The organism is Citrobacter sp. RHBSTW-00887 (assembly GCF_013728095.1).
In the GTDB taxonomy this organism is placed as follows: Bacteria; Pseudomonadota; Gammaproteobacteria; order Enterobacterales; family Enterobacteriaceae; genus Citrobacter; species Citrobacter braakii.
Window position 1 is genome coordinate 4829622 of the sequence record NZ_CP056267.1, and the last position, 57671, is coordinate 4887292.

Genomic DNA, 57671 nt, shown 5'->3' on the forward strand with positions numbered 1-57671 from the left:
GGCAATCATATCGATTTGATTTTGCTTGATATTTATATGCAAAAAGAAAACGGTCTGGATCTGTTGCCTGTATTGCACAGCGAAGGTTGCAAGTGTGATGTCATTGTCATCTCTTCCGCCGCTGACGCGACCACCATCAAAGACTCTCTCCACTATGGTGTCGTTGACTACCTGATCAAACCGTTCCAGGCGTCCCGTTTTGAAGAGGCGCTGACCGGCTGGCTACAAAAGAAAACCGAGATGGAAAAGCATCAGTACTATGAACAGTCTGAGCTTGACCAGTTGATTCACGGCAGCTCCTCCAATGAACAGGAAGCGCGGCGCTTACCTAAAGGATTAACGCCACAAACGTTACGCACGCTGTGCCAGTGGATTGATGAGCATCAGGATCAGGAATTCTCCACCGATGAACTGGCCAACGAGGTCAATATCTCGCGCGTTTCTTGCCGTAAATATCTTATCTGGCTCGTCAATTGTCACATCCTATTTACCAGCATCCATTATGGCGTAACCGGTAGACCGGTTTATCGTTACCGCGTTCAGGCTGAACATTACTCATTACTAAAACAATATTGCCAATAAAAACAATTTGGGATTATTTGTTATTTGAAAGTAACAATTATTAAAATAATGAAAAATCCCTTCTTTTCTGAATTATGCTGCAGAATTATAAATTTGCGTTAGATCAAATATATTTGTATCTAGCATGTTAAATGTATTATTTTAATATTGATTAACGTCACACTGTTTTTAATTTCAAAATCGCTAACAAAAGTTAATTAAGTATTATCTAGCTCGCAGAGTGTGTATTTTTACCCATAAAGGATTAGTCTGAAATTAACCAGACATACAAAATCTAGACTGGTAGCAATGGAGACCATGCTACGTACCATGGACACCGTACATTTTTGTGAGCAAATAAAAGTATCCGCACGCCAACCTCATCACATTATGAAATGGCGTGAGCGTGATCACACAAATAACCTACTCACCCATTCTGTCGGTGGTTCACGTAATAGCGGAAAACGCAAAACAGATAAATTACAGCGTCAACCGCAGCTCTCCATGTCCAGCTCTGCTTCCCATCGCCTGAGGATTCTCTCCTCTGATCAAAGCCACAGAAAAAAGCTAAATATCGCCATAACGTTAAAAAAACATTCTAGCAAGACATTTGAACATTAATCGCAAATACGGACATATCGAATACTGACCATTTTTTGATGCCTATTCCGGCAAAAAAGAATGTGGCACAGATCCATTTTTCAAAAAATTGACTGGTTTTTTCGCGAGGGTAAATAAAATGTTATTTAGTATACAACTTCTTATAATATTAATATGTTTGTTTTATGGTGCCAGAAAGGGCGGTATCGCGCTGGGTTTATTAGGCGGTATCGGCCTGGTCATTCTGGTTTTCGTTTTCCATCTCCAGCCGGGTAAACCACCTGTAGATGTAATGCTGGTTATTATTGCCGTGGTGGCCGCATCGGCAACCTTGCAAGCCTCCGGCGGCCTTGACGTTATGCTGCAAATCGCTGAAAAGCTGCTGCGCCGTAACCCAAAATACGTTTCCATCGTCGCCCCGTTCGTTACCTGCACCCTGACGATTCTCTGCGGTACAGGCCACGTGGTATACACCATCCTGCCAATCATTTATGACGTTGCCATTAAGAACAATATTCGCCCGGAACGTCCGATGGCGGCGAGTTCTATCGGTGCGCAGATGGGGATTATCGCCAGCCCGGTGTCCGTGGCCGTTGTATCACTGGTCGCAATGCTGGGTAACGTAACGTTTGAAGGCAAGCATCTTGAATTCCTCGACCTGCTCAGCATCACTATCCCGTCTACCCTGTTGGGTATCCTGGCGATCGGTATCTTCAGTTGGTTCCGCGGTAAAGATCTGGATAAAGATGAAGAGTTCCAGAAGTTTATTTCCGTCCCTGAAAACCACAACTACGTTTATGGCGATACCGCCACACTGTTAGACAAAAAGCTGCCAAAAAGCAACTGGCTGGCCATGTGGATCTTCCTTGCCGCTATCGCCGTTGTTGCCGTGCTCGGCGCGTTCTCTGAGCTGCGCCCTACCTTCAGCGGCAAACCGCTGTCAATGGTACTGGTTATCCAGATGTTCATGCTGCTGACCGGTGCGCTGATTATTATCCTGACGAAGACCAATCCCGCTTCCATATCTAAAAACGAAGTCTTCCGTTCCGGTATGATCGCAATTGTGGCGGTGTACGGTATTGCCTGGATGGCCGAAACAATGTTCGGCGCGCACATGACGGAAATCGAAGGTGTGCTGGGCAATATGGTGAAAGAGTATCCGTGGGCCTATGCAATTGTTCTGCTGTTGGTTTCCAAATTTGTAAACTCCCAGGCTGCGGCGCTGGCGGCGATTGTTCCGGTCGCACTGGCAATTGGGGTTGATCCAGCGTACATCGTTGCTTCCGCTCCGGCATGTTACGGTTACTACATTCTGCCGACTTACCCGAGCGATCTGGCGGCTATTCAGTTTGACCGTTCCGGCACCACCCACATTGGCCGTTTCGTTATCAACCACAGCTTCATTCTACCTGGGTTGATCGGCGTGAGCGTATCCTGTGTCTTTGGTTGGATCTTCGCTGCAATGTACGGTTTCCTGTAATTACAGTGCGCGTGCCGTCCGCTTTAGAACGGCACGCCACCGTCAAGACACAGAGAATTTTAAAATTCCTGAGAAAAATGAAAAGGCTGGAAGCAAATGTCAAAAGTTGAATTCACTTATCAGGCGGCTTTCCCACTGGGGGAAGACAAAACTGAGTACTACCTGCTGACCTCCGATCACGTCAGCGTCGGCGAGTTTGAAGGCGAAACAATCCTGAAAGTAGCGCCTGAAGCACTTACGCTACTGGCCCAACAAGCCTTCCACGATGCCTCCTTCATGCTCCGCCCTGAACACCAACAGCAAGTCGCCTCAATTCTCCATGATCCCGAAGCCAGCGAAAACGATAAATACGTAGCGCTGCAGTTCCTGAGAAACTCCGAAATCGCGGCTAAAGGCGTATTGCCAACCTGCCAGGACACCGGTACGGCAATTATCATGGGTAAAAAAGGTCAGCGCGTCTGGACCGGTGGCGGCGACGAAGCGGCACTCTCCAAGGGCGTATTTAATACCTATATTGAAGATAACCTGCGCTACTCGCAAAACGCGGCGCTGGATATGTACAAAGAAGTGAATACCGGCACCAACCTGCCCGCACAAATCGACCTGTACAGCGTGGATGGTGACGAATACAAATTCCTGTGCGTGGCCAAAGGCGGCGGTTCAGCGAACAAAACCTATCTGTATCAGGAAACCAAAGCGCTGCTGACGCCCGGCAAACTGAAAAACTTCCTGGTAGAGAAAATGCGCACGCTGGGTACCGCAGCATGCCCGCCGTACCACATTGCATTCGTCATTGGCGGCACGTCAGCGGAAAGCACCCTGAAAACGGTGAAGCTGGCCAGCACACACTACTATGACGCACTGCCGACTGAAGGTAATGCGCACGGCCAGGCGTTCCGCGATCTGCAACTGGAACAGGAACTGCTGGAAGAAGCGCAGAAACTCGGCCTCGGCGCCCAGTTTGGCGGGAAATACTTCGCGCACGATATCCGCGTGATCCGCCTGCCTCGCCACGGCGCATCCTGCCCGGTTGGTATGGGTGTGTCTTGCTCCGCAGACCGTAACATCAAGGCCAAGATTAACCGCGAAGGGATCTGGATCGAAAAACTGGAACATAACCCAGCCCAGTACATTCCGGAGTCGCTGCGCCAGGCAGGCGAAGGTGAAGTGGTTAAAGTTGACCTTAACCGCCCAATGAAAGAGATCCTCGCTCAGCTCTCTCAGTATCCGGTTTCTACCCGTCTGTCGCTGAGCGGCACCATCATTGTCGGTCGCGATATTGCCCACGCGAAGCTAAAAGAACGTATTGAGTCCGGCGAAGGTCTGCCGCAGTACGTGAAAGATCACCCTATCTACTACGCGGGCCCGGCCAAAACACCTGCGGGTTATCCGTCCGGCTCTTTAGGGCCAACCACTGCGGGTCGTATGGACTCCTATGTTGACCTGCTACAGTCTCACGGTGGCAGCATGATCATGCTGGCAAAAGGTAACCGTAGCCAGCAGGTGACAGACGCCTGCCATAAACACGGCGGCTTCTATTTAGGCAGTATTGGTGGCCCGGCAGCGGTACTTGCGCAGCAGAGTATTAAACATCTGGAATGCGTGGAATACCCGGAGCTGGGTATGGAAGCTATCTGGAAAATCGAAGTCGAAGATTTCCCGGCTTTCATTCTGGTCGATGACAAAGGCAACGATTTCTTCCAGCAAATCGTCAGCAAACAATGCGCTAACTGCGCGAAGTAACCCATTCGGCCCGGCACTGGACTGACAACAGATTTTTGGCGTCAGTCCAGTGATCCCCCCGGGCCAACTTTATCCCCCCATTTACTGGCGTTGAATTTTTGCCGCTCACAGGGAATAGTAACCTTTTCCATTACTTGTGAATTCGCCATGCTCCGCACACTGAACTCCACAATCTTGCACTCTGGCGCGCTGCTCCTGGCGCTAATACTTATCTACACCGGTGTCTCTGCCACGGAGAAAATCACCTGGCTGATGGAAGTTACGCCGGTCATTATTGTCGTCCCACTGTTGCTGGCAACCGTGAAGCGCTACCCGCTGACGCCATTGCTCTACACGCTCATTTTCTTGCACGCCATCATTCTGATGGTCGGCGGTATGTATACCTACGCTAAAGTCCCTGTCGGTTTTCAGGTTCAGGAGTGGCTGGATCTCAGTCGTAACCCCTATGACAAGCTGGGTCACTTCTTCCAGGGTCTGGTGCCCGCCCTGACGGCAAGAGAGATTTTAGTGCACGGTAATATAGTTCGTGGCCGCAAAATGCTGGCATTTTTGGTCTGCTGCGTGGCGCTGGCGATTAGCGCGATGTATGAGCTGATCGAATGGTGGGCGGCGCTGGCGATGGGTCAGGGAGCGGATGATTTTCTCGGGACGCAGGGCGACCCATGGGATACCCAGTCGGATATGTTCTGCGCCCTGCTCGGTGCGCTAACCACGGTGCTCGTGTTGGCGGGCTGGCACAACAGACAGTTAAAAACTGCCGGATAGCGCTGACGCTTATCCGGCAATCTGCTCTACCCATTGCGAGACTTGATAACCAGAATCGGCAAGGCGAACAGGAGTGTCAGAAAGTTCGCCATGCTGACGGCAGTATCTTCAATCAATAATCCATAAATCAGCCACAACACCAGCCCACACACAAACATTACATACATTAAACCGGAGATACCCTGCGTGTTGCGGGTGGTAATGACCTTAATCGCTTGCGGTAAGAATGAGAGCGTCGTCAGGCTAGCCGCCAAATACCCAATCCACGAATGCCATTCCATAGCTACGCCTTCACATCACCTGGGGTGACTACCGCAATAGCCGGGATATCCGGTTGCTCATGGTGCTGCGGCACCTTACGGTACTTATCCAACAAATGAATCTGGACCCTGCGCAGCGTGTCGCCGTTCAGTCGGTAAAAGCGGAAGTAAAGGACTAAGGTCACCACAAAAAAGAGTGCTGGTAGCGCGATCATAATGAATTGCATACCAACAATGGTTTCTGCAGACTGCGCGACATTCGGCGCGTAATTAATCACCCCAAGTATCACTGCGATAAAGAAAGCGGCAAACGCAGACCCTCCTTTTACCACCATCGTCTGCACTGAATAAGCGATACTTTCACAACGTACATTCAGTTTGTATTCGCCGTAATCAACGGTATCCGCCACCATAATGACCTGCAACACCCAGAAAAGCGCTGAACCAACATTCAGTAAAATACCAGCAATAACAATGAGTAAGATGTTATGGAAACCGGCTAACGCCATCACCAGCAAAACGATACAGCTGAGCACCGGCAGCACGGATGCCCCAGCCCACAGGATCCGTCGTGACAACGCTTTTACCAATCGAGGAAAGAAAATCAGCGTCAGCAGGTTTGCCGCTCCTGCGTAAGACATGTAGTACGGGAAGAGGCTTGCATCGCCAATCACATAAGTAAAATAGTAAATGGCAAAGCCAGCAATGATATTGGCGGCAATATTATAAGCCAGCGCCATGCCTAGCAGGCATGATAACTGGTCGTTTTTATAGATGAGCCCAACGATCGCTTTCAGCCCAAGACGACTGCTGTCCGCCGTTGCCTCACTATCTGACGAATAAACCTCATGCACATTACGCAGCGTAACAACGGTAGAAACGATAAAGAATGTAATCAGCACCAGCGTAAACATCTGGAAACCAAAGCCGCGATCAGCCCCGCCAACATAGCTCACAAAGGGCAGTGTCACACCCGCGGTGACAAACCCAGCCAGGCTTGCGAAGAAACGAGGGAACGGCACCAGTTGTTCACGCTCGCGTTTATCCAGCGTAATAGTTGGTACCAGCGACCAGAATGGAATATCCATAATGGTGTAGGTCATTCCCCATAATATATACGTCACGCACACAAATACGACTTGCGCAGTGCCCTCAAACAAATGTGCGCTAAAAAGCAAAAACAGCACCAATGAGTTCGCCAGCGTACCGAGTAAGATCCAGGGTTTAAATTTTCCCCACCGCGACCGGGTGGCGTTCACAATCCAGCCCATGATGGGATCGTTTACCGCATCCCAGACCCTTGCCGCCAGGAACAACGTTCCGACCAGCCCCACCGATAATCCCACCACGTCGGTGTAGTAATACATCAGGTACATGTACACAATACCGATGGCGAAATCCTTACCAAACGCTCCAAATCCGTAACTGAGTTTTGTTTTCAGAGAGATGCTCATAGGGTATCGGGTCGCCGTTACCAGCGCCCGCCTTCTGTTAGAGGAAACGTCAGAGGTTAAACGCCGGATGCTCTGCCCGGCGTAATGGTGTGTTAACGGTGTAACCAGGCCGGCAGCCAGTCGCCATGAGACGCGATCAGATCGTCCACCAGCGCATAAATCTCCTCAATCCCCAATACCGCGGCGGTATGCGGATCCATCATCGCCGCGTGATAAACACGATCGCGATTTTCCGTCAGAATGGCTTCCGTTAGCAGGGTCTGAACATTGATATTGGTTTGCATCATGGCCGCCAAATGTGACGGGAGAGAACCCACCTTCGTTGGCTGGATACCATTCGCATCGACCAGGCAAGCCACCTCCACGCAACAGCCTTGCGGCAGGTTATCAATCAGATGGTCATTGCGAACGTTGCCATACACCACGCTCGGTTCGCTGGTCCAGATAGCGTTCATGATAGTGCTGGCATATTCACGTGACGGTTTAATCTCGATCCGCGCCGCCGTTTTGTACTCTTCCAGCTCTTTGTTCCAGTTCGCCAGCTGTTCCACACAGCGTTTTGGATACTCATCCAGTGGAACCTTATAGCGCTCAATCAGATCCTCACGCCCTGGTTTGATAAACCACGGCGTATATTCCGCGAAATGCTCCGACGACTCAGTGACGAAATAGCCCAGCTTTTTGAACATTTCATAGCGCACAATGTTCTGACAACGGGTATTACCATGAAGATTCGGTTTCGGCGCCTGACCAGATTCATAGGCCGCCAGCAGCTCCGGATAGAGATTCACATAAGCACCGTCAGCCGTTTTACGCTCAAGTTCCAGATAAAACGCCATATGGTTGATCCCGGCGCAGCGATAGCGCAAAGAGGCCGGGTCGATGTTCAAATCGCGGGCCAGCTCCTCCGCTGTCCCTTGCACCGAGTGACACAATCCAACCTGCTTAATATGCGGATAGCGCGCATACATTGCCCAGGTGTTCATCGCCATCGGGTTAACGTAGTTAAGCATGGTGGCCTGCGGGCAGACTTCGGTCATATCCTCACAAATCTGCCATAAATGCGGGATAGTGCGCAGCGCGCGCATAATGCCGCCTGGCCCCAACGTATCGGCAATCGTCTGCTCCAGACCATGACGTTTACACACCGCAAAATCGGTAACGGTACAAGGTTCATAGCCACCAATCTGGAAAGCGACCACCACAAAATCAGCATCCTGCAATGCCGCTTTTTGATCGGTATAGCAGGTGATACGCCCGGACGCGCCCGCTGAGTCCATCAACTTACGCACCACAATGTGTGACTCTTCCAGCCGAGTAGGATTGACGTCCATCAAGGCGATATGCGCAGATTTCAGCGCATCGCGATGAAAGACGTCCCCGAGGATATTTTTAACGAAAATCGTGGAACCGGCGCCGATAAAGGTAATTTTGGGTGCAGACATCATGACTCTCCAGAACATTAGTGAACACAGTCATGGTGGCACAGCGCATTGATGAAAACTTCCGACTTCCCTGGCGAGCATTCCCATAAACTCAGATCGCCTCTTTGTCCCATACTGGATCTGAGTTTATGGGACAAAATTGCACAAAAAGCAGAGTATGCGGCCCCAAAATCTCACTATGCTCAATGATATCGGTCCGATTTGTGTCCTGATTCTCAGCCTTAATGCGCAGCAAATGACATGATTCTGATAATTCAGGAAATGGAGCAACCATGAGTACATTACCGACATCGCCTCTTCCCCCCGATCCGCACATGTGCAGCAGCGATGAAGAGCAAACCCGCAGCCCATTGTCGCTGTACTCAGAATATCAACGGATGGATATTGAGCTGCGCTCACCGCATGCTATGCCTGCCAGCCACTGGCATGGGCAGGTGGAGATTAATGTGCCGTTTGATGGCGACGTTGAGTACCTTATCAACAACGAAGTGGTGCAGATAAAACAGGGGCACATTACGCTTTTCTGGGCCTGTACGCCGCATCAGCTCACGCGTCCGGGCAGCTGCCAAAGCATGGCTATCTTCAATTTACCGATGCACCTTTTCCTTTCCTGGCCGCTGGATCGCGAACTGATCAACCACGTTACCCATGGCATGGTCATCAAATCGCTGGCGTCGCAGCAGCTAAGCACCTTTGAAGTTCAGCGCTGGCAACAGGAGCTGAGCAACCCGAACGAGCAAATTCGCCAGCTCGCCATTGATGAAATTGGTCTGATGCTCAAGCGGTTTAGCCTTTCCGGCTGGCAGCCAATCCTGGTCAATAAAACTTCGCGGACGCACAAAAACAGCGTTTCGCGGCACGCCCAGTTTTACGTAAGCCAGATGCTGAGTTTTATTGCCGATAACTACGATCAGGTGCTCACTATCAACGACGTCGCGGAACACGTGAAGCTCAACGCCAACTACGCGATGGGGATTTTCCAGCGCGTGATGCAACTCACCATGAAGCAGTACATCACCGCAATGCGGATCAATCACGTCCGCGCATTGCTTAGCGATACCGATAAAACCATTCTTGACGTCGCGTTGACCGCGGGATTCCGATCCAGCAGCCGTTTTTATGACACCTTCAGCAAGTTTGTCGGCATGTCGCCGCAGCAGTACCGCAAACTGAGCCAGCAGCGCCGGCAAACAATGGCTGGCTGAGCAGCCAGAAACCACCGGCGTTACCCCGGCCTACGATCCCTATCGTTCGCCGATATCAGTATCAGCCAAAAAAATATTCCCCCTGTCGATAAACAGCGGTGAAAAATCGCCAATAAGCAAACATAACTATTTGTTTAAAAACAAATTAACCCGAAATCAGACTATTTATCACCCGCTTTACAGCCCATTTTGTCAGGATAATACTTGCCTGCGTCACATTCATACGGTGTGTCTGCAATCCATAAATTGCAACCTTTCCACAACCGGGTAAAAGATGATGAAAGTATTAATTGTTGAAAGTGAGTTTCTGCATCAGGACACCTGGGTCGGTAGCGCTGTCGAACGTCTGGCTGATGCATTAAGCCGCCAAAATGTTACCGTCATTAAGTCCACCTCATTCGACGATGGTTACGCAATCCTCGCCGCTAATGAAGCCATTGATTGCCTGATGTTCAGCTATCAAATGGAACAACAAGACGAGCACCTGAACGTCAGGCAATTGATCGGCAAGCTCCACGAGCGCCAGCAAAACGTTCCCGTTTTCCTGCTGGGCGATCGCGAAAAAGCCACCGCATCGCTGGATCGCGACCTGCTGGAGCTTGTCGATGAATTCGCCTGGATTATGGAAGATACCGCAGACTTTATCGCCGGACGTGCCGTTGCGGCGATGACCCGTTACCGCCAGCAGCTTCTGCCGCCACTGTTCAGCGCGCTGATGAAGTACGGCGACATCCATGAATACTCCTGGGCGGCGCCTGGTCACCAGGGCGGTGTCGGATTTACCAAAACGCCGGCGGGTCGTTTTTACCATGATTACTACGGTGAAAACTTATTCCGGAGCGACATGGGTATTGAACGCGCATCGCTCGGCTCACTGCTGGATCATACCGGCGCATTTGGCGAGAGCGAAAAATATGCCGCCCGCGTGTTTGGCGCTGACCGCTCCTGGTCCGTAGTGGTCGGGACTTCCGGCTCTAACCGCACCATCATGCAGGCTTGTATGACCGACAACGACGTCGTGGTGCTGGATCGTAACTGCCACAAATCTATCGAGCAGGGGTTGATCCTCACCGGCGCAAAACCGGTGTATATGGTGCCAAGCCGCAACCGGTACGGCATTATCGGCCCAATCTACCCGCAAGAAATGCAACCTGAAACATTGCAGAAAAAAATCAGCGAAAGCCCGCTGACCAAAGGCAAGGCCGGGCAAAAACCGTCTTACAGCGTTGTGACCAACTGTACTTATGACGGTGTTTGCTACAACGCCAAAGAGGCCCAGGACCTGCTCGCGCAAACCAGCGATCGCATCCACTTCGATGAGGCCTGGTACGGCTATGCCCGCTTTAACCCAATTTATGCCGATCACTACGCCATGCGTGGCGCGCCCGGCGATCATAACGGTCCTACCGTTTTTGCGACCCACTCGACCCACAAACTGCTGAACGCGCTCTCTCAGGCGTCTTACATTCACGTCCGTGAAGGTCGTGGGGCCGTGAACTTCTCCCGCTTTAACCAGGCGTACATGATGCACGCCACCACCTCTCCGCTGTATGCCATCTGCGCATCAAACGACGTGGCGGTCTCCATGATGGACGGCAACAGCGGTCTGTCGCTCACTCAGGAAGTGATCGACGAAGCGGTCGATTTCCGTCAGGCCATGGCGCGTTTGTACAAAGAATTTTCCGCCGAAGGCGACTGGTTCTTCAAACCGTGGAACAAAGAAGTGGTAACTGACCCGCAAACCGGCAAAACCTATGACTTTGCCGATGCGCCAACCCAACTCCTGACCACTGACCAGAACTGCTGGGTGATGCGCCCGGGTGAATCCTGGCACGGGTTTAAAGACCTGCCGGATAACTGGAGCATGCTGGACCCAATCAAAGTCAGTATTCTGGCGCCGGGGATGGGCGATGATGGCGAACTGGAAGAGAGCGGCGTACCGGCAGCGCTGGTCACCGCCTGGCTTGGCCGCCACGGTATCGTGCCGACCCGTACCACCGATTTCCAGATTATGTTCCTGTTCTCAATGGGGATTACCCGTGGGAAATGGGGCACGCTGATCAATACCCTGTGCTCATTCAAACACCATTACGATGCCAATACACCGCTGGCGCAGGTGATGCCAGAACTGGTTGAGGAACATCCTGACACTTACGCCAACATGGGCATTCACGATCTGGGCGACACCATGTTTGCCTGGCTGAAAGAGAACAACCCTGGCAGCCGACTCAACGCGGCCTACTCCGGCCTGCCTGTTGCTGAAATCACCCCGCGTGAAGCCTATAACGCGATAGTCAGCGATAACGTTGAGATGGTGGCCATTGAAAATCTGCCGGGTCGTATAGCTGCGAATTCCGTGATTCCTTACCCACCGGGAATTCCAATGCTGCTGTCCGGGGAAAACTTTGGCGACGCCAATAGCCCGCAGATTAGTTATCTACGTTCGTTGCAGTCCTGGGACCACCACTTCCCTGGATTTGAACATGAAACCGAAGGAACGGAAATTATTGACGGTGTATATCACGTCATGTGCGTGAAAGCATAATGTCACTTTATAGATAGTCCGATTTTTAAGGTAGACATGTCATGCTTGAGTAATTCCTGAGTATTGCTGCAAAACAATAACATTGTCATACCTTTTTGCGCGGGACCACCCCGCGCTTTTTTTATACGCAATTATCACGTTTCCACTTGCGTAAAAAAAAGTGTACATAAGAAAAATCCCACCAAACATTGTAATTAATTTCAGACACGTTATTTTAATGCGGTCCTGGATTCATCATACAATTTCAATTTAGCCGATACGGTTCATCTGATGGTGAGCTACGGTGTTTTATGTTCATATTCCTGGAGTTTGGGTATGAGGGTTTGCAGCAGAGCAGCTTGTGTTGTTGTATTAACGGAGAAGGATGTTTGGTTAAGGATTAACGGTAAAGAAGCCATCAGCTTAAAAGCTAATCATATGGCGCTGGTAGCATGCGATAATAATATTATCGATTTCTCATCACTTAATAACGCACTGGTCGTACATATCAGCCGTGATATCATTAAAGACTATCTACGTTTTTTAAATAAAGACCTTTCACAGATCCCACTCTGGCAACGCAGTGCCAACCCAGTGATAACCGCCGTCTGTCTGACGCCGGATGTCTTCCGGGTGGCTGCCCAATATAGCGTAATGGACACAATGGACGAAGGTGAAAGTGTGCGCACGCGCTCGCTACTGTTCACGGTGTTATCACGCTTTCTCGGCAGCAAAAAGTTTATTTCTCTGCTCATGCATATACTACGCAGTCGTATCAGCGACAGCGTTTATCACATTATTGAGAGCGATATACACAAAGACTGGAATTTAAGCATGGTTGCCAGTTGCTTATGCCTGAGCCCCAGTTTGTTAAAGAAAAAGCTCAAAAGTGAAAATACAAGTTACAGCCAAATAATTACCACGTGTCGCATGCGTTATGCCGTCAATCAATTATTGATGGATGGCAAAAACATTTCCCAGGTCTCTCAACTGTGCGGATATAACAGTACCTCGTACTTTATATCCGTATTCAAAGAGTTCTATGGGATGACGCCTCTGCATTATGTCAGTCAACATAGGGAGCCATCCGCTGCCTGATTTTTAATCAGTTAGCGATAAGCCATAATAATATCAGCATTAGCGATACCCCCAGTCCGCCATCATAAAATAGTCTTCTGAAGAGGTATGATAAGACGTCATTTATCCTTATCAGGAGTTACTAAATATGTCGACGGATGCTGATGCTCACAAAGTGGGCTTAATCCCCGTCACCCTTATGGTGTCGGGGAATATTATGGGTTCCGGTGTATTCCTGCTACCCGCAAACCTTGCGTCAACTGGCGGGATTGCAATCTACGGATGGTTGGTCACTATTATCGGTGCTTTGGCGCTGTCGATGGTGTACGCGAAAATGTCGTCCTTAGACTCCAGTCCCGGTGGTTCTTACGCTTATGCCCGCCGCTGTTTCGGTCCATTTTTGGGCTACCAGACCAACGTCCTGTACTGGCTGGCTTGCTGGATTGGTAACATCGCCATGGTGGTTATTGGCGTCGGTTACCTGAGCTACTTCTTCCCCATCTTAAAAGATCCGCTGGTCCTGACGCTGACCTGCGTCGTGGTACTGTGGATCTTCGTATTGCTGAACATTGTCGGACCGAAAATGATCACCCGTGTACAGGCCGTCGCAACGGTACTGGCGCTGGTGCCAATTGTCGGTATTGCCGTCTTCGGCTGGTTCTGGTTCCGGGGTGAAACCTATATGGCGGCATGGAACGTCAGCGGTATGAACACCTTCGGTGCGATTCAAAGCACTCTGAACGTAACCTTGTGGTCATTTATCGGCGTGGAAAGCGCCTCCGTCGCGGCAGGTGTGGTTAAAAATCCCAAACGTAACGTGCCTATCGCCACCATGGGCGGCGTGCTGATTGCCGCCGTTTGCTATGTGCTCTCCACCACGGCGATTATGGGTATGATCCCTAACGCGGCGCTGCGTGTTTCAGCCTCCCCGTTCGGTGATGCCGCACGCATGGCGCTGGGTGACACCGCTGGGGCGATTGTCTCCTTCTGTGCTGCGGCCGGGTGCCTTGGTTCCTTGGGCGGCTGGACGCTGCTTGCCGGGCAAACCGCCAAAGCGGCAGCCGATGACGGCCTGTTCCCACCGATTTTTGCCCGCGTTAACAAAGCCGGTACGCCGGTAGCCGGGTTAATTATCGTCGGCGTTCTGATGACCATCTTCCAGTTCAGCAGCATGTCGCCAAACGCTGCGAAAGAGTTTGGTCTGGTCTCTTCGGTCTCCGTTATCTTCACGCTGGTGCCGTATCTGTACACCTGCGCCGCGCTGCTGCTGCTCGGCCATGGTCACTTTGGTAAAGCGCGTCCGATGTACTTACTGGTGACCTTTATCGCTTTTGTTTACTGCATTTGGGCGGTTGTCGGTTCCGGTGCCAAAGAGGTGATGTGGTCATTCGTCACACTGATGATCATCACCGCGCTGTATGCACTGAACTACAATCGGATCCATAAAAACCCATATCCATTGGATGCTCCGGTAAACAATAACTAACACAAACAGTCGTCGTTGCCCGATGGTGTAAGGCCATCGGGCCAACGCCGCCCCCCGCGATTCCTGAAATCAACATTAAGAACTTAAGGTTAGCTTAATTTTACTTTGAGAGGATTTGTACCACTTAGTCGATGGAACCCCCTTAATGTTAAAGCACCTGTTTAAAAGACCCACTCTTGGGCTAATCAGCTGGCTTCTCCTGATCTCATTTTATCTTGCGACTTTCCTGAACATTGCGTTCTATAAACAAGTGCTGCAAGCCCTGCCGCTGGATTCCGTGCGTAACGTGCTGGTGTTTTTGTCGATGCCGGTCGTCGCTTTCAGCGTCATGAACATTGTGCTGACGCTGGCCTCATTCCTGTGGCTTAATCGCCTGGTGGCCTGCGTTTTCATTCTGGTTGGCGCATCGGCCCAATATTTCATCATGACCTACGGCATCATCATTGACCGCTCGATGATCGCCAATATGATGGACACCACACCCGCCGAAACCTTTGCTTTGCTGACGCCGCAAATGCTCATCACGCTCGGAGTAAGCGGCATTCTCGCCGCGCTCATTGCCTGCTGGGTAAGAATCAAACCGATCGCCCCGGCCATGCGCAGCGTACTGTTCCGTGGCGCGAATATTCTGATCTCCGCGCTGCTGATCGTGCTGGTCGCCGCGTTCTTCTACAAAGATTACGCCTCACTGTTTCGCAACAATAAAGAACTGGTGAAATCCCTCAGCCCATCCAACAGCATTGTGGCGACCTCTTCCTGGTATTCACACCAGAGGCTGGCCCACCTGCCGCTGGTACGCATTGGCGAAGACGCCCATCGCAATCCGTTGATGGTGAAAGAAAAGCGTAAGAACCTGACTATTGTGGTGCTCGGCGAGACCTCACGCGGCGATAACTTCTCGCTGTCAGGCTATTCGCGCCAGACCAACCCGTTGCTGGAAAAAGATGATGTGGTCTATTTCCCCCGCACCACATCCTGCGGAACGGCAACGGCAGTATCTGTCCCCTGCATGTTCTCGGGTATGCCACGTGCGCACTACGATGAAGAACTGGCGCAGCATCAGGAAGGCGTGCTCGACATTATTCAGCGGGCGGGAATTAACGTTCTGTGGAACGACAACGACGGCGGCTGCAAAGGGGCATGCGACCGGGTACCGCACCAGAATATGACTAAGCTGAACCTGCCAGGGCAGTGTATTGACGGGGAATGCTACGATGACGTGCTGTTCCACGGGCTGGAAGAGTACATTAATAACCTGCAAGGCGACGGCGTGATTGTGCTGCACACCATCGGCAGCCACGGTCCGACCTATTACAACCGCTATCCTGCGCAGTTCAAGAAATTTACGCCAACCTGTGACACCAACGAAATCCAGACGTGTTCACAGCAACAGTTGGTCAATACCTATGACAACACCATTCTTTACGTCGACTATATTGTTGATAAAGCAATCAATATACTGAAAGAGCATCAGGATAATTTCACCACCAGCCTGGTCTACCTTTCCGATCACGGTGAATCCTTAGGGGAAAATGGCATCTATTTACACGGCCTGCCGTATTCGATTGCACCAGATACGCAAAAACATGTGCCGATGCTGCTGTGGCTCTCAGAAGATTATCAGCAACGCTATCAAGTCTCTCAGACATGTTTGCAAAAACGGGCAGGCTCAGAGGACTTCTCACAGGATAATTTCTTCTCAACCCTGCTGGGATTAACAGGCGTGCAAACACAGAAATATCAGGCGGCAGATGATATTCTGCAACCCTGCCGGGGAGGCTAAACGAATGAAAATTCTGATTGTTGAAGACGATACGTTGTTATTACAGGGACTGATACTCGCCGCGCAAACAGAAGGCTATGCCTGCGACGGCGTATCAACGGCCCGTGCCGCGGAGCAGTGTCTGGAGACCGGCCATTACAGTCTGGTGGTTCTGGACCTGGGCTTACCGGATGAAGACGGCCTGCACTTCCTGAACCGCATCAGACAGAAAAAATACACCGTGCCGGTGCTTATCCTCACCGCCCGCGATACAGTGAAAGACCGAGTCAGCGGGCTGGACGTTGGCGCCGATGACTATCTGGTCAAACCGTTCGCACTGGAAGAACTGCATGCCCGCATCCGGGCGCTGCTGCGTCGTCATAACAATCAGGGTGAAAGTGAACTCATTGTCAGTAACCTGACGCTGAATATCGGTCGTCGCCAGGTGTGGATGGATGGACAAGAGGTTATCTTAACGCCGAAAGAATACGCACTCCTGTCGCGCCTGATGCTTAAAGCGGGCAGCCCGGTACACCGGGAAATCCTGTATAACGACATCTACAGCTGGGATAACGAACCGTCGACCAATACGCTGGAAGTGCACATTCACAACCTGCGGGACAAAGTGGGTAAATCACGTATCCGCACAGTCAGGGGATTTGGCTATATGCTGGTTGCCACTGAGGAAAGCTAAGTGAAGCTACTGCAATATCTAAAAAAACCGCTCCCGCTGCGTCATCGCCTGATGCTGACCATCGGTCTTATTCTGCTGGTCTTCCAGTTGATTAGCACCTTCTGGCTGTGGCACGAAAGCACCGAACAAATACAGCTATTTGAGCAGGCGTTACGCGAAAATCGTAACAACGATCGCCACATACTGCATGAAATCCGCGAGGCCATCGCCAGCCTGATCGTCCCCGGTATCTTTATGGTCAGCCTGACGCTGCTGATTTGCTACCAGGCAGTGCGACGTATTACTCGCCCGCTGGCGGATCTGCAAAAAGAGTTAGAAACGCGGGCAGCCGATAACCTTGCTCCGATTGAAGTTCATAGTTCAACCGTTGAGATCCAGGCGGTCGTCTCAGCGCTCAACGAGCTGGTGACGCGGCTGACGAGCACCATTGAAAACGAACGCTTATTTACCGCCGATGTCGCCCACGAACTGCGCACCCCACTGTCAGGCGTTCGCCTGCATCTGGAATTACTGTCCAAAACCCATAAGGTCGACGTTTCACCGTTAATTGCCCGCCTTGACCAAATGATGGACAGCGTGTCGCAACTGCTGCAACTCGCCCGCGTTGGACAGTCGTTCTCGGCCGGGAGCTACCAGCACGTCAAACTGCTGGAGGACGTGATTTTGCCCTCCTATGATGAACTCAGCACCATGCTGGACCAGCGTCAGCAGACGCTGCTCCTACCGCAAAGCACGGCGGACGTTGTCGTACGTGGCGATGCGACGCTATTACGAATGCTGCTGCGAAATCTGGTGGAGAACGCGCATCGTTACAGCCCGGAAGGCACCCATATTACGATTAGCCTGAATACAGAGCATGATGCCGTTATCGCCGTCGAAGATGAAGGCCCTGGCATTGATGAGAGTAAATGCGGGGAGCTGAGTAAAGCGTTTGTGCGTATGGACAGTCGTTTTGGCGGGATTGGGCTGGGGCTGAGCATTGTCAGTCGTATCACCCAGTTACATCACGGGCATTTCTATTTGCAAAATCGTCAGGGAACCACCGGCACTCGCGCTTGGGTGGAATTAGAGAAAGGTCAGTAAGAACTCACCCAAACGTACAAAAAGCTGCTGACGATCAGCACGCTGCACACGGTGGTCAAACTTTCATAAATGCGGTTTTTCATGACACTCTCCTCCGATACTCTGGAGGAGAGTTTGCCTGACACAGATTAAGCCAACCTTAAGTGGATATGATAAATCACATGATTACTCATCAATCCGCGGATGCTGCTGCACCAGGCGCGTACGCTTAAGCTGCAGCTCAGCAATTTCCTGATCGATATCTTCGATTTTATGCTCAATATTATCGTAGTGCTCGCCGAGGAGCTCTTTCGCTTCATGAATATCCGAAGCGGCAGGCGTAGCCCCCTTCAGAGGCTGATTAGCCGTCTCTTTCATGGTCACGCCGGTAATTAAACCTATCACCGCAATCACCATCAGATAATAAGCAGGCATCATCAGATTCTGCGAGCTTTCCACCAGCCATGCGGCCAACGTCGGTGTCAGACCGGCGACCAATACCGAGATATTAAACGCTGCGGCCAGGGCACTGTAGCGAATATGCGTCGGGAACATCGCTGGTAACGTTGACGCCATCACCCCGGTAAAGCAGTTGAGGATCACCGCCAGCATCAGCAACCCGGCGAAAATCAGGCCGATGACGTTACTGTTAATCAGAATAAATGCCGGAATAGCCAGCACAAACAGCGCAATACTGCCCATAATCACAAACGGACGGCGTCCGAAGCGGTCGCTGAGCAGACCCATCACCGGCTGCACAAACAGCATACCAATCATGATGGCGATAATAATCAGCACGCCGTGGTCTTCAGAGTAATGCAGGTTATGCGACAGGTAGCTCGGCATATAGGTGAGCAGCATGTAGTAGGTGACGTTGGTGGCAATCACCAGACCAATACATGCCAGCAGGCTGCGCCAGTGCCTGGTCGCAATCTCTTTAAACGACACCTTCGGACCGTCCTGCAGTCCCTGACGATCGCCCTGCTCCAGTTTATCCACGTGCTGCTGGAACGCCGGAGTCTCTTCCAGTGCATGACGCAAGTACAGGCCAATAAGCCCTAACGGTAGCGCCAGGAAGAACGGAATACGCCAGCCCCACTCAAGGAAGTTTTCTTCGCCGACGATAGTTGAGATCAGGACTACCACGCCCGCACCCAGCACAAACCCGGCAATCGAGCCGAAGTCCAGCCAGCTGCCCATAAATCCGCGCTTACGGTCTGGCGAGTACTCTGCGACAAAAATCGACGCCCCGGTATACTCTCCGCCGACTGAGAACCCCTGCGCCATTTTACACAGCAACAGCAGAATCGGCGCCCAGATACCAATCGAGGCATACGAGGGAATGAGACCGATACAGAAGGTACTTATCGACATAATCACAATAGTGATAGCGAGGATCTTCTGACGACCGTATTTATCGCCAAGCATACCGAAGAACAATCCGCCAAGCGGTCGAATCAGAAAGGGAACAGAGAAGGTGGCAAGTGCAGCAACCATCTGTACGCTGGGGTCAGCCCCCGGGAAGAACACTTTACCTAATGCGTAAGCAACAAACCCATAAACACCAAAATCAAACCACTCCATCGCATTACCTAACGACGCCGCGGTAATGGCTTTTCGCAGTTTACCGTCATCAATGATGGTAACGTCGCGCAGCGTAATTGGTTTTATTTTTTTCCTTTTTAGCATACTCGTCCTCATAGACTTAGCCCTGTCACGCTACAGTTCGAGTCCCTCAACGCCCCTGCGTCAAGGTCATCACCGAGCGGGGAATGCACAGACGCATTCCCTGTAACAAGCGTAGCAGGTTTACTTACACTGACGAGAAACGAGCAGTACAACCGAACCTGTTGACGCCTGATTGGGCGGTTAATGACCTCTTTACCCTAACAGTGTTTAAATTTGTGATCAACTTCACATATAGATTTCCATTTCGTCAACATGCGTAAATCAGGTCATTCTTAGTCAACTTTTTAACATGTAATGCTTGCGATTTTCTGGCAATTAAATACAAGAATAAATCGCTTTGTTGCACCAACAATCACAACAGTCACTATTATTCTGCTAGGCAAAAACCCACCTAATCTCTTCACAAAAAGATCACAGCTTTTTTAATAATCAGAGCACTCAGGAACTTTTGCTCGGAATATGTGATGAAGATAACTAAAACATCGTTTTATTTTGATTGAATCAATGTTCCCATGAATGCAAACTAATTCCAGACGCAATATCCCTGGGAGCAGTAACACGCTCAACGTATGCCGCGTTAGATTTTATAAAACAAAGAGATAGCTGTTTTCTTTGTTAAGAAACATCAGTAATTACTTGAATTTATTAATTTTTATTTCCTTGCGCGTGTATTACCTGCGACAAGAGATGAGGACGCTTATGAAAATTAAAGCCACGATTGAACGCATCCCTGGCGGAATGATGTTGATTCCTCTGTTATTAGGCGCAGTGTTAAATACGTTAGCTCCGGATACCGGCGCGTATTTCGGTTCGTTTACCAAAGGAATGATCAGCGGAACGGTGCCGATTCTGGCAGTGTGGTTTTTTTGTATCGGTGCATCTATTGATTTACGGGCAACCGGCACGGTATTACGCAAATCCGGCACACTGGTATTAACTAAAATAGCCGTGGCATGGGTAGTGGCAATGATTGCTGCTTCATTTATTCCTGATACCGGTATTCAAACCGGGTTCTTTGCCGGTCTTTCGGTACTGGCAATTGTTTCAGCGATGGACATGACCAACGGCGGTTTGTACGCCAGCCTGATGAACCAGTACGGAACCAAAGAAGAGTCTGGCGCATTTGTGTTGATGTCTCTGGAATCCGGTCCGTTAATGACCATGGTGATCCTTGGCTCCGCGGGTCTGGCGTCCTTCGAACCACACCATTTTGTCGGCGCGGTATTACCGTTCCTGATTGGTTTTGCGTTGGGTAACCTGGATCACGATCTGCGTTCCTTCTTCAGTAAAGCCACGCCGGTGCTGATCCCGTTCTTCGGCTTCGCGCTGGGCAACACGATTAACCTGAGCGTCATCGTTGATACGGGTCTGCTGGGCATCCTGCTGGGCGTCGCGGTTATCGTCATCACCGGTATTCCGCTGATTATTGCTGACCGCGTTATTGGTGGCGGGAACGGTACGGCAGGCGTAGCAGCCTCATCTGCGGCAGGCGCTGCAGTGGCAAACCCGGTGATTATCGCCCAGATTAACCCGGCATTTGAACCGGTTGCCGCATCCGCTACGGCGCTGGTTGCCGCCAGCGTGATAGTCACCGCGATTCTGGTGCCGATTATCACCGCGCTGTATGCCAAACGTTTTAATAAAAACCCGGTCGTCAATGAGACGGCGGCTACCCCGGCAGACTCCCTGCACCACTAAACCTGCCTTTATCCCACTCACCGTTCCTGCTCAATTGATGAGCGGGGACGGTGCAAAAATCTCCTCAACCATCGCATCAACCAGCCGCTTCGCCGAACACAATCTCGGCATGCCCAACGCCACATTTTGCCAACGCTGCGTCACCGACCAACTCACCGGATGACGCTGCGCATCGCACCAGTCCCCGAGCCAGCTCAACATATCGTTGTGCTCACCCGAGCCGCCAACAACCGGCGTGCTGAGCCAATGATGATAGTAATGACGCGTGGCGGGGGCCGCATTCACGCTGTCTGCCAGCGCCTGAGCGGCCATCGTTCGCAGGTTGTCTTTTAGCATTGACACCACATCGGCATTTGCTAACCGGCAGGCGTCACCAAAGGCTCCCCAACGCAGCTCCTCTAACGCCACAAAACAGCGTCCAGGTAACGACCAGCCGTCATACGCGCCAGCCCGCCAGCGGGTAAAAATTTGCTCGCTATGTTCGCCCGCTTGCACCGTCAGGCCGCGTTGCGTCACCGCCTTCTCTTTATAAGCGCCGCGCTGGGTAAACCAGTCAGCGAGTGAATTTATCTGCTGCAGAAGACCGGGCGTGGAGAGTCCACGCGGGTGTTCGGTTTGTTGTAAAAACATCAACCCTTCGGCGATCTGTACCAGCGCCAGATGGCCCGGATCGATCATGCCCGCCAGTTTTTCCACCAGTTTTAGACGCATCACCAGATGCTCGCTGGACACGCCTGCCAACACCCATGCTCGCAGTTGCGTCTGGGATAACACCTCCTGCGTCAGGCGCGCACGCAGCCGCTGCTGCTGTTGCAGAAAACCGCCGGAACGTTTGGTTTCATCTCCCTGAACCAGATCGACCATAAACTTCGGGTAGACACACTCCAGCGTCCGCCCGGGGCCTTCCAGTAACACGTTAGTCATGTGTGCTCGGTTGCAAAAAGGGTATTGATATCGTCGCGCAGCAAGCGGGAATCTTCATAAAGCCATGCCGCAGTCGTAATGCGATGCTGCAGTTGTTCGTTCAAGGCATTCACCGCAGATTCATTTTGCTGGCGCAGGGTCAAACTCTCACGCAGGCTCGCCTGTAATTGCGTCAAACACAGTGAAAAATCAGCAAAAAACGTGGCCATGCCTGCCGTAACGGAAATATCGACCTGCGCAGCTAAAGCTTTACGAATTTGTTGGCAAAACTGGGTGACATAGTGCACAAGGTTCTTATGCAGTGCGCCCATATCAATGAGATAACGCGTTTTTGTTTCGACGTACTCATTCCATCCCCAGTTAGGCTGATTCAACCAGCGAGAGAAGGTATCACGCACCACACCGCCAGTTGACGGCGCATTTTCCGCCGGAATATCCTGCTCAATGGCCTCGTTAAACAACTGGCGGGTGTTGAAGTTAAACATCGCCGCATGAAACGCCGGAAAACGGATCCGTGCACGAAAACCAGCGTGGTTCAGCTCCTCTTTCACCCGCTGCTCAATGGGGCGCATGGCGTCATTTAGCGCCCGGGACAGCGTCGACTCAAGCTGTTCAAAGCGCAGAGCTAAATCCCGACTGATGCTTTCCTGCGCTGCCAGCAAGACAACTTCACAGGACGAGCGCATTTTATCCAGCACGATTTTCGCCTGCCCCTCATCGTGCAACACCAGCATTTCTCCGGCCATTTCTGCCGAGGAAACGCCAGCCCCCTGGCCATGTTGTGACATCATCAGGACGTTTTCTTTGATAAAGAACGTGTTGATGCCGCACAGAATCTCAGTCTGTTGCTCATTGAGATAGGCCGCGGCAGCCTCCAGCGCCAGCTCGACCTCATGACTGACTTCATCACTCACCCGCCCCTGACTCACTTCTAACTGCTGCATATCCTCTTCAATATGCGTGATGTTCAGCCGCAGTTTTTCATAGGCAACCGTTAACCCATGGGCGCGAAACTCCAGATATTCGTGCGCGCTTTGCGCATAGTTCAATAACTTATGCGACGCTGAGCGTAGCGCATACAGCGAAGCATTGGCGTAAGCAGCATGAATCACTTTCTGGATCGGCTGCTCAAACAGCGAATCCTCCCACAACAGATCGGCTGCATGGCGAATGTGCTCCGTATCCTCAAGATCGTTGGTGCACCAGCGTCGGCCAAGCGCCGCTTCGGCAAAATCCTGTACCCAACGTTGCACCTGGTGATCCGGCAGCCGCCCGCGAGTCATCAGCTCATGACGCGCCCTGTTCGCCAGATACCCCCACATCGAAGAAACCGGATAGATTCGCTCCGGGGCAATCCCACCTTGCATCAGCGTGCCGGAAATTAATGCCCGCACCTGCTCTTCATCGTCACTGTTGCGGTCTTTCTGATCGAATTTGTTCACCAGCGCATACAGCGGCACTGACTTGCCGACCGCCATGATCGCGTGGCGCACTTCTTCATCGGAAATCGATTTCAGTTGGGTATAATCCATCACCACCAGTACCGCAGAAGCCCGCGCCAGCTGTTCATTCAGCATCTTTTGTAGATGCGGTTGCCCGGCCTCATTCGGCCCCGGCGTATCCAGCAGGGTTAATTGCCCCGGATAGCTCGTCTGACCGGCCAAATGGACAAATTCGACCTCGATAACCGGAATATGCTCAATCGCGGTATAGGCGGCAAAAGGAAAATCCACTTCCAGTGCTTTTGACAAACGCACCAGGTCATTCAGACTTTTAAGGCAATGGAAAATAGGCTGTGCGCCAAGATAATACCGCTCAAATGCCACGCCGTTTTCAATATGCTGCAGCAGGACATTCATATCCTTATCAATTTCCAGGGTCTGCGTAAGACGCTGGCGATCGCACTCGCGTACGCGCTGCTGTAAAACCTTCATTAAGGCATCGATAGGCGTGACATGTGAAAAATGCAACACCGGCTCTTTCTGCCCCGGCGTATGGCGAATTAGCGTTGGTAGCGCCGTCATGGGACGATTACGATTAGGTAAAACTTCGGTCCCCACAATCGCGTTAATCGTCGTCGATTTTCCCGCTTTCATAGTACCGACAATCGCCAGCACCATTTCCAGACGCGTAATCTTACGCAGTTCATTATTGAGCGTTGCCTGCTGGACATCCATGCCACGCGCGCTGAAATGCAGAGGCTGAACCACCTGTCTGCTATGCTCTCCTTGTTTTAGCGCGACATCATCCAACGACGTCATAGGCAATTTTTGCAATTGCCTGAGATGTTCAAGCGAGAGCATCAGCAAGCGTTCCGCTTCCTGACTTAATTCATATATTGTCTGTGTGTGCATGGAAAATTCTTCCTTAACGCAAATGGCATTACTTTTATTTAGCCCAATCGTTTTATTTATAGATTTTTTGGCTTTTATAATTACGTGTAGAAATAATTAAAATCAAAACAACCAACTGATATTATTAAAATAAATTTGGTGTATAACCGCTGGCCGGATGCCTCTCACTTATGTAATAAGTAAGAAAGATAAACAGCGTAGTTCAGTTTTAAAAAATACCCGCGTAATCCCCCTACTAAAATTAAGGGGGTCAATGATATTCAATCACAATGGCTTAGGCATCCGTAAGCAACGTTACCTATGAATATCAGATATTTCGCCTCACCTTATCTTAAATACCTAAGCGTAGCAATTTCCCTTAAAAAATATTCCGCCATACTTTCATTGAGGTAAAAGCAAAGGATCTTTACAGCAGATCATTTTGCATAATCGCGCAGTAGTCCCGACAAAAGCAGGGATTTTATGTATAATTGCGGCCTTTTTCGGCAATCTGCCATTTTTGGGCGCATTTGCCCCTGCTGACTTTTGAGGAAATCCACATGTCATTACCACACTGCCCACAATGCAACTCCGAATACACTTACGAAGATAACGGCATGTTCATCTGCCCGGAATGCGCTCACGAATGGAACGATGCTGAACCGGCTCAGGACAGCGACGAACTGATCGTTAAAGATGCCAACGGCAACCTGCTGGCTGACGGCGACAGCGTTACCGTAGTGAAAGACCTGAAGGTAAAAGGTAGCTCTTCCATGTTGAAGATCGGGACCAAAGTGAAGAACATCCGTCTGGTTGAAGGCGACCACAACATCGATTGCAAAATCGATGGCTTTGGCCCAATGAAGCTGAAATCTGAGTTTGTGAAAAAGAACTGATGCAAATTGCCTGATGGCGCTACGTCAATCAGGCCGATGCCAGCTCATCTGCCAGGCGGGAAGCTCATACTTCCCGCCTGGCTTATTTTTGCAGACGATAACTACACTTAACTGGTTTCTTTTACCTGAGGTAAAGATTATGCCGTTAAGTCCCTATATCTCCTTCGCAGGCAACTGCGCTGATGCTATCGCCTACTACCAAAAAACATTAGGCGCTGAGCTACTCTACAAAATCAACTTCGGTGAAATGCCCAAACCGGCGCAGAACAGCGAAGAGGGTTGCCCTTCAGGCATGAAATTCCCCGATACCGCCATTGCCCACGCCAACCTGCGCGTTGCGGGCAGCGACATCATGATGAGCGATAGCGCCCCCGACGGAAATGCCCACTACTCTGGCTTTACGCTGGTACTCGACACGCAAAACGTCGACGAAGGCAAACGCTGGTTTGATAACCTGGCAGCAAACGGAAAAATCGAAATGGACTGGCAGGAAACCTTCTGGGCTCATGGTTTCGGTAAAGTGAGCGATCGGTATGGCGTGCCGTGGATGATCAACGTCGTCAAACAGCAGCAACCTACAGAGTAATCCAACGGGAGGCCAGCCCTCCCGTACTGTCATCAAAAATCGCTCAACTCTTCATCACCAAGTAACCATCCCTTAACGAAAACGTCACATTGATCCGCCACGATGGGGCCACTTTTTAAGGGAGGCCGCATCATGCAAACGATTATTCGCGTCGAAAAACTCTCCAAGTCCTTCAATCAACATCAGGCGCTCAATGCGGTTGATCTGAACATCTGTTCCGGTGAGATGGTGGCTCTGCTTGGGCCGTCTGGCTCCGGCAAATCCACCCTTTTACGTCATTTAAGCGGTTTGATCGTCGGTGATAAATCCCCGGGTAGCCACGTCGAACTGCTGGGTCGCACCGTTCAACATGAAGGCCGCCTGGCGCGCGATATCCGCAAAAGCCGCGCCCACACCGGCTACATCTTCCAGCAGTTCAATCTGGTTAACCGCCTGACGGTACTGGAAAACGTCCTGATCGGCGCACTCGGCAGCACGCCGTTTTGGCGCACCTGTTTTAGCTGGTTTAGCCAGGAACAGAAACAGCGTGCATTACAGGCGCTGACCCGCGTTGGCATGGCGCACTTTGCATACCAGCGCGTTTCCACGCTTTCGGGCGGGCAACAGCAGCGCGTGGCGATTGCCCGCGCGCTGATGCAGCAAGCCAAAGTGATCCTTGCCGACGAGCCGATAGCCTCGCTGGACCCGGAATCCGCACGCATCGTGATGGACACCCTACGCGACATTAACCAGACCGACGGCATCACCGTGGTCGTCACGCTGCATCAGGTGGATTACGCCCTGCGCTACTGCGAACGCATTGTCGCGCTTCGTCAGGGCAACGTCTTCTTTGATGGCAGCAGCCAGCATTTTGATAACGATCGTTTTGACCATCTCTACCGCAGCATGAACCGCGTCGAACAGAACGCGCAGGCTGCATAGTTCTAAAAAACCAGGCGTTATTGGCGCAGCCAGGCTGGCAAGTGAAATAGCCTGGAACAAAGACTAATTAAGGAAACAACATGAGCTATAAGACCGTTGCCGCGCTGGCCTTTACCAGCATGTTCAGCATCAGCACCTTGTTCAGCCCGGCGCAGGCCGAAGAGCAAGAAAAAGCGCTGAACTTTGGCATTATTTCGACCGAATCACAGCAAAACCTGAAGCCACAGTGGGAACCGTTCCTGAAGGACATGGAAAAATCGTTGGGCGTGAAAGTGAACGCCTTCTTCGCCCCGGACTACGCCGGGATCATTCAGGGAATGCGTTTTAACAAAGTTGATATCGCCTGGTACGGCAACCTCTCGGCAATGGAAGCGGTAGATCGCGCTAATGGACAAGTGTTTGCCCAAACCGTCGCTGCCGACGGCTCCCCGGGATACTGGAGCGTGTTGATCGTTAACAAAGACAGTCCGATCAACACCCTGAACGATCTGATCGCCAAACGTAAGGATCTGACATTCGGCAACGGCGATCCCAACTCAACGTCAGGCTTCCTCGTCCCCGGTTACTACGTCTTCGCCAAAAATAACATCTCCGCCAGCGACTTCAAACGCACCGTTAACGCCGGACACGAAACCAACGCGCTGGCCGTCGCCAACAAACAGGTCGATGTCGCCACCAACAACACCGAAAACCTCGACAAGCTGAAAACCTCCGCGCCGGAAAAATTGAAAGAGCTGAAGGTTATCTGGAAGTCACCGCTGATCCCGGGCGATCCGATCGTCTGGCGCAAAAACCTCTCCGAAACCACCAAGGACAAGGTGTACGACTTCTTTATGAATTACGGCAAAACGCCGGAACAAAAAACCGTCCTGGAACGCCTGGGATGGGCACCGTTCCGTGCCTCCAGCGACCTGCAACTGGTACCGATTCGCCAACTGGCGCTGTTTAAAGAGATGCAGGGCGTGAAGGGCAACAAAGGGTTGAACGAGGAAGAGAAAACCAGCAAAACCTCGGCGCTGAAAGCGCAGCTCGACGACCTTGACCGTTTGACCGCCGCCCTGGGCGCCATGACCAGCGTGACTAAAGCGGTGCAGTAAACCTGATGCCCGGTGGCGTTTCGCTTACCGGGCAGACGATGTTCTGTAGGCCGGATAAGGCGCAAGAGCTGCCATCCGGCGATAAACCTACGCACGGAGCTAAACATGCAAACCATCACCGTCGCCCCGCCCAAACGTAGCTGGTTCTCACTGCTGAGCTGGGCCATTCTTCTCGCCGTGCTGGTGGTCTCGTGGAAAGGTGCCGAAATGGCTCCGCTCACGCTGATCCAGGATTCCGGCAATATGGCGACCTTCGCCGCCGACTTCTTTCCGCCAGACTTCAGTCAGTGGCAGGACTATCTCGGTGAAATGGCCGTCACCCTGCAAATTGCCGTCTGGGGTACCGCCCTCGCCGTTGTGCTGTCGATTCCCTTTGGCCTGATGTGCGCCGATAACCTCGTACCGTGGTGGATTTACCAGCCGATGCGTCGCCTGATGGACGCCTGCCGCGCCATCAATGAAATGGTCTTCGCCATGCTGTTCGTGGTCGCCGTGGGTTTAGGTCCGTTCGCCGGGGTAATGGCGCTGTTTATCCACACCACCGGGGTGCTCTCCAAGCTGCTTTCGGAAGCGGTAGAAGCCATTGAGCCAGGTCCGGTAGAAGGCATTCGCGCCACCGGGGCCAACAAAATTGAAGAGATTCTGTACGGCGTTCTGCCACAGGTCATGCCGCTGCTTATCTCCTACTCGCTGTATCGCTTTGAATCCAACGTTCGCTCGGCCACGGTGGTCGGAATGGTGGGTGCGGGCGGTATTGGCGTGACCTTATGGGAGGCGATTCGCGGCTTTCAGTTCCAGCAAACCTGCGCCCTGATGGTGTTAATCATCGTCACCGTCAGCCTGCTGGATTTCCTTTCCCAGCGTTTGCGTAAGCACTTTATCTGATTAGCGAGGCATTGATTGCTATGCACTTGTCTACACATCCGACCAGTTATCCAACGCGTTATCAGGAAATTGCCGCGAGACTTGAGCAGGAGCTTCGTCATCATTATCGCTGCGGTGACTATCTGCCCGCCGAGCATCAGCTTGCCGCGCGCTACGAGGTAAACCGCCACACCCTGCGCCGCGCTATTGACCAGTTGGTTGAGCGTGGTTGGGTCCAGCGTCGCCAGGGCGTTGGTGTACTGGTGCTGATGCGCCCATTCGATTACCCGCTTAATGCCCAGGCGCGCTTTAGCCAGAACCTGCTGGACCAGGGCAGCCATCCCACCAGCGAAAAACTGCTGGCGGTGCTGCGCCCAGCCTCCAGCCACATTGCCGATGCGCTCAGCATTAACGAGGGCGATAACGTGATTCATCTGCGCACCCTGCGTCGGGTAAACGGTATCGCACTGTGCCAGATCGACCACTATTTTTCCGACCTCACGCTATGGCCGCTGCTGCAGGGCTTTAACAACGGCTCACTGCACGACTACCTGCGCGAACAGTCCGGTCTGACGCTCCTGCGCACACAAACGCGCATCAGCGCCCGCCGCGCACAGGCTAAAGAGAGCAAAGTGCTGGAAATCCCCAATATGGCGCCGCTGCTGTGCGTGCGCACCCTGAACCACCGTGAAGGCGAAGAACACGCGGCGGAATACTCCGTCAGCCTGACCCGCGCCGACATGATCGAATTCACTATGGAGCACTGAATGCATTTCGATACCGCTACCCGCCAGCGCTGGATGCGCGCGCTGGCTTACAGCAATGCCGATGCCCTGAACGCCCGCATCCACGCGCTCAAACTGACGCCAGACTATGAACTTATCCGCGCACCGGAATGCGGACTGATGCAGCTCCAGACTCGCATGGGCGGCACCGGCAACCGCTTCTTTGCTGGTGATACCACGCTTACCCGCGCAGTGGTACGCCTGAAGAGCGGCACACTGGGCTACAGCTACCTGCTGGGACGCAACAAACAACACGCCGAGCAGTGCGCGGTCATTGACGCGCTGCTGCAGGAACAAACGCATTTCCAGAGCCTAATGGAAACCTTAATTGCCCCGCTGGAAGCGGAACGCGATGCGCTGATTAGCGCGCGCCGTGCCGAAGTCAACGCCAGCCGGGTCGACTTCTTCACGCTGGTACGCGGAGATAACGCATGACCTTACAAACCGCTTTTAATTTACCCGTTCAGGATGCTCAGCAGAGCTTTCGTCGCCTGCTGAAGGCCATGAGTGAGCCGGGCGTGATCGTCGCCCTGCATCAACTGAAACACGGCTGGCAGCCACTGGGCCTGGCAACCACCAGCGTGCTACTGACCCTGGTCGATGGCGACACGCCGGTCTGGCTTGCGCCGTCGATGGATAACGATATCGCCCGGCAGAATCTGCGTTTTCACACCAACGCGCCGCTGGTGGATCAGCCGCAGTTGGCGGCCTTTGCCGTCGCCGACGAACGCATCAGCAGCGAACAGCTTAACGCCCTCTCCGCCGGTTCCGCCGTCGCGCCAGAAACCAGCGCCACGCTGATTGTGCAGGTCTCTGGCTTAAGCGGTGGACGCATGCTGCGTCTGACCGGCGCCGGTATCGCTGAAGAGCGCATGATCGCGCCACAGCTACCGGAATGCCTGATTCACGAACTCACCGAACGCCCGCATCCGTTCCCGCTGGGGGTCGACCTGATCCTCACCTGCGGCGAACGCCTGCTGGCTATTCCGCGAACTACCCATGTGGAGGTGTGCTGATGTACGTCGCCGTCAAAGGGGGCGAAAAGGCGATAGCCAACGCCCACGCCCTGCAGGAAAACCGACGCCGGGGCGAAGAGACCATTGCTGAACTGAGCGTGGCACAAATCGAACAACAGATGAACCTGGCCGTCGACCGGGTGATGACCGAAGGCGGCATCGCCGACCGCGAACTGGCCGCGCTGGCGCTGAAGCAGGCCAGCGGCGATAACGTCGAAGCCATCTTTTTGCTCCGCGCCTACCGCACTACGCTGGCAAAGGTGGCGGTCAGCGAACCGGTTAACAGTGCAGAAATGCGCCTTGAGCGCCGAATCTCTGCGGTCTACAAGGATATTCCCGGCGGGCAGTTGTTAGGTCCCACTTATGACTACACCCATCGCCTGCTGGATTTTACCCTGCTGGCCAATGGCGAAACGCCCCCCCTGCGCAGCGCAGACGACGCGCAGGACGCCTCTCCGCACGTCTTTTCCCTGCTGGCCAACCAGGGACTGGCAAAGCGTGAAGAGGATGATGGCGCCACGCCCGACGACATCACCCGCACGCCACCGGTCTACCCCTGCTCACGCGCTTCACGCCTGCAACAACTGATGCGCGGCGATGAGGGATATCTGCTGGCGCTGGCCTACTCCACCCAACGCGGCTACGGGCGCAATCACCCGTTTGCCGCCGAAATCCGCAGCGGCTATGTGGCACTGGAAACCGTACCGGAAGAGCTGGGATTTGCGGTGAACGTCGGTGAATTGCTGATGACCGAATGTGAAATGGTCAACGGTTTTGTCGCGCCAGAAAACGAATCCCCCCATTTTACCCGCGGCTACGGACTGGTGTTCGGCATGAGCGAGCGTAAAGCGATGGCGATGGCGCTGGTGGACCGCGCCCTACAGGCAGCCGAATACGATGAATCGGTCACGGGACCGGCGCAGGACGAAGAGTTCGTGCTGGCGCATGCAGATAACGTCGAGGCGGCGGGTTTTGTTTCGCACCTCAAACTTCCCCATTACGTCGATTTCCAGGCCGAGCTGGAACTGCTCAAACGCCTGCAACAGGAGGCTACCCGTGACCACTAACCTCTCCGGCTACAACTTTGCGTATCTTGATGAGCAGACCAAACGCATGATTCGCCGCGCGATTCTGAAAGCGGTGGCGATCCCCGGTTACCAGGTGCCGTTTGGCGGACGTGAAATGCCGATGCCCTACGGTTGGGGAACCGGCGGTATTCAGCTCACCGCCAGCGTGATTGGCGAGCCGGACGTGCTGAAGGTAATTGACCAGGGCGCGGATGACACCACTAACGCCGTGTCGATTCGCAACTTCTTTAAACGCGTGACTGGGGTGAACACCACCGAGCGCACGGAAGACGCGACGCTGATCCAGACCCGCCACCGCATCCCGGAAACGCCGCTGGTGGAAGACCAGATCATTATCTTCCAGGTCCCGATCCCCGAGCCGTTGCGCTTTATCGAGCCGCGCGAAACGGAAACCCGCACCATGCACGCGCTGGAAGAGTACGGCATCATGCAGGTGAAACTGTATGAAGATATCGCCCGCTTCGGCCATATCACCACCACTTACGCCTATCCGGTGAAGGTTAACGACCGCTACGTCATGGACCCGTCGCCAATTCCAAAATTCGACAATCCGAAGATGGACATGATGCCGGCCCTGCAACTGTTTGGCGCAGGCCGCGAAAAACGCATCTATGCCGTTCCACCTTACACCCGCGTGGAAAGCCTCGATTTCGACGATCACCCGTTTACCGTGCAGAGCTGGGATGAGCCTTGCGCCATCTGTGGCTCAATCCACAGCTATCTCGATGAAGTGGTGCTCGATGACACCGGCAAACGCATGTTTGTCTGCTCCGACACCGACTACTGCCGCCAACAGAGTGAGGCCCTCAGCAAATGACGCAACCGCTGCTTTCAGTCAACAACCTGACCCATCTCTACGCGCCGGGCAAGGGCTTCAGCGATGTCTCTTTTGACCTGTGGCCTGGCGAAGTGCTGGGTATCGTCGGCGAGTCCGGTTCCGGCAAAACCACGCTGCTGAAATCGATCTCTTCACGGCTGACGCCGCAGAGCGGTGAGATTTTGTATCAGAACCGTTCGCTGTACGGCATGAACGAGGCCGACCGTCGCCGTCTGCTGCGCACCGAATGGGGCGTGGTGCATCAGCATCCGCTGGATGGCCTGCGCCGTCAGGTCTCCGCTGGCGGCAATATCGGCGAACGCCTGATGGCCACCGGGGCGCGCCACTACGGCGACATCCGTGCCACCGCGCAGCGTTGGCTGGAAGAAGTGGAGATCCCGGCCTCGCGTATCGACGACCTGCCAACCACCTTTTCCGGCGGCATGCAGCAGCGACTGCAGATCGCCCGCAACCTCGTCACCCATCCCAAACTGGTGTTTATGGACGAGCCCACCGGCGGTCTGGACGTTTCCGTACAGGCCAAACTGCTGGACCTGCTGCGCGGCCTGGTGGTGGAACTGGATCTGGCAGTGGTTATTGTCACCCACGATCTGGGCGTAGCGCGCCTGCTGGCCGACCGTTTGCTGGTGATGAAGCAGGGTCAGGTGGTGGAAAGTGGGTTAACCGACCGCGTACTCGACGACCCGCATCATCCGTATACCCAGTTGCTGGTGTCGTCTGTTTTGCAAAACTGATTTTGTCTTGCCGGGTGGCGCTTCGCGACCGGCCTACGGATCGGCATCGGTTGTAGGCCTGATAAGCGAAGCGCCATCAGGCAATCGAACGCAAAAATGCTTAAAGAGGCTAAAAATGAACGCGATCCGCGTTGAAAACGTCAGTAAAACCTTTGTACTGCATCAGCAAAACGGCGTGCGTCTGCCGGTGCTGCAAGACGCCACGCTGGAAGTTAAAAACGGCGAATGCGTGGTGCTGCACGGTCACTCTGGCAGCGGCAAATCCACGTTGCTGCGTTCGCTGTACGCCAACTACCTGCCGGATGAAGGACACATCCACATCCGCCACAGCGGCGAATGGGTCGATCTGGTGCAGGCTCCGGCGCGTAAAGTGCTGGAAGTTCGCCGTTCAACCATCGGCTGGGTCAGCCAGTTCTTGCGCGTGATCCCAAGGATTTCTGCGCTGGATGTGGTGATGCAGCCGCTGCTGGATCTCGGCGTGTCACGCGAGGAGTGCGCAGCCAAAGCGGCTAACCTGCTTACCCGCCTGAACGTGCCGGAGCGGCTGTGGCATCTGGCGCCGTCGACGTTTTCCGGGGGCGAACAGCAGCGCGTCAATATCGCCCGAGGGTTTATCGTCGATTACCCGATTCTACTCCTCGATGAGCCCACCGCCTCGCTGGACGCCAAAAACAGCGCCGCCGTCGTCGCATTGATTGAAGAAGCGAAAGCCCGCGGCGCGGCAATTGTCGGCATTTTTCACGATCAAACCGTGCGCGACCGCGTCGCGGATCGCCTGCACCTGATGGGAACAACAGCATGATTATCAATAATGTAAAGCTGGTGCTGGAAGATGAAGTGGTGCAAGGATCGCTGGAAATTGAGGGCGGAACGATCCGCGCCTTTGCCGAAAGTCAGAGCCAACTGGCCCAAGCGATGGACGGAGAAGGCGGCTGGCTGCTGCCAGGGCTTATCGAGCTGCATACCGACAATCTCGACAAGTTTTTCACCCCGCGCCCGAAGGTAGACTGGCCCGCCCACTCGGCGATGAGCAGCCACGACGCGCTGATGGTCGCCAGCGGCATTACCACCGTGCTGGACGCGGTGGCGATTGGCGATGTGCGCGACGGTGGCGACCGTCTGGAAAATCTGGAGAAGATGATCAACGCGGTGGAAGAGACGCAAAAGCGCGGGGTCAATCGCGCCGAGCACCGCCTGCATTTGCGCTGCGAGCTGCCGCATCACACCACCCTACCGCTGTTTGAAAAACTGGTCAGTCGTGAGCCGGTGACGCTGGTATCGCTGATGGACCACTCCCCCGGCCAGCGTCAGTTTGCCAATCGCGAGAAGTACCGCGAGTACTATCAGGGCAAGTATTCACTTACCGACGAGCAAATGGCCCGCTACGAAGAAGAACAGTTAGCTCTGGCTGCACGTTGGTCGCAACCCAACCGCACGGCGATTGCTCAGATGTGTCGTGAGCGCCAGATAGCGCTGGCGAGCCATGACGATGCCACCTGCGATCATGTGCTGGAATCGCATCAACTTGGCAGCGTGATCGCCGAATTTCCTACTACTTTTGCCGCCGCAGAGGCCTCGCGCCAGCATGGTATGAACGTACTGATGGGCGCGCCCAACATCGTGCGCGGCGGTTCTCACTCCGGCAACGTTGCGGCGCATAAGCTGGCTGAGCTGGGGCTGCTGGATATTCTCTCCTCCGACTACTACCCCGCCAGCCTGCTCGATGCGGCATTTCGCGTGGCGGACGATGACGCCAACCGCTTTACGCTGCCGCAGGCCATTCGTCTGGTGACCCGCAATCCGGCGCGGGCATTAAATCTCGACGATCGTGGCGTTGTAGCCGAAGGTAAACGCGCGGATCTGGTGCTGGCGCATCGCAAAGGCGATCACATCCATATCGACCACGTCTGGCGTCAGGGCAAAAGGGTATTCTGACTATGGGGAAACTGATCTGGCTGATGGGGCCGTCCGGCTCCGGTAAGGACAGTCTACTGGCAGAACTTCGCCAGCAGGAACCTGCGCAACTGCTGGTGGCGCACCGTTACATCACCCGCGCCGCCAACGCCGGGAATGAAAACCATATTGCCCTCAGCGAACCAGAGTTTTTTACCCGCGCCGGGCAGAACCTGCTGGCGCTGAGCTGGCATGCCAACGGCTTCTATTACGGCGTCGGCGTAGAGATTGACCTCTGGCTGCACGCCGGTTTTGATGTGGTGGTCAACGGCTCGCGCGCGCATCTGCCCCAGGCGCAGGCCCGTTATGGTGCTTCTTTACTTCCCATTTGCTTACAGGTTTCCCCGGCCATTTTACGCCAGCGCCTGCAGGCACGTGGGCGGGAGAGCGAAACGGAAATCGCTGCCCGCCTTGAACGCGCGGCGCGCTACACGCCGTATGACTGCCACGTCCTGAACAATGATGGAAGTTTGCTACAGTCTGTCGATACACTGCTCACACTGATGGGACGCAAGGAGAAGAAACATGTCTGTCTGTGAATTACGCCGCGCCACGCTATACGATACCGATGCGGTTTACGCGCTTATCTGTGAGTTGAAACAGGGCCAATTCGACCTGCAGGCCTTTAGCGCCGGCTACGCCGCAAATCTGCAAGATCCCAATATGCACTACCAGCTGGCGCTGCTCGACGGACAGGTCGTCGGCTTGATCGGTCTGCACCTACAGTTTCATCTGCACCACGCCAACTGGATTGGCGAGATCCAGGAACTGGTGGTGATGCCACAGGCACGAGGACTAAAAGTGGGTAGTCAGTTACTGGCCTGGGCCGAAGCCACCGCGCGCGAAGCGGGCGCAGAAATAACCGAGCTTTCTACCAGTACCCAACGCCTTGATGCGCACCGCTTTTACCAGCGCGAAGGCTATACCATGAGCCATTTTCGCTTCACCAAACCGTTGTAGGGGGAGCCATGAGTCTGACCATTACGCTGACGGGAACCGGCGGCGCGCAACTGGTGCCAGCATTTGGCTGTGACTGTGCGGCCTGCCAACGAGCACGTTTACAGGCGCAATACCGTCGACGCCCTTGTAGCGGGGTGGTCAAATTTAACAATGCGGTGACGCTGCTGGACGCGGGGATCCCGCATCTGATGGACGACTGGCCAGCAGGCAGCTTCCAGCAGTTTCTGCTCACCCACTACCATATGGATCACGTGCAGGGGCTGTTTCCGCTGCGCTGGGGCGTGGGGGCGACTATCCCGGTGTACGGTCCGCCGGATGAACAGGGATGCGACGATCTGTTTAAGCACCCTGGCATCCTCGATTTTAGCCATACCGTCGCGCCATTCGTGGTGTTTAACCTGCAAGGGTTGCAGGTTACGCCACTCCCGCTCAACCACTCAAAGCTGACGTTTGGCTATCTGCTGGAGACCGCGCACAGCCGCGTGGCGTGGCTCTCCGATACCGCCGGACTTCCCGACAAGACGCTGAAGTTTCTCCACAATAACCAGCCTCAGGTGATTATCATCGACTGCAGCCACGCCCCACGCGCCGAGCCGCCGCGCAATCACAGCGATGTAAATACCGTTATCGCCTTGAACGAGGTTATCCGCTGCCCACGGGTGATCCTGACGCATATCAGTCATCAGTTTGATTTGTGGATGATGGAGAATCCGCTACCGACAGGGCTCGAAGCCGGGTATGACGGAATGGAAATTGTGCTGAGGTAGGTTTACATCGCACTTAAAGGCTTGTTAACAGGTCTCTGCCCCCTATAACCTTGCCAGCGAAAGATTGCGCTAACGCTCGTAATCTTCTTCCATTCTGCGCTCTTCGTCTTCTAACTGACGCCGTTCCTGATCGAGCTGGCGCTGGCGGTCATCCAGTTGGCGGCGGCGGTCTTCAAACTGGCGGCGGCGATTATCATACTGCCTGCGACGATCATCACTCATCTGTCGCTGCCAGCTTTCATCACGAGAGTCGTCATAATCCCGCCCGCTGTCCGGTTTGTAGGCGTCGTTAATTGCCTGCTGAATATTGCCGATGGCGTCATCGATAATATCCGCCTGCGCCGATACGGTGGTCATCATCAGCAGAGTGAAAAGTAAGAATGTCGCGGAGCGTTGCATAAAACCAGCCTCATCAAGAAACTCGCCCCACGGTAATCAAAGCGTATTTGCGCGGGTAGCGGAGGAATCTCAATTACGCGAATGCCGCAGCGCCTGCGCCAGTTCTCCCCGGGTGAAGGGCTTACGCAATAACGCCACATCTGGCAGCGCCGGGTTATGCGCCGGACGTAAATCCTGGCCGCTAATCAGCAGGATGTTCAGTTGTGGATAATGTGCCAGCGCATGATTAACCACATCCACACCGCTTAAACCACCGGGCAGCATTAAGTCGCTGATAAAAATATCAATCTCGGATGAAGCCGCCAGCATATGCATAGCCTGTTCGCCGTTGGCGGCCTCTAACGTCAGGTAGCCCAGCAGGTGTAATTGCTCACATAACGTCTGGCGCACATCGGCTTCATCTTCGAGAACCAGCACCAGTTTTTCACCGCGAGTCGGGGTGTGCTGTGCGATTGGCTCCACCGGTGTCTGCACCGGCACAACCGCGCGAGGAAGCTGCAATCTGACCGTCGTTCCCTGCCCAGGGGCGCTTTCAATCTCCACGCGGCCACCGGACTGGCGCACAAAACCGTAGACCATAGACAGCCCCAGCCCGCTGCCGCTGCCGGTCTGTTTGGTGGTGAAAAACGGCTCGAAGACCTGAGCTTTCACCTCCTGCGACATCCCGCTTCCCTGGTCGGCAACTTCCAGCATCACCATATCCTGCTTACGCCCATCGCTGCGCGTGACCCGCTGATTCCAGGTACGGATTTTAATCGTGCCCGCCTGCCCGTCCATGGCGTCACGGGCATTCATCACCAGATTGATAATGGCGTTCTCCAGTTGGCTGACATCAATCCACGCGGGCCAGGCGGGAGACTGGGCTTCAATCTCCAGCGTCAACGTAGCCGGAAGAGAGTGGCGCATCAGTTCGCCCAAATTTTCCAGCAGCGTTTTCAGCTCCACCGCATGGGGATGCAACGACTGTTTGCGCGAAAAGGCCAGCAGCCGCTGGGTAAGGAGCGCCCCGCGCTCGGCGGCTTTTAGCGCCCGATTGACCCGTGGCGCGTCGGGAGAGTCTGGGTTCACCAGATCCAGGCTGCCAATAATGACCGCCAGCAGGTTATTGAAATCATGCGCTAATCCGCCCGTCAGTTGCCCTACCGCCTTCAGTTTCTGACTGTGCAACAGCGCTTCCTCCAGCCCCTGGCGCTCGGTGCGGTCGATTTCCATCTGGCTGGTTTTTTCTTTTAGCAGTCGGGTGGTGTGCTCCAGCGATGCCGTATTACGGGCGAAGACGCTAAAGGCGCGGGCCAGCTCGCCCAGCTCATCGCGCCGCTGCAAGGCCGGGACGCTAACGTCCGATTCACCGTGCGCCAGCCGGGTCATCGCCCGCGAAATGGCCGTCAGGTTAGAACCGAGGTTACGGTAGATATACCAGCCGGCAAAACCGGTGATCACCACCGCCAACAGCGCAAACACCAAAATAAACAACGCGCCAGATTGCAGTTCCTGATGACTTTGCGCCACCCGCTGTTCGGAGATCAGCGCCACCTGCGAAGCATACCGGTTGATATCGCTGTTGAGGATCGCCACCAGCGCTTTGATATGAAACATATACCAGTTGATCGCCAAATCGCTCTGCTCAAGCGCGGAAGAGAGTGGCTCCAGCTTATGCAACTCCTGGTTGAAGTCGGTGAGGATGTTAGTAATCAGCGGATTGCTATTTTGCACAGGCAGCGCGGGCATCACGCCGTCCAGTTGTTTCACCACCGAACGCGGCGTGGGTGTTTCAATGGCGGCAACAATTAAGCGGTCTATCTGCCCCAGCAGCACGTCATCCTGCGCGCCGGTCAGCTTTTGCAGATGGCGTAAATAACTTTGATTCTGATACAGCGAACTGAGCAGGGCGTTACGTTCCAGATGTCGCCGTTGCCCGCGCTGCAGCATACCTTCCACGCTGCTTTGTAGCTCCTGGCTGCGCTGGATAATACGCTCGACCAGCGCCGGCTCCTGCTGCGCCAACGGCGCGGTAGCCAGCTGTTCCAGCGAATGCTTCAGCGCCCGTTGCGTCTCCTGCAGCCGCTCCGCTTCACCTTTGTATTCCAGCGCGCCGACCACCTGCGACAGCCGCACCGCCGCCGTCGCCACGTTCGCCGTATCCCGGGCCAGGTTCATGCTGCCGGTCATGTCGTCAACGGTTTGCTGCTGCACCTGTTCCTGGATTTGACTGGCATGCTGAAACCCCAGCACCGCCACACCGCTTACCATCAGCGTGACCGTCACCACCAGCAGATTGAAGAACAGCAATCGTCCGCGCGCACTGGCGAAAAAGTGACGTCCTGGTTGCGGCATATCACGCTCCGTGAAGAAAAATCGCAATATGACAAATATGAACGGCTTCTGACATTTTGCATTTACATTCCTGTGATGGACTGCTGATATCGGCCACCCCACAGGAGATCCGCTATGAGCAGGACACCGGTTCTGGAGATGCGCAACATTGCCAAAGCGTTTGGTAAATTTTACGCGCTGAAAGGGGTCGATTTAACGGTCTGGCCGGGTGAGATTCATGCCTTGATGGGGGAGAACGGCGCGGGGAAAAGCACCCTGATGAAGATCCTCGCGGGCGCGTATACCGCCACCAGCGGTGAGATCCTGATCGACGGTCAGCCGTTTCACATTCGCGGGCCAAAAGACGCGCTCAGCGCAGGCATCACGCTGATTTACCAGGAGATGCAGCTCGCGCCGAACCTGACGGTGGCGGAAAATATCTTTCTTGGCAGCGAGCTGTCGCGCGGCGGTCTGGTCCAGCGTAAAGAGATGGTGATGCAGTCGCAGAAAGTCATCGACCGACTCGGCGCCCAGTTTAAGGCCAGCGATCGCGTGATGACGTTGACCATCGCCGAACAGCAGCAGGTGGAAATCGCCCGCGCCCTGCACCGTAACAGCCGCATTCTGGTGATGGATGAACCCACTGCCGCCCTCTCCTCACGTGAAACCCACCGCTTGTTTGAACTGATCATGCGCCTGCGCGATGAGGGGATGGCGATTATCTACATTAGCCACCGCATGGCGGAGGTGTATGAACTCTCGGACCGCGTCAGCGTCCTGCGCGACGGGCAATATGTAGGCAGCCTGACCCGCGACAAACTCAACGCCTCTGAGCTGGTGCGCATGATGGTGGGCCGACCGTTAAGCGATTTATTCAACAAAGAGCGCGATATTCCCTTAGGTAAAGCGCGCCTCAACGTCCACCACCTGACCGACGGCCATAAAGTCCAGCCGTGCAGTTTACTGGTGCGCTCCGGGGAGATCGTCGGCCTTGCCGGGTTAGTCGGCGCCGGGCGTTCTGAACTGGCTCAGTTGATTTTTGGCGTGCGTAAAGCCATCGGCGGCATGATTGAAGTAGACGGTGAACCGGTGGTGATCCACTCCCCTCGCGAGGCGATTGACCACGGCATTGGCTTTCTGACGGAAAACCGCAAAGAGCAGGGATTGTTTTTAGAGCTGGCGGCAGCAGAGAACATCACCATGGCGACGCTGGAACGTGACGCCAACTGGGGCATGCTCGATCGCAAAAAGGCGCAGGCTATTTCCGATGACGCCATCCAATTGCTCAACATCCGCGTTCCGCACGCCCAGGTACGCGCGGGCGGGCTGTCCGGCGGTAATCAGCAAAAGCTGCTGATTTCTCGCTGGGTCGCGATCGGCCCACGCATTTTGATCCTCGATGAACCCACTCGCGGCGTGGACGTTGGCGCCAAAAGCGAGATCTACCGGATCATGAACGACATGGCGCGCAAAGGCGTGGCGATCCTGATGATCTCCAGCGAATTGCCGGAAGTTGTCGGTATGAGCGATCGCGTGTACGTCATGCGGGAAGGCAGCATTGCCGGTGAGCTGAACGGGCAAAGTATTACCCAGGAAAATATTATGACGCTGGCAACCGGCGTGAACGACTCCCATCATCAGGCGGTGTCCCATGAATAATCCAACCACTCCCCAGCAGGTGGCGAAATCCGCCTCCGCGAAAAAATTGCTGATGAGCGATCTGATGCAAACGGTCGGCATCTTGCCGATTCTCATCCTGATAGTGGCGGTGTTTGGCTTTATCGCGCCAAACTTTTTTACCGAAAGCAACCTGTTGAATATTACCCGCCAGGCGTCGATCAACATCGTGCTGGCGGCTGGCATGACCTTCATTATTTTGACCGGTGGGATCGACCTCTCGGTTGGCTCGATTCTCGGCACCACCGCCGTCGCGGCTATGGTCGTTTCGCTGATCCCTGAGTTTGCCATGCTGTCGATTCCGGCGGCGCTGATGCTCGGTCTGGTGCTGGGGTTGTTTAACGGCGCGCTGGTTGCTTTTGCCGGACTGCCACCGTTTATCGTCACACTTGGAACGTATACGGCGCTGCGCGGCGCGGCCTACCTGCTGGCCGACGGCACGACGGTGATCAATTCCAATATCAGCTTTGAGTGGATCGGTAACAACTATCTTGGCCCGGTTCCGTGGCTAGTGGTCATTGCGCTGGCGGTGGTGGTGATGTGCTGGTTCATTCTTAGGCGCACCACACTCGGCGTTCATATTTATGCGGTCGGCGGCAATATGCAGGCCGCTCGTTTAACCGGTATCAAAGTGTGGCTGGTGCTGCTGTTCGTCTACGGCATGAGCGGTGTGCTCTCAGGTCTTGGCGGGGTGATGAGCGCCTCGCGGCTATACAGCGCCAATGGCAACTTAGGCATGGGTTACGAGCTGGACGCCATCGCGGCGGTGATCCTCGGCGGTACCAGCTTTGTTGGGGGGATCGGCACCATCACCGGCACGCTGGTAGGAGCGTTGATTATCGCCACGCTCAATAACGGCATGACGCTGATGGGCGTCTCCTATTTCTGGCAACTGGTGATCAAAGGGGCGGTGATCATCATAGCGGTACTGATCGACAAATACCGTACCCGACACCATCAAAGTGCATAACAACAACATCTTACTTCGAGGAATACAGCATGAGATTGAAGCCCTTAGTCACCGCGCTCTGTGCTGGCGCACTGCTTGCTGCAGCTCCGTTTGTGCAGGCAAAAGAACTGAAATCGATCGGCGTTACGGTGGGCGATCTGGCCAACCCGTTCTTCGTGCAGATCACCAAAGGCGCGGAGCTGGAAGCACGCAAACTGGCGGGTGATAGCGTTAAAGTGACGCTGGTTTCCAGCGGCTACGATCTGGGACAACAGGTGTCGCAAATCGACAACTTTATTGCCGCCAAGGTCGACATGATTATTCTTAACGCCGCCGACTCCAAAGGCATCGGCCCAGCGGTAAAACGCGCGAAAGACGCAGGGATTGTGGTGGTTGCCGTTGACGTAGCGGCGGAAGGCGCAGATGCGACCATTACCTCCGATAACACCCAGGCGGGTGAAATGGCCTGTAAATACATTACCGACCGTCTGAAAGGGAAAGGCAACGTCGTCATTATCAACGGGCCGCCGGTTTCCGCCGTCCAGAACCGCGTCGAAGGCTGCCAGACCGAGTTTAAACGCCACCCGGATATCAAGGTGCTGTCGTATAACCAAAACGCCAAAGGCAGTCGCGAAGGCGGACTGGAGATCATGACCGCGCTGCTGGCGGCGAATCCGAAGATCGACGGCGTATTCGCCATTAACGATCCTACGGCGATCGGTGCCGATCTGGCAGCAAAACAGGCACAACGTAGCGAATTCTTTATTGTCGGCGTAGACGGATCGCCAGACGCTGAAGAAGCGTTGAAGCGGAAAAACTCACTATTTGTGGCGACGCCTGCACAAGATCCGCAGGTGATGGCTGCCAAAGCGGTCGAAATCGGCTATGACATATTGCAGGGGAAACCCGCCCCGAAAGAGCCCGTACTGATCCCGGTGACGATGATCGATAAAAACAACGTCGGCAGCTATAAGGGTTGGACGGTGAAATAACCCGCCACAACAACGCCGGATGGCGGCAAAAATGCCTTATCCGACCTACAAGATCGATATGATTTTGTAGGCCGGATAAGCGCAGCGCCATCCGGCATGATATTAAGGAGGATTCTGCCGATGAAACGTTCCGCTATCAACGAGATACTGGGCCACACGCGCCAGTTTTTCTCTCTGCACGACGTGCATCTCCCCCCTTTCGCCAGTTTCCCGCCGACCCAATGGCGCAAGCTTGATCCCGCCGCCTGGAGCGAAGTTTTCGACCTTAAGCTCGGTTGGGATGTCACCGCGTTTGGCGGCAACAATTTCGCCGCGCAAGGGTTAACGCTGTTTACCCTGCGTAATGGCTCGCCGAAAGGAATGCCTTACGAGAAATGCTACGCCGAGAAAATCATGCATGTTCGCGATGCGCAGGTCACACCGATGCATTTTCACTGGCGCAAACGCGAAGACATTATCAATCGCGGCGGCGGTAATTTAATTGTGGAACTGTGGAATGCGGGGATCCGAGAACAAACGGAGGACAGCGACGTGAGCGTGGTGATTGACGGCTGTCGGCAAACCCATGCGGCAGGCAGTCAACTGCGCCTGACGCCGGGTGAAAGCATCTGCCTGCCACCGGGCCTGTATCACAGCTTCTGGGCGGAAGAAGGTTTTGGCGACGTGCTGGTCGGCGAGGTTTCTTCTGTTAATGACGACGACCACGATAACCACTTTCTGCAACCGATCGCCCGCTATAACGACATTGAAGAAGACGAACCGGCGCAGCTGGTGCTGTGTAATGAGTATCGCCTGTTCCGCTAACCAAGGAGCGCATTATGCCGTTGATATCTCTCGCCGATGGCCTTGCCCATGCCCGCGAGCACCACTATGCCTTAGGGGCGTTTAACGTTCTGGACTCACACTTCCTGCGCGCGCTGTTTGCCGCAGCAAAGCAGGAACGTTCGCCGTTTATCATCAACATCGCCGAGGTGCATTTTAAATATATCTCGTTGGATTCTCTGGTCGAAGCAGTCAAGTTCGAAGCCGCGCGGCATGACATTCCGGTAGTGCTGAACCTTGACCACGGCCTGCACTTTGAGTCGGTGGTTCGGGCACTGCGCTTAGGTTTCAGTTCAGTGATGTTTGATGGCTCCACGCTGGAGTATGAAGAAAATATTCGTCAAACCCGCGAAGTGGTGAAGATGTGTCACGCCGTCGGCGTATCGGTGGAAGCCGAACTGGGCGCGGTGGGAGGCGATGAGGGCGGCGCGTTGTATGGTCATGCCGACGAGTCGCTATTTACCGACCCGATGATGGCGCGTGATTTCGTCGACAGAACCGGGATTGACGCGCTAGCGGTCGCCATTGGTAATGCACACGGCAAATATAAAGGCGAACCGGTGCTCGACTTTCCGCGTCTGGACGCCCTTCGCCAGCAGGCGGCGATCCCACTGGTACTGCACGGCGGTTCCGGCATCAGCAACGACGATTTCAAGCGCGCAATTGAACTCGGCATTCACAAAATCAACTTCTATACCGGCATGTCGCAGGCGGCGCTGTCAGCGGTAGAGACAAGAATAGCGAATCGTCAGCCCCTGTACGACGAATTCGCCGAACTGCTGCTCGCCATTGAAGAGGCCATTACCGATACCGTTTCAGAACAGATGCGTATTTTTGGCAGCGCGGGACGGGTCTGATGGAACGCAGAGGCGTTATCGCCGCAGGCAACATGCTGGTCGATCATGTGCATCAAATTGTGCAGTGGCCGGAACGCGGCTGGCTGGCGGAAATCATCCGTAGCGAACGCGCGACGGGCGGTGCGCCGCTGAACGTACTGCTGACACTGGCGAAAATGCACACCGGACTGCCGCTGCAGGCAGTAGGGTTAATCGGTCAGGATAGCGACGGCGACTACATCATGGCGATGCTGGAGCAGTATCATGTTAATCGCCAACATGTGCAGCGCACGACTTTCGCCCCCACGTCGATGTCACAGGTGATGACCGATCCCAGCGGTCAGCGCACCTTTTTCCACTCGCCCGGCGCCAACCGGCTGCTGGATCTGCCCGCTTTTGAGCAACTGGATACCTCGATGAAAATCTTCCATCTTGGCTATCTGCTGCTGCTCGACAGTCTGGACATGCCGGATGAGGAGTACGGCACGCGTAGCGCACGGCTGCTGGCGCAAATGCGCGACAACGGCTTTGAAACATCACTGGATCTGGTTTCACGCAAGGGCGACCCGCGCTATCAGCCGCTGGTGATGCCAGCCCTGCACCATCTCGACTATCTGGTAATTAACGAGCTGGAAGCCGGGGAATTCAGCGGGCTGGAGATCCGCCAGCCCAACGGGGAGCTGCATATTGCGCACATCGCCACCGCTGCGCGCGAACTGCTGAATGCCGGCGTACGCCAGCGGGTGGTTATCCACTGTCCGGAAGGCGCCTGGGGTGAAGCGCCGGATCTGCCGGGCGTCTGGATCCCGTCACAGTACCTGGCGCCGGAGGAGATCGTTGGCAGCGTCGGGGCGGGAGATGCGTTTTGCGCCGGATTTTTGTATGGCTGTCATGAACGCTGGTCGCTGACGGACAGCGTCAGGCTGGCACACGCCTGCGCACGAGCCAGTTTGCTGTGCGCCAACGCGATAGACGGCGCGAAAACGTTGGCAGAGCTAAAAGCCGATATAGCGTCCTTGTAAGCCGGATAAGACGTTTACGCCGCCTTATCATGATGCTGAACATCGGCGGCAAACACATAGCCCAGCCCGCGCAGGGTTTTGATCAGCATCGGCTGATGCGGGTTGTTCTCTATTTTTCGCCGTAACCGCATGATTAGCACGTCAATGGTGCGGTCAAACACCTCAACGCTGTCGCTGCGCGTCAGTTCCAGCAGCTGTTCTCGGCTAAGTACCCGGCGGGCGTTTTGGGCCAACGCCAGCAGCAGGCTGTATTCCCCCTGCGTCAACTCCACCTTCAGTTGCTGAGGATTATGTAACTGGCAACCGGCGGTATCGAGATGCCAACCGTTAAAAGAAAGCCCCGTGGTTTGCGGGCTGCCGCTTTCTGCCGTTAACACGCCGACGCGTCTGAGTACCGCCTTTACCCGCGCCACCAGCACCCGCGCATTGAACGGTTTACCGATGTAGTCGTCAGCGCCCATTTCCAACCCGACAACCACATCCGACTCGCTGCCAAGCCCGGTCAGCATCACCACCGGTAATCCGGGTCTCATCTTTTGCACCTGCTGCAGCACCATCAGACCGTTAATATCAGGCAACATCATGTCCAGCAATACCAGAGCGATTTCCGGCTGAGTCTCAATGCAGCGCAGCGCCTCCTGCCCGGTGTGACATGCGGTCACTGCAAAGACGTGTTCGCTCAGCACATCCTGTAAAAGCGTGCAGACAGCGATGTCATCATCCACAACCAGTATGGCTGGCTTCATTGTTTTTCCCCATTTCTGGCCAACTTAAATGAGTGTGATTGATTCTGCACAGAGTGACAGCGATAAGGCACAAGGATGTGTGGGAAACATAACCTCGGTCACACTGCCGGGCCGTCACGTATTGGAGATTCGTCACGTCAAATATGACGACAGCCTGTTTTTCGTCAGGGTTTTGCGCAAAATTCGCCCGTAATATCGACTAATGCCCCTGATAAAAACATGGCATAAAAGATGCATAACTCAAGCGACAAGCGCGTATGCGTGATTTGATTAACTGGAGCGAGACCGATGAAAAAAGTCGTCACGGTTTGCCCATATTGCGCATCAGGTTGCAAAATCAACCTGGTGGTCGATAACGGCAAAATCGTCCGGGCTGAAGCGGCGCAGGGGAAAACCAACCAGGGTACCTTGTGTCTGAAGGGCTACTATGGCTGGGATTTTATCAATGATACCCAGATCCTGACCCCTCGTCTGAAAACCCCAATGATCCGTCGCCAGCGTGGCGGCAAACTGGAATCCGTTTCCTGGGATGAAGCGCTTGATTACGTCGCCACTCGTCTGAGCGCCATCAAAGCGAAGTATGGCCCGGACGCTATTCAGACGACCGGTTCATCTCGCGGTACGGGTAACGAAACCAACTATGTAATGCAAAAATTCGCGCGCGCCGTTATTGGTACCAATAACGTTGACTGCTGCGCTCGCGTCTGACACGGCCCTTCGGTTGCAGGTCTGCACCAATCGGTCGGTAACGGCGCAATGAGTAATGCTATCAATGAAATTGATAACACAGATTTAGTGTTCATCTTCGGGTACAACCCGGCGGATTCCCACCCGATCGTGGCGAATCACGTGATTAACGCTAAACGTAACGGGGCGAAAATTATCGTCTGCGATCCGCGCAAAATTGAAACCGCGCGTATTGCCGATATGCACATCGCGTTGAAAAACGGCTCGAACATCGCGCTGCTCAACGCTATGGGTCATGTCATCATCGAAGAAAAACTGTACGATCAGGCGTTCGTCGCCTCCCGTACCGAAGGATTCGAAGAGTACAGCAAGATTGTCGAAGGCTACACGCCGGAGTCCGTCGAAGATATCACTGGCGTTAGCGCACAGGATATTCGTCAGGCTGCTCGTATGTACGCCACGGCAAAAAGCGCGGCCATCCTGTGGGGCATGGGTGTTACCCAGTTCTATCAGGGTGTGGAAACCGTGCGTTCACTGACCAGCCTCGCAATGCTGACCGGCAACCTCAGTAAGCCAAGCGTGGGCGTTAACCCGGTTCGTGGCCAGAACAACGTTCAGGGCGCATGCGACATGGGCGCGCTACCGGATACTTATCCGGGCTATCAGTATGTGAAAGATCCGGCTAACCGCGAGAAGTTCGCTAAAGCCTGGGGCGTGGAAAGTCTGCCTGCACATACCGGCTATCGCATCAGTGAACTGCCGCACCGTGCGGCGCATGGCGAAGTCCGCGCGGCGTACATTATGGGTGAAGATCCATTACAGACTGATGCTGAACTCTCCGCAGTGCGCAAAGGCTTTGAGGATCTGGAACTGGTCATCGTGCAGGATATCTTCATGACCAAAACTGCCGCTGCCGCAGACGTTATTTTACCGTCTACGTCATGGGGCGAGCATGAAGGCGTCTTCTCCGCGGCTGACCGTGGCTTCCAGCGCTTCTTTAAAGCCGTTGAGCCGAAGTGGGATCTGAAAACGGACTGGCAGATTATCAGTGAAATCGCCACCCGTATGGGCTACCCGATGCACTACAACAACACCCAGGAAATCTGGGATGAGTTGCGTCATCTGTGCCCGGATTTCTACGGTGCCACTTACGAGAAAATGGGCGAACTGGGTTATATCCAGTGGCCTTGCCGCGACACCTCAGAAGCCGACCAGGGTACGTCTTATCTCTTCAAAGAGAAGTTCGATACCCCGAACGGTCTGGCGCAGTTCTTTACCTGCGACTGGGTAGCGCCAATCGACAAACTCACTGAGGAGTACCCGATGGTGCTGTCTACGGTGCGTGAAGTCGGCCACTACTCTTGCCGTTCGATGACCGGTAACTGTGCGGCGCTGGCCGCGCTGGCGGATGAACCGGGCTATGCCCAGATCAACACCGCCGACGCAGAACGCCTGGGCATCCAGGATGAAGAGCTGGTGTGGGTTAACTCGCGTAAAGGCCGGGTCATTACCCGTGCAGCAGTCAGCGATCGTCCAAACAAAGGCGCGATTTACATGACCTACCAGTGGTGGATTGGCGCATGTAATGAGCTGGTAACCGAGAACTTAAGCCCGATTACCAAAACGCCGGAGTACAAGTACTGTGCCGTTAACGTTGAACGCATTGCCGATCAGCGCGCTGCCGAGCAGTATGTCATTGATGAGTACACCAAGCTGAAAGCCAGCCTGCGCGAAAGCGCGATGGGTTAGTCCGTTTACGTAACTGTTCTGCAACAGCCTCCGCCCGGAGGCTGTTTTTTTATCCATACGATCTCTTTATACTGTTCATTCCGTACCCTAAATAAAACTCAAAATGAAACAACTCATTGCATTGATGTTCTTTATGACATTCTTTGCCCATGCCAGTGATACTGAGCCAGGAAGCCAGTACTTGCAGGCCGCTGAGGCAGGGGATCGTCGCGCACAGTACTTTCTTGCCGATACCTGGTTCAGTTCGGGCGATTTGAGCAAAGCCGAGTATTGGGCGCAAAAAGCCGCCGACAATGGCGATGCCGACGCCTGCGCGCTACTGGCGCAAATCAAAATTACGAATCCGGTCAGTCTGGATTACCCCCAGGCTAAAACTCTGGCGGAAAAAGCAGCCAAAGCAGGCAGTAAAGCGGGAGAACTTACCCTGGCGCGGATTCTGGTCAACACCCAGGCTGGACGTACCGATTACCCTAAAGCCATTACCTTGCTGCAAAACGCCTCCGAAGACCTGGAAAATGACTCCGCCGTCGACGCACAAATGCTGCTCGGCCTGATTTACGCCAACGGCGTGGGCATTCCCGCTGACGATGAGAAAGCGACGTGGTATTTCAAACGAAGTTCAGCCATTTCCCGCACCGGTTATTCCGAATACTGGGCAGGGATGATGTTCTTAAACGGTGAACAGGGTTTTATCGTGAAGAATAAACAGAAGGCACTGCACTGGCTGAATCTGAGCTGTATGGAAGGATTCGATACCGGCTGCGAAGAGTTTGATAAGTTAACAAACGGGTAATGATTTGCATTGCCGGATAGCGCTATGCTTATCCGGCAAGCTGTCATGAATTACTGATTAGCGGTCTTATCAAATCTACCCAGCACGTCGCGCTCATAGGCCAGCGCTTTCTTGCGGTCAAATTTGTGTTCCCACTTGGCGATAACCAGTACCGCCAGCGCATTACCCACCACGTTCAGCGCGGTACGCGCCATGTCGAGGATACGGTCAACACCGGCGATAAACGCCAGGCCTTCCAGTGGGATCCCCACGCTGCCCAGCGTAGCCAGCAGCACCACGAATGATACGCCCGGCACACCCGCAATCCCTTTTGAGGTCACCATCAGCGTCAGCACCAGCACGATTTCCTGCCACAGCGACAGGTCGATACCGTACAGCTGCGCGATAAAGATAGCGGCGATACTCTGGTACAGAGTTGAACCATCAAGGTTGAATGAGTAGCCGGTCGGCACCACAAAGCTGGTGATTGAAGCGGGCGCGCCATAGGCTTCCATCTTCTCAATAATGCGCGGCAGCACGCTCTCGGAGCTGGCGGTAGAGTAGGCCAGAATCAGCTCGTCTTTCAGAATGCGGATCAGGATCCAGATGCTCAAACCGCAGATGCGCGCCACGATCCCCAGCACCACCAGCGCGAAGAACAGAATGGCGAAATGCACCAACAGTACCAGCTTCGCCAGCGGCCACAGGGAGGCAAAACCGAAGTTCGCGACGGTAACGGCAATCAGCGCGAAAACGCCGACTGGCGCGTAGCGCATAACCATGTGAGTGACTTTAAACATGGTTTCGGAAATAGAGCGAAATACGGTAACCAACGGCTCGCGGTGAGTTGCCGGCAGGGAAGACAGACCTAAACCGAACAGCACCGAGAAGAAGATAATCGGCAGCATATCGCCTTTTGCCATCGATGCGACGATGTTGGTTGGCACCAGTGACAAAATTGTCCCCATCAGGCCATGCGCGTGGCTCTGTACTTCTGCGGTCGTGCTTTGATATTTCGAAATATCCACGGTCGCCAGTTGCGACATATCCACCCCGGTACCTGGCTGGAACACATTCGCCAGCGTGATACCCAGGATAATCGCCACGGTGGTGATTACTTCGAAATAGATAATAGTTTTGGCGCCAATACGGCCCAGCTGTTTTGCATCACCGACCCCGGCGATACCGACAACCAGCGTAGAGATGACAATGGGCACCACAATCATTTTGATCAGATGGATAAAGATATCGCCCGCCGGTGACAGCAGGTTTACAACCAGCCATTCACGGCTGTCACTATGGTAATGCAGGTAACTCCCCAGCAGAATACCCAGCACCATAGCGATCAGAATCTGCCATGCCAGGCTGACTTTCAAATTTTTCATAACAACGGACTTCCTCGATGGAGCGCTATTCCACATGCGGTGTGTGGTAATAGTACATACTGAAAGGGTATGAATTGTGTTGCGTTCGTTTATGGAGTTTTTTAACGCTTATTATCATTATCATTTGCGTACTGTCTCGCGCAACCCTCCAGGAACAGAGCCTTCAGCTGAATTTATGCATAAAAATGCAATTTTATCGGGGTATTGATGAATAACTTTTTGTTATAAAAGAATTTTAATATGTTCAAAAATGAAGAAGTCATGGCGTGAGTTTTTTTTGCTCATTTGTTCGTTCGCCTGTTTTTTAAACAGGCCAAATGATACAAATCACAAAAGAAACAAATTTATTTTTGCCGATTCTGCAACAGCTTCGCCATATTAATAGAGTCAATGAGCTGTGCCCGGTTCACCCTCGGCGAGTTTAAATCCATAACTTTTTGCCACACTGAAATGGCCTGGGCGTAGTCTGCCTGCATAAACGCATCTGAGGCTAACAGCATCAGCGCAGTGACCTCTGTCGGGTCCAGCGCCAGAGCCTTATCAATCATCTCGCGAGTGGGCGGTGTCATATGCTGCCCGGCCTGGTAATACAATACCGTTGCCAGCGCTGAATAGATCTCAGCATTTTCACCCCCTACACGTAGCGCCTGCTCGTAGGCCAGCAGCGCATTATGATACGCGTTTTGCCAAAGATAGTACTCACCGAGTTGCGCCCATTTCACACCGTCCTGCGGATTAGCACGAATTTGCGATTGCAGCAAAAGCAGCTGTTTTTCCTGAATATTTTCATCGGCGAACGCATGTAATGGGTCCGCCAACCGCGTCTGTTCCTGACGCACCGCCTGCCATTTTGGCGTCAACAGGTAACCTCCGATGCAGGCCACAACCATCAGCACCGTCGCAGCGGTCAGCCACTTCACGGGGAGTGGGCGTAACGGCGCAGGGGAATGGGTGGACTGGCTCATTGCACATCCTCCTCTACGCGCTGGCGCCGTCTCACCCGCCAGACCACCACGCCCACCAGTAATAACAGCAGGCACGGCAACGCCCACAGCAGCAGCGTTTGCTCATTCAACGGCGGGTTGTAGCGCACAAAATCACCGTAGCGATCGGTCATCCACGTCGTTATCTCGGCTTCACTTTTCCCTTCCGCCACCATGCTATAAACCTGGTGGCGCATACTGACCGCTACCGGCGCATTGGATTCCAGCAAGTTTTGGTTTTGACACTGTGGACAGCGCAGTTGGCTGGCAATAGACAACGCTTTTTCCTGTTGTTGCGGGTTGGCAAAAGTCCATGTGTCCACAACCTGGGCATGTGTCACGAAGGCGATGAAAAACAAAATGATAGCTAAGAGTAAACATGTTCTGCCGGATGGCGCTGCGCTTATCCGACCTACCGTTTTCACACCCCGTTCGCCGCCATCCGGCAACGCGTTGATTAGTTTATGCATCGCGCTTTCTCCCTCGCCATCCGCTCAGCAGCGCACCACAGACCATTAACAGTCCTCCGCCCCAAATCCAGCGCACGCCGGTCTGCACGTACAAGCGCATGGCATAACGGTCCGGTCCGGTTTTTTCGCCGATTACCGCATACCAGTCATGCATCAGATTCCAGCGGATCCCCGGCTCCATCATCTGTTGACGGCGCGCAGCATAGAAGCGTCTTTCGGGCTGCAGGCTGCCAATGCGTTTCTCATTTTGCCACAGCGTGATCTGCGCTTTTTCACTGGTGTAGTTACCTTTTGCTTCCAGGTCGAGACGCTCAAAACGGAATCTATGGTCACTCCCGTTTTTGCAACACCGATTTTGACGACAAGTTGGCTTGCTTGAATCTATCCGGCGTCTGAATGGGATTTTATTCCCGCGCCTTGATGAGTTCCGCGCCTGATGAACCTCCAGAAAATATACGGCTTCAATGAGCCTTTCCGTTTTACAGGTTCCTCAACAGGCCGGTGGGCCGTTAGTATCATCAATATCAGTATTCGCAAAACCAGATCAGTAATTCTTTAAACCGGTGTATTTCTGCCGTTATGCTACATAAGTTTGCTGTCGTGCCGTTAGGGCCCAGGCTATTCTGGCCAGCTTGTTTGCCAGAGCACAAGTGACGACAAAGTTGCTTTTCCGGCACAGTAAATCCCTGACCCAATCGGCCAATTTGCCAGACTGGTGTTCCAGTTTTTGTATGAATACCCTGGCACATTGAACCAACAAAGTTCGGATCTTTTTATTACCTCGCTTACTAATTCCCAGCAATGTCGTCCTACCTCCCGTGCTGTACTGCCGAGGTACAAGCCCTGTTGCCGCCGCAAAGTCACGGCTGCTGGCGTACTGCTTCCCGTCGCCAATCTCAGTTGAAATAGTACTCGCTGTCAGTGTTCCGACGCAGGGAATGCTCAGCAAGCGCTGTCCAACCTCATCTTCGTCCAACTTTCGTTTCAACTGGGATTCCAAATCTTTAATCTGCTCAACAAGATAGTGATAATGCTGTTGTAATTTCAGCAATAACTGGCTGAGGTAAAGAGGCAAACTATTATCCTCAAGAATGGTACTCAGTCGGCTAATAACGGCAGCTCCTCGGGGAACGCTAATGCCAAATTCCAGCAGAAAAGCATGCATTTGATTGGTTGTTTTTACCTTATCCTGAACCAGGGATTCACGGACACGATGCAGAGCCCGCATTGCCTGCTGAGATTCCGTTCTGGGCTGCACAAAACGCATAGACGGACGCGATGCAGCTTCACAAATAGCTTCGGCGTCGACAAAGTCGTTTTTATTGCTTTTAACGAACGGGCGGACAAATTGTGGTGATATCAGCTTTGGGGAATGCCCCAACTCTTCCAACTTGCGTGCCATAAAGTGAGAACCGCCACAGGCTTCCATTGCGATGGTTGTAGCGGGGCATGTCGCCAAAAATTCGATCAACTTTGGCCGGGTAAATTTTTTACGGTAAACAGCCTTCCCGCGACGATCCTGGCAATGAATATGGAAAGAGTTTTTACCCAGATCGATACCAATGAGCGCAATGTTTTCCATGATAGTTCTCCGAATGAAAGCCTGTCCTCAGCATAGTACCGGGAAGGAGGGAGTGACCATCTCATTAAATATAGCCCGCCAGTTCCACCTGCTGCCCGGGGCTCAGATTCAGGCTTATCTCCTGACGACTACCGCTGGAAAAGACGATCCCAGCCGCAAACACCAGCACCCCGGCATGCGCCAGCAGTGCCGGAAGCTGGCAACGCACAGACACTTTGCGGCTTCTGATCGTCGCCAGCACGATAACCAGCAGCATCAGCAGGCCAAAGGGCAGCGTAGCACGGTTAAAGTACGGTGCGCCCACGGAGAGCCGCCCCCAGCCGAACAACCCGTAAATCATCGGGTAAAGGGTGCCAATCAGCACAATCAGCAGCACCGCGCAAAAAAGTAATAGCGCGACCAGAATCAGCATCTCGCGCGACCAGCCGCCAAAACGCGCATTCTGGCGGACTTGCTGTCCCCGCCAGGCGTACAGCCCGAGCGATGCCAGGCTCAATACGGTAAACAGCGCAAACAGCGGCGTGGCGCGGACGTTATCCAGCGCAAAAGCGTGCACGGAAACGAGAATGCCGGAACGCACAATCAGCGTCCCCAGCAGCGATAAAATCAGCGTGACGATCGCCAGCAGCAGCGACCAGTGGCGGAAGATCCCACGTTGGCGCGTGATGAACAGACTATGCAGCAGCGCACTGGCGGAAAGCCAGGGTAATAAGGAGGCATTTTCTACCGGGTCCCAGAACCACCAGCCGCCCCAGCCCAGCTCGCAGTAGGCCCACCAGGAGCCGAGGATAATCCCCAGCGTCAGCGCACACCAGCCAGGCAGCGCCCAGCGCCAGCACACCCCGGCGCTCTGCGCATTAAAGTCACCGCGCAGCAGCGAGGCCAGCGCCACGCCTGCCGCCACCATCAAGCCACCGTAACCCAGGTAAAGCAGCGGCGGATGGAGGATTAACCCGAGATGTTGCAGCATCGGGTTAAGGTCGCGCCCTTCAATGGCTGGCGGGAAGATACGCACGAACGGATCGGACCATACCACCACAAACAGCAGCAGCAGGGCCGTTATCAGTGCGAGGACGCTGAGCGTTAACGGAAACAGCAGGTCGGAATCACGCCGATAGCGAAGAGCAAACAGCGCGCTCCAGCCAGAAAGAAACAGCACCCACAGCAGCAGCGATCCTTCATGCCCGCCCCACACCGCCGCCAGTTTTAATCCCCACGGCAGCAGGCTGTAGCTATGCTGAGCAACGTAGACCACCGAAAAGTCGCTGGTCAGAAAGCAGAATATCAGAATGGCAAAGGCCAGCAGCAGCAGCGTAAATTGCGTCCACATGCCCACGCTTGCCAGGCGCATTACGCCTTGCCAGCGCTGGCGGACACCCACCAACACGGCAAGCGGGGTCAACACGTTGACCCCAAGGCTTAACAACAGTGCCAGAAAACCGGCTTCAGGAAGGAGAACGTCCAGATATCACCTTACGCAACGGTTAGCTGACCCGCATAGAGAATAAAAAAGCGCAGCAGCAGTACGCCGGTCAGGCTGGCACCGCACACTGCCAGCACGCCATGAAACGTCGAACTGCGGTTGGCCCAAGGTTTTAGCAGCATCGGCAGTATCAGCCCAAGCCCGGCCACGCCCAGCCAGAACCACCAGGTCCAGAATCCGCCGCCCAGTGCCGCCGCCAGCGCGCGCATTTTGCCGTCATCGCCCAGCGCCAGACCGACGAAAAACGCCGCCAGCAGGAAGATCTCCAGCCATACCACCGGGACTTCCATGCGATGCACAAAGTGCGCTTCGGTACTGTGCGGATTGCTACGATGACGTAACGCCATGGCGATCAGCGCCACCGCCGCGCCGGAGGAGATCCCGGAGAACAGGAACAGCACCGGCAGGATCGGGTTATTCAGGAACGGGTAGGATTTCAGCGCCGACAGCAGAAAACCGGTGTACGCCCCGAGCAGAACCGCCAGCACCAGCATTAACGTCTCCAGCGCGCGATGAAACGGCGCAATCAACGTCAGCATTTTCTGTACGATCCCTAATCGCGGCAGCCAGCGCTGTTGTAGAGCAATCACCTCTTTTTCAAAGATTTTTGCCAGCCACAGCACCAGCACCACCATGTACAACTGGAACAACATGACCCCCATCGACATCACCGAAGTGAAGCTGTAGTGGAACATCAGTTTCCAGAAGGTCCATGGACGCGTCAGGTGGAACACCAGAATCAGCAGACCGAAGATAATCGCCCCCGGCCCTAACACCAGCGTAGTGCGTAGCAGCGTGCTGTCAGAACCGCCCGCCTCCGGATGGAAACGACGCAGCAGAATCGCCAGCGTGACCAGTCCGGCGGAGATGCCAATCAGGAACAGATAGATGGCAATGGGCCAGTCCCACACCAGTGATTCAAAATGAAATGCAGAAGCGGATGTCATTGGCTCACCTCCCCAAATTTAAAGGGAACGCGGTAGACCTTCGGTTTTGTGCCCAACGCCAGCTTGTAACGGTAGGTGGTTTTCTGCAGCAACAAGCGGGAGATATCGCTGTTGGGATCGTCCAGATTACCAAACGTCAGCGCCTTCGTCGGACATGACTCAACGCAGGCGGGCTGCTTGCCCGCTTTCAGATTGGTTTTCCGACAGAAATCGCATTTATCTGCCGTTTTGCTAACCGGATGGATAAAGCGCACGCGATAAGGACACGCGGCGATACAGTACTGGCAGCCAACGCACAGGTCCGGATTCACATCCACAATACCGCTGGCGGCATCGCGATACGATGCCCCCGTCGGGCAGACGTCAACGCAGGGGGCATGGTCGCAATGCTGGCACGAATGACGGAAGAAGCGATACTTCACATCAGGAAACGTCCCCTGCGGCTCGCTGCGAATAATCGTCAGACGCGATACCCCTTCCGGCACGTTGTTTACTTCCCGACAAGCATCCATGCAGGCCGTACAGCCGATGCATAGTGACTCATCATGTACCATACCGTAACGTACGCCGTTGATGTTCAGCGTCTTCGC

The 57671-nt window shown here is 54.0% G+C and carries 52 protein-coding genes and 2 pseudogenes (2 of these 54 cut by a window edge); 37 read left to right on the forward strand and 17 right to left on the reverse strand.

Annotated features, from left to right (window positions below):
• From dcuR to HV314_RS23070, 5 genes are all read left to right on the forward strand, one after another.
• On the forward strand, positions 1–582 hold the 3' portion of the coding sequence (dcuR, locus tag HV314_RS23050) for a two-component system response regulator DcuR (protein ID WP_016155419.1). Its footprint begins 138 nt before the window's first position; the window shows 582 of its 720 coding nt (coding positions 139–720); its start codon lies off the left edge, out of view; its stop codon occupies positions 580–582.
• Positions 583–879: 297 nt separating this feature from the next.
• Positions 880–1182, forward strand: coding sequence for a hypothetical protein (locus tag HV314_RS23055; RefSeq protein ID WP_131341598.1), 303 nt, complete (start codon positions 880–882; stop codon positions 1180–1182).
• A gap of 118 nt (positions 1183–1300) precedes the next feature.
• Positions 1301–2641 (forward strand): anaerobic C4-dicarboxylate transporter DcuB, encoded by a 1341-nt coding sequence (gene dcuB, locus HV314_RS23060; protein ID WP_003031873.1) that lies wholly within the window; start codon positions 1301–1303, stop codon positions 2639–2641.
• A gap of 96 nt (positions 2642–2737) precedes the next feature.
• Positions 2738–4384, forward strand: coding sequence for a class I fumarate hydratase FumA (gene fumA, locus HV314_RS23065; protein ID WP_016155418.1), 1647 nt, complete (start codon positions 2738–2740; stop codon positions 4382–4384).
• Positions 4385–4531: 147 nt separating this feature from the next.
• A complete protein-coding gene (locus HV314_RS23070) occupies positions 4532–5149 on the forward strand; it encodes a DUF2238 domain-containing protein (protein WP_181546791.1) in 618 nt (205 codons plus the stop codon).
• A 26-nt stretch (positions 5150–5175) separates the two neighbouring features.
• Here HV314_RS23070 and HV314_RS23075 read toward each other — a convergent pair whose 3' ends face one another.
• The 3 genes from HV314_RS23075 to melA form a co-directional block, all read right to left on the reverse strand.
• Entirely contained in the window at positions 5176–5430 is a 255-nt protein-coding gene (locus HV314_RS23075; protein WP_016155416.1) for a SemiSWEET transporter, read from the reverse strand.
• Positions 5431–5432: 2 nt separating this feature from the next.
• Positions 5433–6863, reverse strand: a complete 1431-nt coding sequence (melB, locus tag HV314_RS23080; protein WP_181546793.1) for a melibiose:sodium transporter MelB — start codon at positions 6861–6863, stop codon at positions 5433–5435.
• 92 nt (positions 6864–6955) lie between these two features.
• A complete protein-coding gene (gene melA, locus HV314_RS23085) occupies positions 6956–8311 on the reverse strand; it encodes an alpha-galactosidase (RefSeq protein WP_181546795.1) in 1356 nt (451 codons plus the stop codon).
• A gap of 269 nt (positions 8312–8580) precedes the next feature.
• On the opposite strand from melA, the gene melR reads away from it, so the two are divergent.
• The 7 genes from melR (at position 8581) to pmrB (ending at position 18139) form a co-directional block, all read left to right on the forward strand.
• On the forward strand, positions 8581–9513 hold the full coding sequence (gene melR / locus HV314_RS23090; RefSeq protein WP_016155413.1) for a transcriptional regulator MelR: 933 nt from the start codon (positions 8581–8583) through the stop codon (positions 9511–9513).
• A gap of 277 nt (positions 9514–9790) precedes the next feature.
• Positions 9791–12058, forward strand: a complete 2268-nt coding sequence (gene adiA / locus HV314_RS23095) for an arginine decarboxylase (RefSeq protein WP_016155412.1) — start codon at positions 9791–9793, stop codon at positions 12056–12058.
• Positions 12059–12373: 315 nt separating this feature from the next.
• Positions 12374–13135: an AraC family transcriptional regulator gene (locus HV314_RS23100; RefSeq protein ID WP_181546797.1), complete on the forward strand. Its 762-nt coding sequence runs from the start codon at positions 12374–12376 to the stop codon at positions 13133–13135.
• A gap of 127 nt (positions 13136–13262) precedes the next feature.
• Positions 13263–14600, forward strand: a complete 1338-nt coding sequence (gene adiC, locus HV314_RS23105; RefSeq protein ID WP_016155410.1) for an arginine/agmatine antiporter — start codon at positions 13263–13265, stop codon at positions 14598–14600.
• Positions 14601–14745: 145 nt separating this feature from the next.
• Positions 14746–16383 carry a phosphoethanolamine transferase EptA gene (gene eptA / locus HV314_RS23110; RefSeq protein WP_181546799.1) on the forward strand — a complete coding sequence of 546 codons (1638 nt, stop codon included), beginning with the start codon at positions 14746–14748 and terminating at the stop codon, positions 16381–16383.
• A 4-nt stretch (positions 16384–16387) separates the two neighbouring features.
• Entirely contained in the window at positions 16388–17056 is a 669-nt protein-coding gene (gene pmrA / locus HV314_RS23115; protein WP_016155408.1) for a two-component system response regulator PmrA, read from the forward strand.
• Positions 17057–18139, forward strand: coding sequence for a two-component system sensor histidine kinase PmrB (gene pmrB / locus HV314_RS23120; RefSeq protein ID WP_016155484.1), 1083 nt, complete (start codon positions 17057–17059; stop codon positions 18137–18139).
• On the opposite strand, the gene pmrR is transcribed toward pmrB, so the two are convergent.
• Positions 18133–18222 (reverse strand): LpxT activity modulator PmrR, encoded by a 90-nt coding sequence (pmrR, locus tag HV314_RS23125; protein ID WP_016155406.1) that lies wholly within the window; start codon positions 18220–18222, stop codon positions 18133–18135. The genes pmrB and pmrR overlap by 7 nt on opposite strands.
• An 82-nt stretch (positions 18223–18304) precedes the next feature.
• Positions 18305–19807: a glycine betaine/L-proline transporter ProP gene (gene proP / locus HV314_RS23130; protein ID WP_016155405.1), complete on the reverse strand. Its 1503-nt coding sequence runs from the start codon at positions 19805–19807 to the stop codon at positions 18305–18307.
• 699 nt (positions 19808–20506) lie between these two features.
• Between proP and kdgT the strand changes: the two genes are divergently transcribed.
• Positions 20507–21505 carry a 2-keto-3-deoxygluconate transporter gene (gene kdgT / locus HV314_RS23135; RefSeq protein ID WP_016155482.1) on the forward strand — a complete coding sequence of 333 codons (999 nt, stop codon included), beginning with the start codon at positions 20507–20509 and terminating at the stop codon, positions 21503–21505.
• A 30-nt stretch (positions 21506–21535) separates the two neighbouring features.
• On the opposite strand, the gene HV314_RS23140 is transcribed toward kdgT, so the two are convergent.
• Together HV314_RS23140 and crfC are read right to left on the reverse strand one after the other, a co-directional pair.
• Positions 21536–22429: a diguanylate cyclase regulator RdcB family protein gene (locus HV314_RS23140; protein WP_181546801.1), complete on the reverse strand. Its 894-nt coding sequence runs from the start codon at positions 22427–22429 to the stop codon at positions 21536–21538.
• On the reverse strand, positions 22426–24783 hold the full coding sequence (gene crfC, locus HV314_RS23145) for a clamp-binding protein CrfC (RefSeq protein ID WP_181546803.1): 2358 nt from the start codon (positions 24781–24783) through the stop codon (positions 22426–22428). Before crfC ends, HV314_RS23140 begins: the two co-directional genes overlap by 4 nt.
• Positions 24784–25322: 539 nt before the next feature.
• On the opposite strand from crfC, the gene HV314_RS23150 reads away from it, so the two are divergent.
• From HV314_RS23150 to phnP, 16 genes are all read left to right on the forward strand, one after another.
• A complete protein-coding gene (locus HV314_RS23150) occupies positions 25323–25658 on the forward strand; it encodes a zinc ribbon domain-containing protein YjdM (RefSeq protein ID WP_003031835.1) in 336 nt (111 codons plus the stop codon).
• Between the two features lie 139 nt (positions 25659–25797).
• Positions 25798–26244 (forward strand): VOC family metalloprotein YjdN, encoded by a 447-nt coding sequence (gene yjdN, locus HV314_RS23155; RefSeq protein WP_016155401.1) that lies wholly within the window; start codon positions 25798–25800, stop codon positions 26242–26244.
• Positions 26245–26376: 132 nt separating this feature from the next.
• The gene (gene phnC / locus HV314_RS23160) at positions 26377–27165 is read left to right on the forward strand and encodes a phosphonate ABC transporter ATP-binding protein (protein WP_016155400.1); all 789 of its coding nucleotides are present in this window, start codon (positions 26377–26379) and stop codon (positions 27163–27165) included.
• Between the two features lie 80 nt (positions 27166–27245).
• Positions 27246–28262 carry a phosphonate ABC transporter substrate-binding protein gene (gene phnD, locus HV314_RS23165; protein ID WP_181546805.1) on the forward strand — a complete coding sequence of 339 codons (1017 nt, stop codon included), beginning with the start codon at positions 27246–27248 and terminating at the stop codon, positions 28260–28262.
• A 105-nt stretch (positions 28263–28367) separates the two neighbouring features.
• Positions 28368–29147, forward strand: coding sequence for a phosphonate ABC transporter, permease protein PhnE (gene phnE / locus HV314_RS23170; protein WP_016155398.1), 780 nt, complete (start codon positions 28368–28370; stop codon positions 29145–29147).
• A 20-nt stretch (positions 29148–29167) separates the two neighbouring features.
• Positions 29168–29893, forward strand: a complete 726-nt coding sequence (gene phnF / locus HV314_RS23175; protein ID WP_016155477.1) for a phosphonate metabolism transcriptional regulator PhnF — start codon at positions 29168–29170, stop codon at positions 29891–29893.
• On the forward strand, positions 29894–30346 hold the full coding sequence (gene phnG / locus HV314_RS23180; protein ID WP_181546807.1) for a phosphonate C-P lyase system protein PhnG: 453 nt from the start codon (positions 29894–29896) through the stop codon (positions 30344–30346). It abuts the gene before it with no gap.
• On the forward strand, positions 30343–30927 hold the full coding sequence (phnH, locus tag HV314_RS23185) for a phosphonate C-P lyase system protein PhnH (protein ID WP_003031824.1): 585 nt from the start codon (positions 30343–30345) through the stop codon (positions 30925–30927). The genes phnG and phnH overlap by 4 nt, the downstream gene beginning before the upstream one ends.
• Entirely contained in the window at positions 30927–31994 is a 1068-nt protein-coding gene (locus HV314_RS23190; protein WP_137380695.1) for a carbon-phosphorus lyase complex subunit PhnI, read from the forward strand. Before phnH ends, HV314_RS23190 begins: the two co-directional genes overlap by 1 nt.
• Positions 31995–32040: 46 nt before the next feature.
• Entirely contained in the window at positions 32041–32832 is a 792-nt protein-coding gene (gene phnJ / locus HV314_RS23195) for an alpha-D-ribose 1-methylphosphonate 5-phosphate C-P-lyase PhnJ (RefSeq protein WP_239006935.1), read from the forward strand.
• A complete protein-coding gene (gene phnK, locus HV314_RS23200) occupies positions 32829–33587 on the forward strand; it encodes a phosphonate C-P lyase system protein PhnK (RefSeq protein WP_003844769.1) in 759 nt (252 codons plus the stop codon). The genes phnJ and phnK overlap by 4 nt, the downstream gene beginning before the upstream one ends.
• A 115-nt stretch (positions 33588–33702) precedes the next feature.
• Positions 33703–34389 (forward strand): phosphonate C-P lyase system protein PhnL, encoded by a 687-nt coding sequence (gene phnL / locus HV314_RS23205; protein WP_047499592.1) that lies wholly within the window; start codon positions 33703–33705, stop codon positions 34387–34389.
• A complete protein-coding gene (gene phnM, locus HV314_RS23210) occupies positions 34386–35522 on the forward strand; it encodes an alpha-D-ribose 1-methylphosphonate 5-triphosphate diphosphatase (RefSeq protein WP_016155393.1) in 1137 nt (378 codons plus the stop codon). Before phnL ends, phnM begins: the two co-directional genes overlap by 4 nt.
• Before the next feature lie 2 nt (positions 35523–35524).
• Positions 35525–36079: a ribose 1,5-bisphosphokinase gene (phnN, locus tag HV314_RS23215; RefSeq protein ID WP_016155392.1), complete on the forward strand. Its 555-nt coding sequence runs from the start codon at positions 35525–35527 to the stop codon at positions 36077–36079.
• The gene (phnO, locus tag HV314_RS23220) at positions 36066–36500 is read left to right on the forward strand and encodes an aminoalkylphosphonate N-acetyltransferase (protein ID WP_046274567.1); all 435 of its coding nucleotides are present in this window, start codon (positions 36066–36068) and stop codon (positions 36498–36500) included. The genes phnN and phnO overlap by 14 nt, the downstream gene beginning before the upstream one ends.
• Before the next feature lie 8 nt (positions 36501–36508).
• A complete protein-coding gene (gene phnP / locus HV314_RS23225) occupies positions 36509–37267 on the forward strand; it encodes a phosphonate metabolism protein PhnP (RefSeq protein WP_016155390.1) in 759 nt (252 codons plus the stop codon).
• 69 nt (positions 37268–37336) lie between these two features.
• On the opposite strand, the gene yjdP is transcribed toward phnP, so the two are convergent.
• Both yjdP and HV314_RS23235 read right to left on the reverse strand, forming a co-directional pair.
• Complete coding sequence (yjdP, locus tag HV314_RS23230; protein WP_095715472.1) at positions 37337–37666, reverse strand: DDRRRQL repeat protein YjdP; 330 nt, start codon at positions 37664–37666, stop codon at positions 37337–37339.
• A gap of 69 nt (positions 37667–37735) precedes the next feature.
• Positions 37736–40000 (reverse strand): hybrid sensor histidine kinase/response regulator, encoded by a 2265-nt coding sequence (locus HV314_RS23235; protein ID WP_049040675.1) that lies wholly within the window; start codon positions 39998–40000, stop codon positions 37736–37738.
• A 114-nt stretch (positions 40001–40114) separates the two neighbouring features.
• On the opposite strand from HV314_RS23235, the gene HV314_RS23240 reads away from it, so the two are divergent.
• From HV314_RS23240 to HV314_RS23265, 6 genes are all read left to right on the forward strand, one after another.
• Positions 40115–41638 carry a sugar ABC transporter ATP-binding protein gene (locus HV314_RS23240; protein WP_016155468.1) on the forward strand — a complete coding sequence of 508 codons (1524 nt, stop codon included), beginning with the start codon at positions 40115–40117 and terminating at the stop codon, positions 41636–41638.
• A complete protein-coding gene (locus HV314_RS23245; protein WP_016155386.1) occupies positions 41631–42626 on the forward strand; it encodes an ABC transporter permease subunit in 996 nt (331 codons plus the stop codon). The genes HV314_RS23240 and HV314_RS23245 overlap by 8 nt, the downstream gene beginning before the upstream one ends.
• A gap of 29 nt (positions 42627–42655) precedes the next feature.
• Entirely contained in the window at positions 42656–43597 is a 942-nt protein-coding gene (locus HV314_RS23250) for an ABC transporter substrate-binding protein (protein ID WP_181546811.1), read from the forward strand.
• 120 nt (positions 43598–43717) lie between these two features.
• Positions 43718–44401, forward strand: coding sequence for a D-lyxose/D-mannose isomerase (locus tag HV314_RS23255; RefSeq protein ID WP_016155384.1), 684 nt, complete (start codon positions 43718–43720; stop codon positions 44399–44401).
• 14 nt (positions 44402–44415) lie between these two features.
• Positions 44416–45276 (forward strand): ketose 1,6-bisphosphate aldolase, encoded by an 861-nt coding sequence (locus HV314_RS23260; protein WP_181546813.1) that lies wholly within the window; start codon positions 44416–44418, stop codon positions 45274–45276.
• Complete coding sequence (locus tag HV314_RS23265) at positions 45273–46277, forward strand: carbohydrate kinase family protein (protein WP_155398647.1); 1005 nt, start codon at positions 45273–45275, stop codon at positions 46275–46277. The genes HV314_RS23260 and HV314_RS23265 overlap by 4 nt, the downstream gene beginning before the upstream one ends.
• A 14-nt stretch (positions 46278–46291) precedes the next feature.
• On the opposite strand, the gene HV314_RS23270 is transcribed toward HV314_RS23265, so the two are convergent.
• Positions 46292–47023 (reverse strand): response regulator, encoded by a 732-nt coding sequence (locus tag HV314_RS23270; protein ID WP_019077857.1) that lies wholly within the window; start codon positions 47021–47023, stop codon positions 46292–46294.
• 288 nt (positions 47024–47311) lie between these two features.
• Between HV314_RS23270 and fdhF the strand changes: the two genes are divergently transcribed.
• Together fdhF and yjcO are read left to right on the forward strand one after the other, a co-directional pair.
• Complete coding sequence (fdhF, locus tag HV314_RS23275; RefSeq protein WP_181546815.1) at positions 47312–49459, forward strand: formate dehydrogenase subunit alpha; 2148 nt, start codon at positions 47312–47314, stop codon at positions 49457–49459.
• A 103-nt stretch (positions 49460–49562) separates the two neighbouring features.
• Complete coding sequence (gene yjcO, locus HV314_RS23280) at positions 49563–50252, forward strand: Sel1 family TPR-like repeat protein YjcO (RefSeq protein WP_016155379.1); 690 nt, start codon at positions 49563–49565, stop codon at positions 50250–50252.
• A gap of 50 nt (positions 50253–50302) precedes the next feature.
• Here yjcO and gltP read toward each other — a convergent pair whose 3' ends face one another.
• The 7 genes and pseudogenes from gltP to nrfC form a co-directional block, all read right to left on the reverse strand.
• Complete coding sequence (gltP, locus tag HV314_RS23285) at positions 50303–51616, reverse strand: glutamate/aspartate:proton symporter GltP (protein WP_016155378.1); 1314 nt, start codon at positions 51614–51616, stop codon at positions 50303–50305.
• Between the two features lie 344 nt (positions 51617–51960).
• On the reverse strand, positions 51961–52581 hold the full coding sequence (nrfG, locus tag HV314_RS23290) for a heme lyase NrfEFG subunit NrfG (RefSeq protein WP_046274573.1): 621 nt from the start codon (positions 52579–52581) through the stop codon (positions 51961–51963).
• Positions 52578–53397: pseudogene (gene nrfF, locus HV314_RS27455) on the reverse strand (heme lyase NrfEFG subunit NrfF); the annotation flags it as partial. The gene nrfG and the pseudogene nrfF, both read right to left, overlap by 4 nt.
• Positions 53398–53646: 249 nt before the next feature.
• On the reverse strand, positions 53647–54651 hold the full coding sequence (locus HV314_RS23305; protein ID WP_000427623.1) for an IS110-like element IS4321 family transposase: 1005 nt from the start codon (positions 54649–54651) through the stop codon (positions 53647–53649).
• Positions 54652–54721: 70 nt separating this feature from the next.
• Positions 54722–56116 (reverse strand): annotated as a pseudogene (locus HV314_RS23310) (heme lyase CcmF/NrfE family subunit); the annotation flags it as partial.
• An 8-nt stretch (positions 56117–56124) separates the two neighbouring features.
• Complete coding sequence (gene nrfD, locus HV314_RS23315) at positions 56125–57081, reverse strand: cytochrome c nitrite reductase subunit NrfD (protein WP_016155452.1); 957 nt, start codon at positions 57079–57081, stop codon at positions 56125–56127.
• A protein-coding gene (gene nrfC / locus HV314_RS23320) for a cytochrome c nitrite reductase Fe-S protein (RefSeq protein ID WP_016155373.1) crosses the window boundary here: on the reverse strand, positions 57078–57671 show its 3' portion. It continues 78 nt past the right edge of the window; the window shows 594 of its 672 coding nt (coding positions 79–672); the start codon falls outside the window, past its right edge; the stop codon is at positions 57078–57080. Before nrfC ends, nrfD begins: the two co-directional genes overlap by 4 nt.

Bases quoted from the DNA above. Each gene is read 5' to 3' on its own strand.
- HV314_RS23305 (WP_000427623.1), bottom strand. From the start codon at position 54,651: ATGGAAAACATTGCGCTCATTGGTATCGATCTGGGTAAAAACTCTTTC.
- yjdN (WP_016155401.1), top strand. From the start codon at position 25,798: ATGCCGTTAAGTCCCTATATCTCCTTCGCAGGCAACTGCGCTGATGCT.
- HV314_RS23070 (WP_181546791.1), top strand. From the start codon at position 4,532: ATGCTCCGCACACTGAACTCCACAATCTTGCACTCTGGCGCGCTGCTC.
- nrfD (WP_016155452.1), bottom strand. From the start codon at position 57,081: ATGACATCCGCTTCTGCATTTCATTTTGAATCACTGGTGTGGGACTGG.
- phnM (WP_016155393.1), top strand. From the start codon at position 34,386: ATGATTATCAATAATGTAAAGCTGGTGCTGGAAGATGAAGTGGTGCAA.
- phnN (WP_016155392.1), top strand. From the start codon at position 35,525: ATGGGGAAACTGATCTGGCTGATGGGGCCGTCCGGCTCCGGTAAGGAC.
- dcuB (WP_003031873.1), top strand. From the start codon at position 1,301: ATGTTATTTAGTATACAACTTCTTATAATATTAATATGTTTGTTTTAT.
- phnL (WP_047499592.1), top strand. From the start codon at position 33,703: ATGAACGCGATCCGCGTTGAAAACGTCAGTAAAACCTTTGTACTGCAT.
- HV314_RS23240 (WP_016155468.1), top strand. From the start codon at position 40,115: ATGAGCAGGACACCGGTTCTGGAGATGCGCAACATTGCCAAAGCGTTT.
- phnE (WP_016155398.1), top strand. From the start codon at position 28,368: ATGCAAACCATCACCGTCGCCCCGCCCAAACGTAGCTGGTTCTCACTG.
- adiA (WP_016155412.1), top strand. From the start codon at position 9,791: ATGAAAGTATTAATTGTTGAAAGTGAGTTTCTGCATCAGGACACCTGG.
- HV314_RS23055 (WP_131341598.1), top strand. From the start codon at position 880: ATGCTACGTACCATGGACACCGTACATTTTTGTGAGCAAATAAAAGTA.
- nrfG (WP_046274573.1), bottom strand. From the start codon at position 52,581: ATGAGCCAGTCCACCCATTCCCCTGCGCCGTTACGCCCACTCCCCGTG.
- gltP (WP_016155378.1), bottom strand. From the start codon at position 51,616: ATGAAAAATTTGAAAGTCAGCCTGGCATGGCAGATTCTGATCGCTATG.
- fumA (WP_016155418.1), top strand. From the start codon at position 2,738: ATGTCAAAAGTTGAATTCACTTATCAGGCGGCTTTCCCACTGGGGGAA.
- yjcO (WP_016155379.1), top strand. From the start codon at position 49,563: ATGAAACAACTCATTGCATTGATGTTCTTTATGACATTCTTTGCCCAT.
- crfC (WP_181546803.1), bottom strand. From the start codon at position 24,783: ATGCACACACAGACAATATATGAATTAAGTCAGGAAGCGGAACGCTTG.
- HV314_RS23190 (WP_137380695.1), top strand. From the start codon at position 30,927: ATGTACGTCGCCGTCAAAGGGGGCGAAAAGGCGATAGCCAACGCCCAC.
- melA (WP_181546795.1), bottom strand. From the start codon at position 8,311: ATGATGTCTGCACCCAAAATTACCTTTATCGGCGCCGGTTCCACGATT.
- phnC (WP_016155400.1), top strand. From the start codon at position 26,377: ATGCAAACGATTATTCGCGTCGAAAAACTCTCCAAGTCCTTCAATCAA.
- HV314_RS23100 (WP_181546797.1), top strand. From the start codon at position 12,374: ATGAGGGTTTGCAGCAGAGCAGCTTGTGTTGTTGTATTAACGGAGAAG.
- pmrA (WP_016155408.1), top strand. From the start codon at position 16,388: ATGAAAATTCTGATTGTTGAAGACGATACGTTGTTATTACAGGGACTG.
- phnH (WP_003031824.1), top strand. From the start codon at position 30,343: ATGACCTTACAAACCGCTTTTAATTTACCCGTTCAGGATGCTCAGCAG.
- melR (WP_016155413.1), top strand. From the start codon at position 8,581: ATGAGTACATTACCGACATCGCCTCTTCCCCCCGATCCGCACATGTGC.
- phnG (WP_181546807.1), top strand. From the start codon at position 29,894: ATGCATTTCGATACCGCTACCCGCCAGCGCTGGATGCGCGCGCTGGCT.
- phnF (WP_016155477.1), top strand. From the start codon at position 29,168: ATGCACTTGTCTACACATCCGACCAGTTATCCAACGCGTTATCAGGAA.
- melB (WP_181546793.1), bottom strand. From the start codon at position 6,863: ATGAGCATCTCTCTGAAAACAAAACTCAGTTACGGATTTGGAGCGTTT.
- HV314_RS23075 (WP_016155416.1), bottom strand. From the start codon at position 5,430: ATGGAATGGCATTCGTGGATTGGGTATTTGGCGGCTAGCCTGACGACG.
- phnD (WP_181546805.1), top strand. From the start codon at position 27,246: ATGAGCTATAAGACCGTTGCCGCGCTGGCCTTTACCAGCATGTTCAGC.
- HV314_RS23260 (WP_181546813.1), top strand. From the start codon at position 44,416: ATGCCGTTGATATCTCTCGCCGATGGCCTTGCCCATGCCCGCGAGCAC.
- phnP (WP_016155390.1), top strand. From the start codon at position 36,509: ATGAGTCTGACCATTACGCTGACGGGAACCGGCGGCGCGCAACTGGTG.
- pmrR (WP_016155406.1), bottom strand. From the start codon at position 18,222: ATGAAAAACCGCATTTATGAAAGTTTGACCACCGTGTGCAGCGTGCTG.
- HV314_RS23150 (WP_003031835.1), top strand. From the start codon at position 25,323: ATGTCATTACCACACTGCCCACAATGCAACTCCGAATACACTTACGAA.
- kdgT (WP_016155482.1), top strand. From the start codon at position 20,507: ATGAAAATTAAAGCCACGATTGAACGCATCCCTGGCGGAATGATGTTG.
- HV314_RS23255 (WP_016155384.1), top strand. From the start codon at position 43,718: ATGAAACGTTCCGCTATCAACGAGATACTGGGCCACACGCGCCAGTTT.
- phnK (WP_003844769.1), top strand. From the start codon at position 32,829: ATGACGCAACCGCTGCTTTCAGTCAACAACCTGACCCATCTCTACGCG.
- phnO (WP_046274567.1), top strand. From the start codon at position 36,066: ATGTCTGTCTGTGAATTACGCCGCGCCACGCTATACGATACCGATGCG.
- HV314_RS23140 (WP_181546801.1), bottom strand. From the start codon at position 22,429: ATGACTAACGTGTTACTGGAAGGCCCCGGGCGGACGCTGGAGTGTGTC.
- phnJ (WP_239006935.1), top strand. From the start codon at position 32,041: ATGATTCGCCGCGCGATTCTGAAAGCGGTGGCGATCCCCGGTTACCAG.
- adiC (WP_016155410.1), top strand. From the start codon at position 13,263: ATGTCGACGGATGCTGATGCTCACAAAGTGGGCTTAATCCCCGTCACC.
- eptA (WP_181546799.1), top strand. From the start codon at position 14,746: ATGTTAAAGCACCTGTTTAAAAGACCCACTCTTGGGCTAATCAGCTGG.
- proP (WP_016155405.1), bottom strand. From the start codon at position 19,807: ATGCTAAAAAGGAAAAAAATAAAACCAATTACGCTGCGCGACGTTACC.
- HV314_RS23250 (WP_181546811.1), top strand. From the start codon at position 42,656: ATGAGATTGAAGCCCTTAGTCACCGCGCTCTGTGCTGGCGCACTGCTT.
- HV314_RS23245 (WP_016155386.1), top strand. From the start codon at position 41,631: ATGAATAATCCAACCACTCCCCAGCAGGTGGCGAAATCCGCCTCCGCG.
- yjdP (WP_095715472.1), bottom strand. From the start codon at position 37,666: ATGCAACGCTCCGCGACATTCTTACTTTTCACTCTGCTGATGATGACC.
- HV314_RS23235 (WP_049040675.1), bottom strand. From the start codon at position 40,000: ATGCCGCAACCAGGACGTCACTTTTTCGCCAGTGCGCGCGGACGATTG.
- HV314_RS23270 (WP_019077857.1), bottom strand. From the start codon at position 47,023: ATGAAGCCAGCCATACTGGTTGTGGATGATGACATCGCTGTCTGCACG.